Genomic DNA, 57,671 nt, shown 5'->3' with positions numbered 1-57,671 from the left:
AGCCTGAATACATACCGCGATCGGACGATGAAATATACGCTCAGAGAAGTGCGTTTAGCTCCAAATGGACGGAGTGCGGTTATTCTAATGAATACGATCGAACCTGCTGAACAGGGAGCGGTACAGACGACTTTGGTACAGAGTTTCCCGCTTTGAATTTCCAGCTATAAATTGCCCGTTTTAAAAATGCAATGCCGCCAGAAAATTTAACCGATTATCCCTACTTTAGTGCCCGACGAGTGGTGATGGGGCAGCGAGGTGCTGTGGCAACTAGCCAACCTCTGGCGGCTTTGGCTGGGATGGAAATGCTGATGGCTGGGGGAAATGCGGTGGATGCAGCGATCGCGATGGCGATCGCGCTGACGGTGGTTGAACCCACCTCCAACGGCATCGGTTCAGACGCTTTCGCTTTAGTTTGGGATGGGCAATTGCACGGCTTGAATGCTTCCGGGAAAAGTCCCCAGCATCTCAATCTAGACACTTTTGCCGGGATGGAACAATTTCCCAATCTGGGTTGGCTGACTGTCACCGTACCGGGTGCTGTGTCGGGATGGCAAAAATTATGGAAACGTTGGGGAAAGCTACCGTTTGAGCAGCTATTTGTACCAGCAATTCGATACGCTGAAGAAGGTTTCCCAGTGTCACCGGAGACGGCACGGGCGTGGAAACGAGCCGAGGCAGTATATTTGCCGCTAATTGCGCCGGAATTTCAGCCGTTTAAACAAGTATTTTTTCCGGGAAATCGGGCACCCGCCGCCGGGGAAATTTGGCGGAGTGAGGCTCATGCCAAAACGCTAAGAGCGATCGCCCAAACTGAAGGGGAAAGCTTTTATCGAGGGGAAATTGCTGAAAAAATCGCTAATGCCGCCAAAAGCGGGGGCATTCTGACAGCATCTGACTTGGCAATGCACTCCTGTGAGTGGGTGCAGCCTATTTTCACCAACTACCGGGGCATTACCGTCTGGGAAATTCCTCCCAACACTCAAGGCATCGCCACGCTGATGGCTTTAAATATTCTGGAAGGTTATCCCCTGTCCGATTACCCCCGCGAATCAGTTTCTAGCTACCATCTGCAAATTGAGGCGATGAAGCTGGCTTTTGCCGATTTACATCAATATATTGCCGATCCTCGGTTTATGGAGGTGCCTGTAGAACACCTCCTAAACAAAGCTTATGCTGACGAACGGCGCTGTTTGATTGAAAAAGAAGCTTTAGCGATCGCTCAGCCCGGTTTACCCAAGGGAGGCACCGTCTATCTAGCGGCGGCTGACGGCGAACTGATGGTTTCTTTCATCCAATCCAACTACAGTGGCTTCGGCAGCGGCATTCTCGTTCCCGATACCGGCATCGCCCTGCAAAACCGGGGATCGGGATTCACTCTAACTCCGGGACACCCGAATCAAGTGGGAGCCGCTAAACGCCCCTTTCACACCATTATTCCCGGCTTTCTTACACAAGACAATCAACCCTTGGGGCCATTTGGCGTCATGGGGGCACCTATGCAACCGCAGGGACATCTGCAAGTCGTTGTCAACCTCCTAGACTATGGAATGAATCCCCAAGCAGCGCTGGATGCACCCAGATGGCGGTTTGTTGCTGGAAAGACAGTGCTTTTAGAACAGATGGTGCCCCGGAATATCGCTCTAGCTCTGGCTGAACGGGGTCATAATATCCAAATCAGTGCAGAACCAGGAATGTTTGGCAAGGGTCAGATCATCTTGCGGCAAGGCGGGGTACTGGTTGCCGCCTCCGAACCCCGCGCCGATGGGCTGGCATTAGCCTGGTAAAACCTTTCATTAGAGAGACGCGATCGCATCCCTAAATACCTCCCCAGACTGAGAGGCTCTTGGTCTATTTATTATTAACTTTTGTAAATAGCTGTGTAATTTATCTTTACCAAAAGGTCATTCATGAAAAGTTTAGGAAAATTGTTGTTCAGCGTCATCGGTGTTGGGAGTTTGGTAGTTCTCTCTGCTTGCAGCGGTCAGCCTGGTGCAGACACGACCAGCCAAGCTCCTGCTGGCGATTCTACCGCAACGACCGAATCACCAGTTGCTGAAGCGCCTGTTACTACCACCTCACCCAGTGCTGAAGTTTCTCCTACCACCTCACCCAGTGCTGAAGCCAACGGTGCTGCAACCGAAAACAAAAACCTGGGAGAATTGGCACAAACAGCAGCCAGCAATGGTTCCTTCACTACCCTCACCAAAGCAGTGCAAGCAGCAGGCTTGACTGACCAATTAACTGGGGACAAGCCTTACACGGTATTTGCACCGACTGATGCAGCTTTCGCCGCCTTACCACCCGGTACTGTGGACAAACTACTGCAACCAGAAAACAAACAAACCTTAATCAAGCTTCTGAGCTACCATGTGGTGCCAGGGAAAATCTCTTCTAGCGAACTGAAATCAGGAGAGGTGAAAACTGTTGAAGGTACCCCCGTCACCATCAAAGTTGATAGTACCAGCAGCGAAATTACGATAAACAACGCCAAGGTGATCCAGCCGAATATTCCAGCCAGCAACGGCGTCATCCACGTTGTTGACAAAGTAATTTTGCCTCCAGATATTCAAGCAAGTCTTGGTTCCAATCAGACAGCACAGTAGTACGGCAAAGTTGTTGCAACAAAGCCTAAAGTTGCTGTTGTTAACGCCATGTGCAACTTTTTCTTAGCCCCCCTTTTGAAGGGGGGTTGGGTGGATCGAAAAGTAAAGCCAATTTTGTTATATCCCTCCTAGCCCCCCTTTTCAAGGAAGGAGAAATACAGAAAGCGAGTATTCGCCTTAGTGTAAAGACAAGGGTTATCGCGTCTCTACAGGGGTTCACAACTCAAATAGGATTGCTATAGATCCCGAAGCTTTCTTTCAACCAGATGTATCTACCTCAATTTCATGATTTAAAACTTTGGCATTCAAGCTTTTGAAATGTGTGGGTAATGATGAGGAATTAATTAGCCTGTAGGGGTGGGGAAACCCGCCCTTTTTAGTGGGTGGCTTTCCCCAATCCCCAAGAAAACGAGAAATTCTATAATTTTAGGGCAAAGCCTAGCAGCTGCCTTGTAGCTGCGTTTTAGTCCGATCTAAAATCCCAAATCGTAGCCGCCTTGCTTCCGCGCGACGTGCCTTCTACAGCCGCCGATCTTTAAAATTCTTAATAAAAATTCTCAGCAAATCAGTCTAATCTAACGTTTTAGCGGTTTTCAGCCGTGAAAAAGATCGGTACGCTCCTCGGTAGACCTTAAGGATCGGAAATTTAGCATGACCAGCAATTTAGCAACCAAATTGCGTGAGGGAACCAAAAAATCTCACACGATGGCAGAAAACGTCGGTTTTGTCAAGTGCTTTTTAAAAGGCGTTGTTGAAAAGAACTCTTACCGGAATCTGGTAAAGAACCTCTACTTCGTCTATTCAGCAATGGAAGAAGAGATGGAACGGCACCGGCAACACCCCATTCTGTCTAAGATTTATTTTCCCCAGCTGAACCGGAAAAAGAGCCTAGAACAAGACCTCACTTACTACTACGGTACCAACTGGCGCGAACAAATCTCTGCCTCGCCTGCCGCTGAAGAATACATCCAGCGCATTCGGGAAGTCTCTACTTCAGCCCCAGAAATGTTAGTTGCCCATTCCTATACCCGCTACCTTGGCGACTTATCCGGCGGTCAAATCCTCAAAGGCATTGCTCAACGGGCGATGAACCTCACGGATGGGCAAGGGACTGCTTTCTACGAATTTCAAGACATTGACGATGAAAAGGCGTTCAAGGCAACCTATCGCCAAGCGATGAACGATCTGCCCATTGATGACGCCACAGCCGAAAAGATTGTGGATGAAGCCAATGCTGCTTTTGGCATGAATATGAAGCTGTTCCAAGAATTAAATGGCAACTTGATCAAGGCAATTGGTCAGATGCTGTTCAACACGCTGACACGCAAACGCAGTCGCGGTAGCACGGATCTCGCCACCGCCGAACAATAAGTTTACGTTCCCTCAAGACTCTTAGACCACAACACACGATTTTTTACAATCCTGGAGGCTGGGTGATGGTGAAGCCATTATCATCAAGCTTTCAGGATTGTCAGCTTTTATAGGGCATCTTGGCGATAGGAAATGTCCCTTAGACGAGATTACAGGAAGGCGATCGCGCAGCTGCACGCGCCTGTTCAATCCATTGTGCGATCGCGCCCCGCGTGGGACATAGATCCCGGCGTTGTAGGGTGGCGACTTGGAATCGCAAAATTTGTTGATGTATCCTACCAAGGGGCATCTGGGCAAGCTGTGCAGGAGAAGCGATCCCCGCATGGAGTAGCAGTCCACAATATTCGCAACCCACACCCGGAAGGCGAGACAAGTCCGCCAAAGCCACCCATTTATTAATGTGTTGAGTATGAATCTGTAACTGGGCAGCTAAGGCTTGTCTTTGCACCGGGCTATTGGCTTGCTGGAGTAGTTGCAGGGTGGTTTTTATGCCACAGTCTATTAATCGAGCTTGATTTTCAGCGCTTAATCCAGGCAGTTGCTCGATTTGCCAATTGCTAGGAATGAAGCGATTTGGACGCGAGGGATGAACAGGTTTCATTTTCCGAATTCCTAGTGCATGGACTTTTTGAGTTATCTACAAGATTGCATGGGTTGTATCAGCGCTTCCACACACCGAGAAAGTCACATCCCGCTTGGGAGGTAATATTTTCTACTCTATCAAATGGTGAATAATACAGCAACTAACGATTTAATTGCCTAAAATTTCAGATATAAAATTACCTAAAATTATTTACTTCTTCAGAGAAACGTAAGGGTAAAATTCATTTTCTAAATTAACTAGAGTTTGAGTTTCTTATTTCGAGAACACTATTGAACCAAGCTTGATACTTTTAGGGTTTGTAGAGAATCATGGCATCAAACCTTGAGGGGGTGACACGGTATTGGCGTTGCGATCGCTTCCTATAGAGGCAACATTGGCGATCGCACCCTCTGCTGATTCCTGAGCGAGGTGAAAGCGATCGCCTACCTGTAGGGTGCGTCTCGACGCACCCTACAGGTAGGCACTCTAACGGTACAGTCCACCCATTATTTAAATGTCAAACTACAGGCGAGCGATCGCACTCAAACGATGAATGATTTACACTACAATAAGGTGAAAAGCTCTTGGGCAAATGTCAAAAATGCGGCATTTTTATGTTACTGAAATTCAAAATACCCGCAGTGAAGTTTTAAGCCAAGCTGCTGTTGAACCAATTTTGCTCACAACAGAATCACAACCAAGTTACGTAATTATGTCGGTCGAAAACTATGAGCAACTAATCAACCGACTAGCTCAGTTGGAGGATTTAGTGTTCGGTCAGCAAGCCCAAGTTGCCCTCTCAACCTCGCGGATGGTTGGTTCAGAGACTTTTATAGCAGAACTCAAGCATTTAGCTATGCTGGATGGTAACGGCTGAGTGCATGGCAAAGCTTGATGGTCCGTCGATCAGTTCAACCTGCCGATCTGCCAAGAGACCACTTTCAATCATGTGATGGTAATCTTTGACAGTCCAACGGGTTAATGTTCTGACCATAGCTATTTTGACGCTATTTGAGTATTCAGCCTAATCACAGGAGTTTATTAAACCCTGAGATTGCAGATGTTCGGTCAACCAGGTTTGATCGGCTTGAGTAAGACGCGGTGAAAGCATACGATTGTAGTCAATGACAAAGGCAAAGCCAGCGCGATCGTATACCTCGTGAATTAAACATTGTAAATCTAGTGTGGGTTCACTCTCTCCTCTACGAAGAGGAACTTTAAACATAGGAATTGGAGTTTGTAAGGATAAAGAATATAAGTTAGCACGAGGACGCTGGTGAGCAAGACTTATCAGGATACGATAAAGAGATGGTGCAGATTGTCCCAGCATGGGCATAGGCGTACCAGCACGGAGTAAGTCAATTTCCACGAGATGAGCAAGGCTGCGTAGAACTTGTTGGCGCTTGGTTTCGTAGGCGATGCGTCCTGGACCGGCTTTCTTGTTTTTGGGTGAGAGGAGTTCGATGACGGTGACAACTAACCCGGTTTCAATTTCGCGGATTTCGAGGTAACTTTCGCGAACCTCTTCGGGCATTGGTAACGTAACAATAGTGGGCTGCGGTATCAGCGTTCCTATGTTGTTTGAGATTTCGTCTTGGCTGGGGCGACTTATTCCCTGAGTGACGCTGACATCGGGAATTCCAACTAAGACAGACTCCCCATCGCTGATTTCATAGATGCGGCGTTCAACCGCCGCCCTGTATTTAGGTAGGATTTGGGGATTGAGGGCATCTGCGATCGCGACAATTAGCCTACTATGTAACTCTGACCATAGTTGGGGTGCTTCAAGGTATGGATTCATCCCAGGAAAGGGGGAAGACATAGTGCGATCGCAGAAACACTATTTTATTGATCGTAGCTGATTTATCGAGATGGGCTGTTTTGCACATATAAAGGAACGCATCCTACGGGAGAGGAGCGATCGCACTACAAGATCGGCGATTGCACTCCACCATTTGAGCAAAATAAGCGATCGCCTTAGATATGAGCTTGAGTTGTAGGATGGGATAGCGATCGCATAACCCATGCAAATGTTGGGTAACGTTGCCTCAACCCAATCTACGGGCGATCGCACGATTGCGTTTAATCAAAGGCTTTGTTATCAAGCAATGCGGTAATCAGCTTGCTCTCCCTTTAGCTGTTTGTGCCTCTCGACAAAAACGAGGGGAAAGGAATCTCTGGCAACGGCGGTTTTGGGAGCATTTGATCCGTGATGAAGAGGACTTTACCCGACATTGCGACTATATTCACTACAATTCTGTAGCGCATGGGTTATGTCAGGTTCCTCAACACTGGCAGTTTTATAGTCTGTATCGATTGATTGCAGCAGAAGTATATGCGCCAGATTGGGGAATAAACGGTACAAGCGTTGAACCACCAAGTTGGGGCGCTGGCGAATAAGTAGGGTGCGTCGCGACGCACCCTACAATATCAGCGATCGCACTTCTTCTTTTAATCAATGAAGTTGATCGTTAATGAAGTAGCACGCCTTATAAGATCGGCGCTCGTTATACAGTTTTCAACTTATTATAAAGTTGTTTATATTTCTCTAGTAAATCACCATATATATTGGTATCAACTTCAAATTTATCGTAATTGGCTATCACATAATCAATTATCGTATTAACCTTATCACGAACCAATGAAAACCCTTCTTCCTGCAACCTATATTCTATAACTGAACATAAGCAATTGACGATATCGTTATCATCAGCAGAATAGTCGCTTTGTAAATAGTTGATCACAGCCTGGAGATAGAAATCAAAAGCTCTAGGTCCCATCCATACTAGATCTTGCCCATAAGCTAAACTGCTTTCACGAAATAAGACTTCAACCTCTTCCAAAGTCTTGTTGAGGAAATGTTTACATGCTGTGATCTCATCTAGAGAGTTGTAAACATTAATCTCATCTTTAGTCGGTAGTTCCATAATATGACTTTCTCATTTAGTAGGTAAGGTGCCACATCTAGCTAAACTTAGTATTTTCTCAGCTAATGCCTTCTTGTGCTTTCCTTCAGGATCGTCACCTCTTTTCTTTCGAGCGATGCTTTCTAGTAAAACATCATCGCAGCCTTCTTTCAAGTAAGCTTCTCTGAAACCAATTTCAGCTGTAATACAAGCTATCTTCGCAGCACGTTCTGCGGGGGTATCGGTTCCCTTACAACCCTTGCAGGTGCCTAATGCTTCCTTAGCCGCATAAATTTCCAAGCATTTTTTAATTTTCGCCTGTATCGCTTTTTCAGCAGCCTCTTTTGCAGCCTTTTCAGCCGCCTCTTTTTCTAATTTTGATGCAGCTTTCACTGCTTCTTCAGCTTTACTCACAGCTTTCGCTTCTTTAAAGGCTTTTGCTAAACCCTCTTCTCCTAATTTAAGCGCCGTTTTTTCAGACACTTTGACGACAGCTTTACCTGCCATGACTCCTGCCTTTGCTCCATCTCCAATTGCAGGAATCATGGCGAATGCACTTATTCCTGCATTCGTCCAATCACCTTCTGCAACATAGATAGCAGCATTGACACCATCAGGAATAGCGCCTAAAACTGGTATAAATCCAGCAATGTCCAATGCTCCATGAACTATATCCATAGCGGAAGGATCTTTATCACGTACGCAACTAGAAGAGTCTCCGCTTATAGGTTCATCAAAAACAAAAATATCACCTTCAATACAACAATACGGGTGATCAAAAGTACGCGAAATCGTCAAATAATAAGTTCCTGAGGGAAGACTGCTAAATGAAAATGACTTTGTTCCCACCGTATTGGCTGTGCAAGTTGCAATTTCATTGTCGAACCACAAATCTACAGATTTAGTCAATGTGATTCCAAAGTCATGATTTTGACAATTAGGAGTTTCTGTCTTCAGTGGCTTTAAAGCAAGAACGACCCTTAACCCGCCTTGAGAAACCTGAACTTTTCTAGTTGTTAATACTCTACGGCAGATCTGGACTGTACTATCAAACGCAAGACTTCTCATTACTTTCTGTTCAGATATTGTTTGAATAGAAAGCTGTGCAGAACTGTTATCCTTTTTACTACTATCTTCTTCACGTTGAGCACCTTGCCCTCGAATTCCTAATCCTTGCATTTGGAGAATAGACTCAGTTGTTGGAGCAGAATTGCTGGCTAGTGAAGTATTGATTGAGTCATCCGCAGTTCCTTTTCGCATTATCTGACTATCTTCTTCTTGGCAGGCAGGGCATTTTCGCTGTAAGCTCCCCGTCTGCTGCACCACATGAGTCAACTCATGCGCCGTCAACTCATTATTCCCTGGCGACTTCCCTTCCCCAAAATAAACATCACTCCCATGAGCAAACGCCTGAGCACCCAATTCCCGATTCATCTGCACCGCTTCACCACCCGTATGCACCCGCACCGAGCTAAAATCAGCACCAAAGCGCGGCTCCATAAACGATCGCACTTCCGGTGCTAAAGCCGAACCCCCACCCTTAGATGCATTCAAACGACCTTCTAAATCCCCAGACGCTTCACTCCCACCCGCTTGAAATGCTCGTTGTACGAGCGATCGCATTTGCACCTGCTCATCCACTCGCCTCTGCACGATAGGCGTAATTGACCGTATCAATGACGACATCTGAACTGGGTTGCCCTCTTCCCCAAACCGCTGCACTTGAGGCGAAGGAGCCGCAGGGACGGACATCCTCATTACCTGCGCCGCCATCCGGTCAGCTTCCTGCTCGTACTTATCCCCTGGCGCTCCAACGGTAAGCTTCGTTTGGACGAGCGCCCTCAACGACATCTCATCCGAGTCTTTTCCTTCTTCCAACCCCTGCTCTTGCTCTTGCTGCTGGCACTCCGAGCATTGCCGTTGAATCCCCATATCCCCCAAGGGCTGGGCAACTGACCCTGCTGGCGCAATCGGCAACGAGGGCATCCGCATCACCACCTCTGCTACCGATATCGCCCCTTGATCCTTTTGTCCTGCCGCCTCCTCCCCCTGCTCCTTACTTTCCATAGACGGCATCACATTGGCGATTAGCGTGTCCGCCGCATTCCTTGAATAACTTGGTCTTTCTTGCTCTGAAGAGGAATTTATCTCCTGTTGAGGCTGGACAGAAAAAGAGTGCGAACCATCAGAACCATTATTTTTTTTCTGAGTAGAAATAGGACTGAACGAAGAACTTTTCTTTTGTGTATTTGTATACATATTCTTCCCCAACTTTCCTCGCGTTAGAGATTAATTGATAATTTATGAAAATATTATAGATTATGCAGTTCAGTTTAAATAAATATTTAAATATGGCTTAATATTGTCGCTATAAAAACTTTAGATTCACCGTTGAGCTGCCAAAGTAAAGAAATATGAATACCTCAGCACTCTCCAATAGATATCAAACTAATTTTCAAGATTTGCTGGCATCAGTAGATAGAGTTCGTCAGCGATTAGAAAATCATATTTCTCGTTTACAACAACAGTCAGCCCAAGCAGAATTAGACAGACAATTAGCCCCAGAAACAGTTGTTGACCAAAGCATCCCCTCAGCCTTAGAGAATTTATGTACCATCTTCAGCCTGTCCCCCTTTGAGCGCGACATCCTGCTGTTGTGCGTTGGCATGGAATTAGACCCGAACTTTAAATTTCTGTGTGCGGATGCCCAAGGAATCCGAGAACTAAATTACCCTACCTTTAGCTTGGCATTATCAATCTTACCTAACAGCCATTGGAGCGTCCTAGCATCCCAAAGCCCCTTACAACGCTGGGGGCTAATTGAAATCGGCACCTCGCAGACGCTAACTCAATCTCCCATCCAAATTAACAAACGTATCCTGTGCTATCTCCTAGATGAACCTTGCCTAGACGACCAACTAACAGGCATTGTCAAGCCCATCCCATTCGAGAGCGATCGCAACCTACCTCTCCCACCCTCACACCAAAAGCTGGCACAACAGCTAATCGGTACTTGGTCTGATGTCAGCGGTACATCCAGCTTTCCGATCGTGCAACTGTGTGGCTCAGAAGTGAGCGCCAAATACTCTATTGCCGTAGATGCCTGTACTCGTGTAGGGTTTAACCTGAACGTGATGGAAGCGTCTGTCCTTCCTACCAACCCCCACGAACTCCATCACTTAATACAGCGCTGGTTTCGCGAAGCCCTCTTGACCAACAGCGCCCTCTTTCTCAACTGCGATGAAGTGAATCAGGCTGATACATTGCGAGAGTTTGCCGTCTCCCAGTTCATTGAGAACCTTAACAGCCCCTTAATTGTCAGTAGCCAGGAACGACAGCATCCACGCCAACGCCCCCTCATCACTTTTGATGTCCCCCATCTGACTCACAGCGAACAACTAGCTATCTGGAACTCTTACTTAGGCACTGCTGCGGCTGAACTGAATGGGCAAGTAGAGGCGTTAGCGTCTCAGTTTAACCTCAGCACTCCCACAATCGTAGCCGCCTGTTTGAAAGCTAAGGGAGAACTGGACAGAGGGGAAGAGGTGGAGAATTCTGAATCTCCAATCCAAAATCCAAAATCCAAAATCCAAAATCAGTTGTGGGATATTTGTCGCGCAATGGCACGCCCGCGCTTAGATGATTTGGCTCAACGGATTGAATCAACAGCTAGCTGGGAAGATTTGGTATTGCCCGAACAACAACGCCAGACGATTAGGGATATTAGCGCTCATGTCCGACAACGCGCTAAGGTTTACGAAGGCTGGGGGTTTGCTGGTAAAGGAGGTCGGGGTTTAGGCATCAGTGCCCTATTTTCTGGTGCTTCTGGTACGGGTAAAACTATGGCAGCAGAGGTAATGGCGCAGTCATTGCGTCTTGACCTTTATCGTATTGACTTGAGTGCTGTCGTTAGTAAATATATTGGCGAGACAGAAAAGAACCTGCGGCGGATATTTGATGCGGCAGAAACTGGGGGCGCAATTTTGCTATTTGACGAAGCGGATGCTTTGTTTGGCAAGCGCACTGAGGTTAAAGATAGCCACGATCGCCATGCTAATGTCGAAGTCAGCTATCTACTCCAGCGCATGGAATCATACCAGGGCTTGGCTATTCTGACGACTAATCTTAAAGGTTCTCTAGATCAAGCCTTTCTGCGCCGTATCAGGTTTGTGGTTCCCTTTCCCTTTCCGGATGCTAAAGGCAGATCTGAGATATGGATGCGTATTTTTCCCAGTCAAACTCCTACAGAGGGTTTAGATGCAGAAAAGTTGGGCAGGTTGAATGTAGCGGGAGGAAATATTCGTAATATTGCGTTGAATGCTGCTTTTCTAGCTGCTGATGCGGGAGAAGCGGTGATGATGAAACATATTCTGCAAGCGGCTAAAAGCGAATATTTAAAGTTGGAGCGATCGCTTACTGATGCTGAGATAAAAGGCTGGATCTAATATAGACAGGACTTACGCAAATATCACCACATCTGCCACCGCAATCCCCCTGGGGATTGAACCCGAAAAAACTCTATATGTATAAGCTTTGCGTAAGTCCTGAAGAACTGGAGCGATCGCGCAATCGAGCTAAATTTCAGCTTTCAGCCTAGAATAGTCAATCGTGTATACAAGGCACTCGTAAATAATTACTAAAGATCCGCCCTCGCCGCCTTGGTACTGAATTATTAATTCAAAACTCAACACTTTTCCAACAATGGCTACAAAAATTCCCGTCACTGTGATTACCGGCTTCTTAGGGAGTGGTAAAACAACTCTAATCCGCCACCTGCTACAGAACAATCAAGGACGCCGCATCGCCGTTTTAGTCAACGAATTTGGCGAACTGGGGATTGATGGCGAATTGCTGCGTTCTTGCGGCTACTGTCCAGAAGAAGACGCCGACAGCACCAGCAATATTGTTGAATTGACCAATGGTTGCTTGTGCTGTACGGTTCAGGAAGAATTTTTGCCGACGATGCTAGAACTGCTGAAGCGCAGAGATAGCCTGGACTGCATTTTAGTTGAAACATCGGGATTGGCGTTACCGAAGCCGCTGGTGAAGGCATTTCGCTGGCCTGAAATTCGCAATGCAGCGACGGTGGATGCTGTCATTACAGTGGTGGATTGCGAAGCGGTGGCGGCGGGGAGATTTGCTAGCGATCCCGAAGCCGTGGACGCACAGCGCCAGGAAGATCCCAATCTGGAACACGAAACGCCATTGCAAGAACTTTTTGAAGATCAGCTGGCGTGTGCCGATTTGGTGGTGTTGAATAAAACCGATCTGGTGAATGCTACGCAGCAGGCTGAGGTAGTGAATTTGATTGAACGAGAACTGTCTCGTGCTGTCAAGATGGTAGCTAGCGATCGCGGAAAATTAGATCCGGAGGTTCTCCTGGGCTTCCAGAGTGCCGTAGAAGACAACTTAGACGATCGTCCTAGTCATCACGACACTGAAGAAGACCACGATCACGACGAAGAAATTACCTCAACTCAGGTGACTTTAAACCGTACTTTCGATCCCCAGAAGCTGCAAAAACAGTTGGAAGCGTTGGTGCAACAACAGGAAATCTACCGAATCAAAGGATTTGTGGCAGTTCCCAACAAAGCGATGCGGCTGGTATTGCAAGGAGTGGGAACGCGATTCGATCAATTTTATGACCGTCCCTGGCAACCAGAGGAAACCAGGCAAACTCAGTTAGTCTTTATTGGTCAGAAGCTCAATCCCGATGAAATTGAGTCGCAGTTGGCAGCGTTACCTGGCTGAAATCTCTCAAATTATCCAAACTGAATAATGCTTTCAAACGTTGCTCTAAATCTTGCAAGTGCAAAGCATCCTGGCGGGAAACGTTACTAAGTCGCCTTTTGCCCTCTACACTGGCTGTCGATCTTCCGGCGTTACAGCGATCCCCTTCTAAAAACTAGCAAGTTTCCGGATTGTCATAAGTCCAGGAAAATTCGGAAACTTCTTTCATCCAAATGGACCTAGCAAAGACGCCCAACTGGTTGAGGTGCGATTGACTGGGTTGATGCTCAACCTTTACTTCCATCTGGCGATCGCCTGATGAGCGTATGCTTGCCTTAGCACAAATTGCTCTAGTTTTTTCTAGATGTAGGACTGGATATCCACACCACATTGATCGACTAGATAACAAAGCGCCCGAAAACGCAAGCCTACCAGTTGGTCGTAAAACGGATTCAGCTTGCACAACGGAGGAATATGTCCTACTTTGTGACCAAATAGCTTGATATCGCGCTCAAAGGGGCACTGTGCTGGAATCGCCTTGGCGAGAAACTCAGCCCGCTTTCGGTCAGAAATCTCAATTCCGTCCAGCCATTGACGGAGTGGGCGCAGTACATCGAATTGCGGCTTTTTGGGCAAGCGAACGACTTTAGCTGCTTGTACGCTCTCTGCCGAAGCGAGGGCAATACTTTGTAGGGTATTCGGCTGTTTGTCTGTGCAGATCATACTCATTAGGTTCACCCTTGTGTTTTCCAGTTGCTTGAGTATTTGCTCATCCTTATTTCCAAGATACAAACCCTAAAGAAATGTTTCATAAAACTACGAACAAATTCTATCAGGATTTTTAAAGATTTGATGAAATAACCAGCAATTAAACAAATGGCACGTCAAACTACCTAAGCTGGCATTGACTTAGAGACTGAATTGAGTTTATTTCTCGACTGGTTGCAATCGTGAAACGCAACGCCAAGCCAAATCTAGAGGAACAGAATTAGATAAGTTAAACAAATGTTCCGAAAATTCTGACCTAAGAGAGTTAGTTGCGGCAAGACTATCCAAAACTCCTGAAATCCTTTAAAAATTGTAGGTTGGGTAGAGCGATCGCGTTACCCAACCGACTGCATCAGTGCTGGGTTTCGCGAACTCAACCCAGCCTACATAGCCTACACATCCGAGATTTGGATAGTCTTTCAGGAGTTAGTTTTTAGCTTGGCGATACTGCATTGATTAATTACATTAAAACTAAGTATTCAGTCAAGGCGAAAGTATCCAACGGGGTAATTTTCTTGAGTGCAATTCGTTCATTATCTTTCCTGAGATTGATAGAGGATTGGTAGCAAAAGTAACAAAAAGTTTGCAGAGGGAAAGGAAGAAGTTTTAACGCTACCTACTGGCGTGGCACACTTAAAATAGTGAATATTTGGTAGTTGGGTTGAGGCACGAAACCCAACACCCTCTAGAGAGAAAGTTGGGTTTCGTGCCTCAACCATTCCCTACGTAATGCACTTACATTCTTCTGTGTCACGCCACTACTTGCCCTATCCTTTGGTATACAACCTTCAATCCTTCAACCCTGGAAACTGATAGCTAAATTAGACGAGTGCCGGTTCTGGGAGTGCCCCTTGCATTTTACCCAACCAAGTAATCAGATGTTCCGTCTGCTGATCGGCAGGCAAGACGCCCAAACCGCGAACGGTGACTTTACCAGGGGTGTAGACAAAGCGAGTTTTCAGATGTTGTGGCAGATTGTCTTTGAGCAAGTTCCAGGCGGGTTCCTCCATCGGTGTCTCTAGGATAACGTGTTGTTTGCTTTCTGGTTTGATCCGGCTGAAGCCGAGTTTTTTCGCCAGTTGTTTCAGTTCCATTACCCGCAGCAACTGAGTTGCAGATTTGGGGATACTCCCGTAGCGATCGCTCCATTCTGCGGCAATATTCACTAATTCTTCCTTAGAATTCGCCGCCGCCACTGCACGGTAAGCGCTCATCTTTTGATCCAAATCGGTGATGTAGTCAGCAGGGATAAACGCCGTCAGCTGCAAGTCAATCTGCGTATCGTCAACTTGGGGAATTTCCTGTCCGCGAATTTCCCGAATCGCTTCTTCCAACATTTCCATATAAAGGTCGAAACCAATAGCATTCATCTGTCCCGATTGTTCCGCACCCAATAAATTACCGACGCCCCTGATTTCCATATCGCGCATGGCAAGTTGATAGCCAGAACCCAACTGAGTGAATTCCTGAATGGCTCGCAACCGTTGCCGTGCGGCATCTGAGAGCGCCCTTTGCTTGGGATAAAATAGCCATGCGTGAGCTTGGATGCCAGCACGTCCCACCCGTCCGCGCAATTGGTACAGCTGGGATAAACCAAATTTATGGGCATCTTCAATCAAGATTGTGTTGACTCTGGGGATATCTAAACCGGATTCAATAATCGTGGTACAGACGAGGATATCCGCTTCGCCAGCGCTGAAGGCAAGCATCGTTGCTTCTAACTCAGATTCGTCTAATTGACCGTGAGCGATCGCTAGTCTGGTTCCTGGCACCATTTCCCGCAACTTCGTGGCAGTTTCTTCAATTCCCTCGACTCGCGGCACTACATAAAACACCTGTCCCCCCCGGTCGAGTTCTTGACGAATCGCCGTGCGGATCGCTTCGGGATCGTATGATGCCAGGTGAGTTTTAATCGGACGCCGAGACGGCGGCGGCGTGGTAATCAAGCTCATTTCGCGGATTCCCGACAGTGACATATAAAGCGTCCGGGGAATCGGCGTGGCGCTGAGAGTCAGCACATCCAACTGCGTTCTCAGAGATTTGATTTTTTCCTTCTGGTTGACGCCAAATCGCTGTTCTTCATCCACCACCAACAACCCTAAATCTCGGAAACGAATTTCCTTACTTAAGAGTTGGTGAGTGCCAACGACGACATCTAATTCACCCGTCGCCAGTCGTTTGATAATATTGCGGCGTTCCTCAGCACTGCGGAAGCGGTTAAGTAAACCCACCTCAATTGGGTAAGGGGCGAAACGCTCTTTTAGGGTGTGGTAGTGCTGCTGAGTCAAAATCGTTGTTGGGGCGAGGAAAGCAACTTGCTTCCCGGCGGTAATCGCTTTAAATATAGCGCGGATGGCGACTTCCGTCTTGCCGAAACCGACATCACCGCACACCAACCGATCCATCGGGCGATCGCTTTCCATTTCCCGCTTCACATCCTGCACCGCCTTCAACTGATCCGGCGTCGGTTGATAGGGGAAAGAATCTTCTAATTCCTCCTGCCAAGGCGAATCCGCTGGATAAACGAAACCTTGTTGCTGCGATCGCTGAGCATACAACTTCAGCAAGTCCACCGCCAACTTCTTAATCGCCTTGCGGACTTTATTCTTAGTAGATTCCCACGCCTTCCCGGACATTCTATTCAGTTCCGGCGGTTTCCCCTCAGTGGCACGAAACCGAGACATCGCACCCACCTGATCTGCCACCACTCGCAGCAAACCATCCGCGTACTGCACCACCAAATACTCGCGGGTTTCGTTATTAACGGTAAGACTTTCCAGCCTCAGAAACTTACCTACCCCGTGATTTCGATGAACCACATAATCACCGGGGCGCAACTTGTTGGGATCGACTTGCTTAGACGCCGCACGACGACGCTTGCGGATATAGCTGGGACTTGTCAGAGAATGCTGTCCGAAAAACTCCCTGTCTGTCACCACCACCAACCGGAAAGTCGGCAGAATAAATCCTTCTAGTTCCGCGATCCCCGAATATTTTACCGCCACTGGCGTCTTCTGAATTTGCAACTTGTCAATCGCCGGGTAATCGTGGGGATTGGGGACAAATTGCGCCGGACAATCGTGTTCTTGTAGCAACGATACCGAACGCGAAGGCTGTGCAGAAACGATCCAGATCGAGAAACTGCGATCGCGCTCCTTCCGCAAAGTTTCCGCAATTTTAGCAAACTGATGCGGCGTTACCGGAACCGGACGACTAGCCAAATTTAGTGCTGACGATGGATTGAGGACTGAGGATTCAACCAGTTCAGATAAATACAGCCGCTTAAAGCATTCCGCCGCCGCTAAAGATTCATCAAAATTGCGGTGGATTTTGGGTAATTGTTCATTATCATTAGCAATTGCCCATTGTTCTTCGGCGTGTTCCACCCAGCGATCGCTATGGGCGCGACATTGCTCCGGTTCATCAATCGCAATCAGCGTATTTTCCGGCAAATAATCCAACAAAGAAGCTGGATGCTCAAAAGCTACCCCCAACAATCGCCGCGTACTCTTTTCTTGTTCTTCTTCCCTCTCTTCCTTCGCGTTCTTCGCGTCTTCGCGGTTCATCGCCTCCAAAGCCGCCCGAACAATCGGACTAAAATCAGTCGGAGTCAGCACCAGCCGCTCAATCTTATCAAGCGATCGCTGCGTCGCCGGATCGAACTCCCGCATCTGATCCAGCTCATCCCCAAACCATTCCAAACGCACCGGCAACTCAGCCGCCACCGGGAACACATCGATAATATCCCCGCGCCGACTCCACTGCCCCTCCATTTCCACCAAAGGCACCCGTTCGTATCCCAGAGTTGCCACTTTCTTGCTAAAGGCGTCTAAATCCCAACTCTGTCCGCGTTCCAGGGTGACGCAGTAAGGCTTAAAAGCTTCAGGAGGCGGCAAATGAAGTTGCAGCGCCCGTTCCGTCGCCACAACCGCCATCTTCAGGACTGAGGACTGAGGACTGAGGACTGAGGACTGAGGACTGAGGACTGAGGACTGAGGACTGAGCGTGGGATTTCCTTTTGACTTCTGAGCGATTTCCTCAGTCCTGAGTCCTGTCACCTCAGTCCTCAGTCCTGTCACCTCAGTCCTGAGTCCTGTCACCTCAGTCCTAACTAAGTCTGCCAATACCTGCATCTGTCCCCAAGTCATCTCCGATTCGGGGTCGAATGGCTCGTAGGGCGACGCTTCAGAAGTCGGATAAAAATGTACCGTCTGCCAACCCATTGCTTCCAGTTGAGCGCAACAGCGGCTGACTTCCTCCAGGGTGGCACACACCACGAACAAATTCTGTCCTTGGGCTTGCGCGAGGGCAGAAGCCACCAATCCCTTTGGCAAACGGGGAATTCCGTTGAGCTGTAGATACCGTTGTTGGTTGAGCTTAGACAGGAGTTCTGTCGTCAGAGGCGATCGCCCTAAGGCACGAATAATAGAAGAAAATGCCATCAGTTGGAGGAAATGCTTAATTCGTTCTGAGAAAAAGGCAGGAGTATACCTCCCTACTCCATCATTTTAGAAGGCAGTTCAAATCGAGACTGCTCTACCGATAGATTTCTGCTTTACACAAAATGCTACTTTCTCTATAGCTACTGCTTTTTTGGGGAAACCCAGGTTCCGATGTCGGGGTGAACCCGTCGGTGATCTGGTTTTCAAAAGCCAACTTCGGGTAAACTCGCCCCTACTTCCACCTTAGGCACCCGCCGATACTACTGACACGTTTACAAATGACCCCTACTACCGAATTTCTAATTATTTTGCTACTGATCGTTGCCAATGGCATCTTTGTGATGTCAGAGTTAGCTATCGTCTCGGCAAGGAAGGTGAGGCTGCAACAGCTGGCTAACCAAGGGGATGTCAAAGCACGCGCTGCCTTGGAACTGGCGAATTCCCCAAATCAGTTTATGGCGATTGCTCAGGTGGGGATAACTCTGCTGGCGATTATCTCCGGTGCTTTCGGCGAAGGAACCATCGCCAAAAGACTAACCCCTGTATTAGGTTCGATTTCCTGGATAAGCCCGTATAAAGACGCGATCGCATCGACAATTGCCATTCTAATCATCACCTATCTGACGCTGATTATTGGCGAACTGGTACCGAAGCGGCTGGCTTTAAACTATCCGGAACGGATTGCTGCCGCTGTTGCTATCCCGATGCGGATGTTGGCTACCATTGCCTCGCCAGTTGTTTATCTATTGAGTACCTCCACTGATATGATGATGCGGCTGTTGGGCATCAGACCGTCCACCGATGGTGAAATTACCGAAAATGATATTACAGCCTTAATCGAGCAAGCCACGGAGGCGGGAACCTTTGAGGAAGCAGAACAAGACATGGTGGAACGAGTGTTTCGCCTGGGAGACCGACACGTGAGTGCGTTAATGACACCCCGACTGGATATTGTCTGGCTTGACCTAGAAGACTCCCCGGAAGAAAATCAACACAAGATTATGAACAGTGCCTATTCTCGATTTCCAGTCTGTCAGGGAGCGCTGGATAATGTTTTGGGCATTATTCCAGTGACCGACCTGTTAGGGCGCTGCCTGTCCGGACAACAGCTTGACCTGACAATTTCGTTACGACAGCCGGTATTTGTGCCTGAAAGTACTGGGGGATTGAAAGTTCTGGAATTGTTTAAGCAAACCGGCACTCACATGGCGCTAGTTGTAGACGAATACGGCGTTACTCAAGGATTGGTTACGCTCAACGACATCTTAGTAGAAATTGTTGGTGACGTAGAAATCGACAGTACGACATCTCCCCCAGCCGTACAACGCGAAGATGGTTCGTGGTTGGTGGATGGAATGTTGTCGGTGGAAGAGTTTTTGGAAATATTAGATATTGAGGAGTTGCCGGGAACGCAAAAAGGCAACTATCACACAATGGGCGGCTTTATGATTACCCATTTAGGGAAAATTCCCACGGCTGCCGATCATTTTGAACTGGGTGGCTGGCGTTTTGAAGTGATGGATATGGATGGCAATCGCGTTGATAAGGTGCTGGTGATGCCCATTTCCGCAGATTCCCCGGATTCCGCGTCCGGCGATTAAAAAGCTAGAATTGCTGGTTTGAGAGTGTTTTAAAGCTTTGCGTGCTATCGACATTGGCTGCATCGTGCGTTGATGATGACACAGAACGCGATCGCTTCTCAATCCGGTTCGCTTAGAGCTAAAAACACCAATTCCACCAGATTATTCCGTAGGTTGGAAAAACGAACCGCTCCAGGGCGCAGAGTAAAAGAAGAGAGAATTTGACAACACCTATTTTAGAAGTCAAAAATGGAGCCAGAAGAAACAATCCGAGAGCAATTTGACCGCGCAGCAGATGCATACAGTACATCACCTATTTTCGCACAAGGGCACGATCTGGCGCTGATGGTGCAGGCAGGGGAACCAACATCAGAGATGACTGTACTTGATGTAGGGTGTGCGGGAGGACATACTGGGTTTGCTTTCGCCCCCCATGTCTGCGAAGTTATTGGCATTGACTTAAGCCAGAAAATGTTAACGGAGGCATCGCGGCAAGCAGCGGCACGAAGCTTGAATAACGTGCATTTTCAGGAAGCCAATGCCACAACACTCCCCTTTCCCAATCAGCAGTTTGATATTGTAACTTGCCGCTATGTCGCTCATCACTTCCCCAGTTTGGCACCCGCGTTGAATGAGGTTTTTCGAGTGCTAAAATCGGGGGGAAAGTTTCTGGTTGTGGACATTATTTCGCCGGAAGATTCTGCGTTGGCAGAGTTTATCAATCAGGTGGAGAAACTACGCGATCCTTCTCATGGTTGGAATTGGATGATATCCGAGTGGCAGACGGCTGGCGAAAGTATTGGGATGCCCTTCACCGCGATGCAACAGTGGCAGCTGCCGATTGATTTTGTAGATTGGACAGCACGACAGCAAACGCCACCAGAAGCAGTTCAACAACTGGAATTATTACTGGATAATGCTTCTTTACAAGCAAAATCGGTATTCTCCATTTTGGGTGCGCCGCAGCGTTCATTTCACGAATATTCGGCTCTCCTGCGGGGAACGAAATCATAAACTAGGGAAAGGAACTTTGCCCTCCCTACTAAAAATTGAAGGTTGTTTGGATAGTGACGATCCCAATATCGCTCTTCTGTCACTCTCAGGACTTACGCAAAGCTTATACATATAGCATTTTTTCGGGTTCAATCCCCCTGTGGTTGCCCTCAGATGTCGCGCAAGTTGCGTAAGTCCTATATTTGTAGGATGGGTAGAGCGTAAGCGTTACCCATCAAACCCTTGTCAATGTTGGGTTTCGTTCCTCAACCCAACCTACATCAGATGCGCGAGTTTAATTATGTCTACCTACTTATAGCAGTCCTAAATGATTCATGAAGGCGAGATCCCCGACTTCTTAAAGAAGTCGGGGATCTGAAGGGCTGGCTCACAACTCAATTTTGCAATATAGTAGCAGGAGAAACTAGAGGTGAAGAAGCCACGTTGCAGTGTGTCCGTGCCGCCTCGATAAAGGCAGTGACATCCTCTTCCTTAGTGTTGAAAGCCGTTACTAATCGCACGGTTGATAAATTTTCCTCCTGCCAGCGATAAAATCGGAAACCGTCGGCAAGAAGCCCTTGGATAACTCCCTCCGGCAACTGAATAAAGATTTCATTTACTGCAACCGGATAGCACAGCTTCACTTCTGGTAGCGCTGTTAGCCCGTGCGCTAATTTCTTAGCCATCTGGTTAGCATGAGCAGCATTTTTCAACCACAAATCATCTTTAATGTAAGCTTCCAACTGGGCTGATAAAAATCGCATCTTTGAAAATAAATGTCCGCTGCGCTTACGACGATAGGCGAAAGTTTTTGCAAAATCTTGATTGAAAAAGACGACGGCTTCTGCTGCCATTGCACCATTTTTAGTCGCTCCAAACGATAGCACATCAACCCCAACCCGCCAAGTGATATCCGCTGGAGAACAACCCAAGCTAACCACCGCATTCGCAAAACGGGCACCATCTATGTGTAAACCCAAATTGTGGGTATGGGCAATTTCGGCAATCTGGGAAATTTCCTCTGGCTGATAGATAGTTCCGGCTTCCGTTGCCTGAGTCAAGCTTACAGCAGCAGGCTGTACGTGATGGACGACGCCAGCGCCCGATGAAGCCAGCACAGCAGCCAAGTCAGCGGCGCGAATCTTGCCATCTGCGCCATCCAGTGTCACTAACTTTGCGCCGCCGGTATAAAATTCGGGTGCCCCGCATTCATCGAGATTGATATGAGATTGGTGATGGCAGTAAATCGCCCCAAACGGGGGTGTAATAACAGACAGGGCGAGGGCATTGGCGGCAGAACCCGTCGCCACGGGGAAAACTGTCACATCTGTCTCAAACAATTCCTTGAACCGGGCTGACAAGCGCTGGGTATATTCATCATCACCATAGGGCATGGTGGTACCCTGATTAGCGGCAGCGATCGCTGCCATAATTTCCAGCGAAATTCCAGTGACATTATCGCTACAAAAGTTCATCTGTTTGTCTCGCGCTTCTCAATACTCAACTCTATGCTAATCGCCGCTGCCGAGATGGGAATAGCCTGCTACTTGAATGGCGGGTGAGATTTGCTTCAACCTGACGTTTTAGCTGGATAAAACGGCTGAGGTTTAAACCCAAAAATCGGGGCTAATATAACATTAGGAAATTGTTTAACTTTCTGGTTATAATTTTGAACAACTTGGTTATATCGCAATCCTATTTGAGTTGTGAGGCAGCGTTTCAGCTCCTTGACTTCGTAAGAGTTGTCGGGGAGAATCATTTAGAGCCGCTATATCTTGTTTTGCCAAATCGGAATCTTAATTACGAACTCTGCCCCCTGTCCGGGTGCAGAAATACACTCCATACTGCCACCATGTTTTTCTACCACAATCTGATAACTAATAGACAACCCTAAGCCGGTGCCTTTTCCGACCGGCTTCGTTGTAAAAAAGGCGTCAAAAAGATGAGAACGCACTTCTTCTGTCATCCCTGGGCCATTGTCAGCAATGCGAATCACCGCTTGATTTTCGTCTTCAACAGCGGTGCTAATTTTGATGGTTGGTAAAAGACAAGATATTTCCTCCTTGGCGACTGACTCTTCCACTGCATCAATCGCGTTACTAAGCAGATTCATAAACACCTGATTCAACTGCCCTGCATAACATTCAACTAAAGACAAATCGCCATATTCTTTGCTCACTGTAATTATGGGTCCGCCAGCGATCGCTTTCAGGCGATACTGCAAAATTAGCAAGGTGCTATCAATGCCTTCGTGAATATCGACTGGCTTCATTTCCGCTTGATCGGCGCGAGAAAACGAACGTAAGGACTGAACAATTTCCCGAATCCGTTCAACTCCCAAATGCATTGACTTTAGTAACTTTGGCAAATCTTCAATGATAAAATCAAGGTCACTCTCTTCGATTTCTTTGTCGATTTCAGGTGTAGATGGGTATTGTTGTTGGTAAAGGCGTAGTAAATGTAGTAAACTATTTGCATATTCACAGGCATAATTTATATTGCCGTGAATAAAGTTAATTGGATTATTAATTTCGTGAGCAACTCCAGCCACTAATTGACCAAGGCTGGAGATTTTTTCAGTTTGAATCAGTTGAGCTTGAGTTTTCTGGAGGTCAAGCAGAGTAATTTTTAGCTCTTGAGATTTTTCTCGATAGCGATTTTCACCTTGCTTGCGCTCAGAAACTTCAAGCAACAACAGGTCATTTGTCTGTCTAATTTCTGCTGTCCGCTCCTCAACTCTCCTTTCTAGCTCGACGTTGGAACGGTGCAATTCCTCTTCTACTTGCTGGCGCTCAGCGATTTGTTTTTGCAGCTCAAGATTAATGAGTTCTAACTGATTGGTTTTATCTAATAATATTTTTTGTGTTGCTTCTAACTTGTCAACCGTTAATGCTTCTTGGCGAAGAATATGAATGTACTCCAAACTCAAGCCAATAAATGGGACGAGGTAAGCAATAATTTTGAGAAAATGGGCAATATTGAAATGGTTATCGAACAACGCAGTTGAGCCAAAAGCCATGTGGAGTTGAGTGGCGATTTGGGGAATCGCGCTAATCGCTAGCGCCTGAGAAAAAAGACTGGGATAAGCATCGCAAAAGCGAGGAAAAACAAAAATACCTGCAAATATAAACAATAAGAGCGGAGCAATATCCCAAGGACGAGTGACAATAGCGTTCGGGAAAATAGTTGTAGGCATGGCGCTATGGGCGCAGAGATAGACAATTGTATAGGAAGCAACAGCAAAGGATAAACTAGCGATCGCAACAAAACCCACACCTCCCTTCCACTTTCTCGGTTTCGTCACCAGAAAAATTCCCGCACCTCCCAGCAGAATCAAAGCATTGAAAAGTCGGCAGATTGCCCAAGTGAAAGGAATTAGGTTTTGGTTGTCTGCGATCCCCTCGATCAATCGGTCGGCGGCTAAAGCATGAAAGGCATCCATGCACCCCGCGCAAAACATTGCCACGCCAATAATGGGAGTGACAGCATCGCGCTTAAGGCTGAAGTGAATAAAAGACAAAATAACAATGAACAGGGCGCTACAGAAAGCACTCCACTCCAGAATGGTGTGCAGAAAGCTCCCGGAGAGAGTGTAGTGCATCGCCTCGACGAATTCGCGGGGAGACATTCCCACAGCCGCTGACACCTCGAAGGGATGCTTAGGTGAGGCAAAATCCACTCCCAACAAATTCAGCAAGCTAGGCAGCACGCAGATCGCCACCACTACCCAAATCAATTGAAAAGGAATCCTCATTTTTTGCATAGCATTTTTTCCAATCCCCCCATTTCAAGATGCCACTAAGCTTAGCCACAAGTACAGAGGCAGTGATTTCTGACTCTACTAGCGTGGCTTTTAGCCTTCTGCCATCTCCAGAGGTCAGTAAGCTGATGTGCGCGATCGCTAATTGAGTAAATAAAAATACACCCTATGGCAGTTCTACGTAACTAAACGTAACTATATTCTGGGATACGTTAACGCGACTTCGCCATCAGGCAAAAAATACTACTTAACAGCGAGGCTAATTAAAGGTGAGAATTGGCGCTTGTTACCTTGGCAACGGAAATTGTGAATTTACCGTTTGGGCACCTACTCTTCATACAGTAGCAGTACAAATTGTTTCTCCTGAAGAACGCCTTCTCACCATGCAACAGGATGAAGAAGGCTACTGGAAAGTTAAAGCTTCAGGCATTGAACCAGGAACGCTTTACTACTACAAACTCGAAGGAACGACTGATAGACCAGACCCAGCTTCAAGATATCAACCGAAGGGCGTACACGGCCCTTCTCAAGTCATCAATTCTAGCACTTTTGTCTGGAATGATAGTGATTGGTCTGGCGTTCCCTTAGATGAAACCATTATCTATGAATTACACGTCGGCACCTTCACCCCAGAAGGCACCTTTGAGGCAATAATTCCTCGACTTGCTGAATTAAGCGAGTTAGGTATTAATGCCATTGAAATTATGCCAGTTGCCCAATTTCCCGGTGAAAGAAACTGGGGATATGATGGCGTGTTTCCCTTTGCTGTGCAGAATTCGTATGGTGGTCCCGAAGGATTCAAAAAACTCGTCGATGCTTGTCACCAACATGGTATCTCAGTCATTCTTGATGTCGTCTACAATCACCTAGGTCCTGAAGGAAATTACTTCCGAGACTTTGCTCCCTACTTCACCACCAAATATCGCGGTGATTGGGGAGAGGCAATGAATTTTGACGACAAATACAGCGATGGCGTCCGTAATTTTTGTTTAGAAAATGCTCTTTACTGGCTCCAAGAATATCACATAGATGGTCTAAGATTAGATGCCATTCAGGGTATTTTTGAGATGGGTGCTAGACCCTTATTACAGGAAATGGCAGACCAAGTTGCCAATTTTTCTCAGCAACAAGGTAGGAAATTTTATCTGATAGCCGAAAGCGATTTGAACGATGTCCGAGTCATTCGACCCAAAGAAGTGGGTGGCTATGGAATAGATGCACAGTGGAATGACGATTTTCATCACGCATTGCATACCTTACTCACCGGAGAAAACGACAGGTACTACGAGGATTTTGGAAAGGTTGAACAACTCGAAAAATCTTTCAAAGAAGGCTTTATTTACTCCGGGCAATACGCTTCCCATAGAAAACGCCGTCATGGCAGTTCTTCCAAAGACGAACCAGGATATCGATTCATTGTCTTTACGCAGACTCACGACCAAATCGGCAATCGCGTCCTGGCAGAAAGGTTCTCTCAGCTTGTCTCCTTAGAAGGACTGAAGTTAGCTGCTGGTGCTATTTTTTTGTCTCCCTTTGTTCCCTTCCTTTTTATGGGTGAAGAATATGGTGAAGAAGCGCCTTTCTTCTACTTTGTTAGTCATTCAGATAAGGATTTGATTGAAGCGATCCGCAAAAGCAAAGAAGAAGAATTTAAAGTATTTGCGGGTCGAGGAGAAATGCAAGATCCCCAAAGCCCTGAAACCTTTCATAAATGTCAGCTTAACTGGGAAAAAAGAAAAGAAGGAAAACACAAATCTCTTTGGGAATTTTATCAGAAACTCATACGGTTACGCCGAACAATTCCCGCCTTGAAAAAGCCAGACAAAAATACTATAGAAGCATCCAGCATTGAAGCAGATAAAATTTTATTTCTTCATCGTTGGAGTGATACTAGCCAGATATATTCCATCATGAACTTCAATCAGAAAGAGATTACTTTTACAGCTAATCTGCCAAGTGGCAACTGGCAAAAGATTTTAGACTCTTCCGATACTAAGTGGATGGGTTCTGGTTCCACTTTACCTGAAAAACTCACGCCAAACCAAGAATTGACAATCAAAGCGCAGAGTATCGTTCTCTACGAAATAACAGGATAATACACGAGGCGGAGCCTTCCAATCCTGATTATCAAGCTGATGGTAACGAGAAGATTGAGGCTTTGCCTCGCCAGTAGTCTCTGTAGGACAGGCATTGTCCACCTGACAAGATTAAAAACATCATTGAGGAATGAAAATTACATCATGCGGATTCCAACAGCAACTTACAGAATTCAATTTAATGCAGCTTTCCCCTTTGATTCAGCCAAAAAAATTATTGCTTATCTCGCTAAATTAGGAATTTCCGATCTTTACGCTTCGCCCATTTTTAAAGCGAGAGAAGGCAGCACTCATGGCTACGATGTTGTTGACCCCACACAACTAAATCCCGAACTAGGAACGCCGGAAAAATTTGAAGCACTGGTGAGTGAAATCAAGAATTACGAAATGGGATGGGTACAGGATATTGTTCCCAACCACATGGCTTATGATAGCCAGAATCAGTTTCTGATGGACATTCTAGAAAATGGGTCAAATTCCGAGTATTTCGACTACTTCGACATTGACTGGAATCATCCTTATGAAAACCTTAGAGAGAGAGTTCTTGCCCCGATGCTGGGGAATTTTTATGGGGATTGTTTGGAAAATGGCGAAATTCAACTCCAGTACGATCAAAGCGGGCTGAGTGTCAATTATTTTAGCTTAAAACTCCCTGTAAAAATAGAATCTTACGCTCCGTTCATTACTCATCATTTAGGAAAATTAGCTAAATCCCTGGGAAGAAATCATCCAGATTTCATTAAGTTACTAGGGATTCTTTATCTGCTCAAAAACACGTTGACAGAACCAAAAGGCAAAGAACGATACGACCAGATAGCCTTTGTGAAAGGACTCCTCTGGGAACTTTACACCCAAAATCCAGAGGTTCAGGAGTTTATCGATAGCAATATAGAATTCTTCAATGGAGAGAAGGGTAATCCAGAAACTTTTAATTCTCTCAATAGCTTGCTTTCAGAACAGTTCTATCGCCTCTCGTTTTGGAAAGTGGGTGCTGAAGAACTGAATTACAGAAGATTTTTCACCGTCAACGAACTAATTTCTGTCAAAGTCGAAGAAATTAAGGTTTTTCACAAAACTCATAATTTTATCAGTCAGTTGGTTGAGTCTGGAACAATCACTGGACTCCGAATCGACCATATTGACGGACTATACGATCCAAGTGAATATTTGCAACGGCTGAGAAACAAAACTGGAGATGTCTATATTACAGTCGAGAAAATTCTGGAACACAAAGAAGATTTACCCGCTTACTGGCCTATAGAGGGAACCAGTGGCTATGACTTCTTAAACTATGTTAACGGGATTTTCTGCCGAACTAAGAGCGAGGAGCAGTTTACTGAAATTTACTCCAGGCTGACAGGCTTTAATACCCCCTACGAGCAGCTTTTTATAGATAAAAAAAGGCTGATTGTAGAAAAAAATATGGCGGGAGATGTAGATAATTTAGCCCACCTCCTGAAACGAGTATCGGGTCATTCTAGAGTAGGAATTGATTTTACTCAGCATGGTCTGCAAAGAGCATTGGCTGAAGTTCTGATACTATTTCCCGTTTATCGAACTTACATCAATCAAGAGGGATTAAGAGAATCGGATCGCTTCTATGTGAAGGAAGTCATTGAAAAAGCTAGAGGGCAAGTGCCGTTGCTTTTGAAAGAACTGAACTACATTGAAAAGTTATTGTTGCTGGAAGAGGAGGACTCTTTAAAGCCAGAACAAAAAGAAGTACAGCGTCACTTCGTGATGAGGCTTCAGCAGTTAACTGGTCCCTTGATGGCGAAAGGAATTGAGGATACGCTTTTATATGTCTATAACCGACTTTTATCGCTGAATGAAGTGGGTGGAAATCCGAGCCAATTTGGGATTACAGTTGCAGATTTTCACGAGTTTAACCAAAAACAGCATGAGCGTTGGCCTCATAAAATGAATGCCACGGCAACCCATGACACTAAGCGTGGGGAAGATGTTAGAGCAAGAATAAATGTTCTTTCAGAAATTCCCGATGAGTGGGAAAAACAGGTAAAAACTTGGATTGAAATTAACCACTCTAAAAAACGCCACCTGAACGGTCGGGTTTTTCCACAAAAGAATGATGAATACTTCTTTTACCAAACGCTGGTTGGTGCTTTTCCCTTCGCTGAAAGTGAGCGATCGCACTTTGTAGAGCGCGTGAAAGAATATGTAGTGAAAGCGGTTCGAGAAGCTAAAGTTCACACAGCTTGGCTCAGACCGGATACTGATTATGAAGATGGCTTTGTTGCCTTTATCGAAGAAGTGATGAAGCCTTCCGCAGATAATCAATTTCTCCAGAAGTTTCTGCCTTTCCAAAAGTGGGTAGCTCACTATGGAATTTTCAATTCTCTCTCCCAAACTTTGCTAAAAATTACCGCTTCTGGTGTACCCGACTTTTATCAAGGAACGGAGTTATGGGAGCTGAGTTTAGTAGACCCAGATAATCGGCGTCCAGTTGACTTTGAGCAGCGGCTAGCATTCCTTAAAGAGATTAAAGAGAAAGCTAAGACAGATGTTCTGAAGCTGATCGATGAGCTATTTGCCAGCAAAGAAGATGGAAGAATTAAGCTTTTCTTGATAGCTAGAGTTCTGGAGGCAAGAAAACAAAATCTGGAAGTTTTTCAAAAAGGAGATTACGTCCCGCTAGAAGTGGATGGGAAGTTTAAGGATCGGATTGTTGCTTTTGCCAGAAACCATGAAAATCGTGTGGCAATTACGATTGTCCCGCGATTGCTGACGAACCTTGTCCAGGAAGGAGAATATCCTTTGGGTAAAGTATGGGATGACACCCAGTTGAAGCTACCGCAGGGAATGCCATCTGCGATGAAAGATGCTATTACTTCTCAGTCACTCACCGCGAATGGCACGGTATTGATTGGGGAAGCCTTAAAACACTTTCCGGTGGCTTTATTGATTAGCGAAAGCGATCGCTAATACCGATTTCCCTTTGTCATGCTACACATCAGATATCCCCGCCCGCCGAGCGATTGGGGGGCAACAGACGGAGCTGTTACAAATACTCAGGAAAAATCGTGATTAATCAATCATTACCTCAAACCGAATCCTTTCCTTCCCTAGAACAAATTCAGGCAGTAAGAGCCTACATCAAAAAAACTTGGAAAACGCTCTATCGCTCTCACGAACATATTTTGGATGCTGCCCGCGACCCAAAAATTGGTCATATTCCAGGTAAACGGTGGCCTATATATGTATCGCAAATAGAAGATCGAGCGCTCATTGAAGCATCTTTGCGGCAAGTCCTGAGCAACGAAGAATTTAATCAAATTGAAATTCGCACCTTACCGGCAGAAGTCGATCAAATTGAAGATCACGGGTTGCTATATTTACCTCATGCCTATGTAGTTCCGGGTGGTCGTTTTAATGAGATGTACGGCTGGGATAGCTATTTTATCCAGTTAGGGTTGTTGCGAGATGGAGAAATAGAATTAGCCAAAAGTTTGGTGGAACAGCTAATTTATGAAATTAAGCATTACGGCACGATTTTGAATTCCAATCGCACCTATATGCTGACGCGATCGCAACCTCCCGTCCTCACGCCGATGATTTTGGCTCTCTTCCAGCACACCCACGATCGGCACTGGTTGCAATCGATACTGTCAACCGTTGAAAGTTTTTACTACTACTGGACATTACCCCCCCACCTGAATCAAGCAACCGGACTTTCGCGCTATTTTGCATTAGGTGAAGGGCCAGCGCCGGAAGTGCTAATTTCTGAGCGGGATGAAGAAGGTAGAACCCATTATGACCGGGTACGAGAATATTATCGCACTTTTGCAGTTGAAGCTTACGATGTCAACTTGTATTATGACCGCCAGAGCGATCGCTTAACCGATTTATTCTACAAAGGCGATCGTTCCATGCGAGAATCTGGATTTGATATCAGCAACCGCTTTGGTCCATTTAGTGTAGATATTATTCATTATGCGCCCGTTTGCCTGAATGTTTTGCTTTATAAAATAGAGCAAGATACCGCGCAGATAAACGATATTTTGGGATATGAAGAAATTGCCCAGCAGTGGCGCGATCGCGCTCAGAACCGCCACAAATTAATTGACCGATTTCTTTGGGATGAAGAAGCGGGACTTTACTTTGATTACAACTTCCATACTGGCAAGCGTCGCCGCTATGAATTTGCCACCACATTTTATCCCTTGTGGGCTGGAATTGCATCTGAAGAACAAGCCAAGAGAGTAGTAGAAAACTTACCCGAATTTGAGGCACCGGGAGGATTACTCACCAGCACTCATGTAACCGGAAATCAATGGGACGCCCCCTTTGGTTGGGCACCTTTACAGCTAATTGCAGTTCAAGGACTCCATCGCTATGGTTATCACCAAGACGCCGATCGTTTAGCGAAAAAGTTTATATCTTTGCTAGTGCAAGAGTTTGAAAAATACGGAACCCTGGTAGAAAAATACGACGTTTATAATTGCTCCGCCAATGTTTCCCATGAAATTCTCTTTGGCTACAGTTCCAACGAAATTGGATTTGGTTGGACAAACGGAGTCTTCCTCGAACTATTAGCAACTTTAGAATAACCGAAAATTTACAACACAGACTTACACAAAAAGAATCGCAAAGGTACACAAAGTTAAATATTCCTTCGCGTACCTTTGCGTTTAAATTATTAAGACTCCCGTCCTGTTGCCCATCTATCGCGCCATTTTACCGTCCCTTCAGTGGCAATAACCCAGCGACGACCGACATTATTTTCGCGTAAGGGTGACTGACCTTCACGCCACAATGCGTACTTGTAAGTAATCAACTTCCCAGCACTTTCATTAAAGGGAATTTCCCCAAACCAAGTGTTAGTATTGATAAATTCTAGTGGATACGCCTTAGAGATATCCCAGTTACCTAACTCCGGACAATCTCCGATTACCACAACAATTTCACCCGGCTGTGTCTGGACACCATTAAGTTGTACCCGCACAATCGTTTGCCCCTTGATGCGTTCCCCCACGTGACTGATGACAATTACATCCCGCGCGTCTAGTTCCAAGTTTTGCAACTTTCCGTCTGTAACTTCAAACTTTCGCCGCGTTAAAACATCGGTATGTTCTCCTTCTGGTAACTCCGGATCAATTGCTTCCAACTTGACAGCTTCCCCTCGATTCATCGCCACAAACACAACAGAATCGCGGTAACGTCGTACATAGCAATAAACGTCAGGAGTTAGATATTTTTGCCACTGACTCCCCATCGATACGGCTGGATTTAATCGCCGCAAACCTGATAGCAACCGGATATCTCGATAGAGGGGTGACTCGGTGTCCCAATTTTCCATCATCGGACGGTTGTAAGGATCGTTACCGTCGTTGGTATCGTCGTGGAGATACTGTTCTGTACCGTAGTAGATGCAGGGAATCCCACGGGAGGTCATAATCACCGCGATCGCTACCCGCACCATCTCTGGATCGGGATTCAACGACTGAAAGCGGGGCATATCGTGATTATCAATAAATGTAATCAACTCCGTCGCCCCGCAGTAGCGATGATCCAGATCCAGAACATCTTGAATTAGGTGAAATCCTCCTTCAGCACCTTGCGCCAAAGCTCCTCGAATTGCCAAACAAAGACCAAAATCTAGCATTGTCATGCCAGATTCATTGGCAAATTCCACCGAAAAGTCATTTCGAGGGTCGCTAAAAATCCACTCGCCAAAGATGAAAACATCCGGTTTATGGGTGATAATATCCCCGTTAAATTCTTGCCAAAACCAGATAGGCATATGCTTTACAGTATCAACCCGCAAAGCATCAACTCCCCGATCTAGCCATTGTTTAATGGCTGATTTAATGTAGTTTCGGTACTCAACATTATTTTCGTTGAAGGTGGCTAAACCCGATAATTCACAATTTTGCACTTGCCATTCATCTTCCCAATTGGTGACTTCACCATAGTGGTGATACCAGCTATCTTTATCGTCATTAAAATCAGCAATTTTTACTCCATCGTCGTAGAGTTCTCCCTTCTTTCCGCTGAAATCTGGGTTGCTGTGATTACACACAATATCCAACACCAGTTTCATCTTGCGTTTGTGTAATTCAGCAACTAATCTGTCAAAAACTGTATCTTTGGTATCTTGAGTTTTATTGAGAGAAGGTTCTTCATCCTTGCCAATAAAGCGAGGATTAATCCGTTTAAAATCCTTTGTCCAATAACCATGAATCGCGGCTTGCTCAACAAACAATGCTTCCACTTGCTCAAACAGGGGAGTAAGCCAAATTGCGGTGACTCCCAAGTTCTTTAAGTAATCTAGTTTGTCAATAATTCCCTGTAAGTCTCCACCCCAATATTTACCCCAATCTTTTCGCTCTGGATCGTAAAGTTCTGGGTTTGGCCCTTCGCTGTTGTCAGAATCGCCATCATAGAAACGATCTACAACAATGAAGTAAATGGTTTCCTGGCGAAATTCAATATCTCTGGTGTATAGAAACTCTAAATCAATATCACTCTCTGGTTTAGCTTCGATTACCAGAGATTCAACTTCTGCTTCTGGATTAGTAACTTCATATTGAGATGACGAAGCTTGAGATGGAGGAGTTGATACCATAAAGTTTAGTGCGGCTACTGTTGATAGAGGTGCAATTTTGTAAAGGTCTGTGCTGTCCTGCTAATGGGTTTAAGCATTCAGACCAACTTTTTATAAATCTAACGAATTGTCTCCTTTTTTGTATATCTATCTGGGGATAGTAGCCAAATAAACTAAATTCGTGATATATGAATATCTTTATGGCATTTTTCAAGCAACAAATCTTCGGTTAGTTTGAGCGACTAACAATACGGTTCGGTTACAAATAATTGTAGGTTGGGTTGAGGAACGAAACCCAACAAAACATAAGCATTTGTTGGGTTTCGTTCCTCAACCCAACCTACGACTACGACTTTTCAAGAGTTTTGGAGAGTCTTGCAGGTTTCTTGTTTCAACCCAACGTACAAAATACTTGATTCCCCTTTAAAAGGAGGTAAAAATACAGACAGATTTACACCCAGCAGATTAAGTTTATTTAGCCAAATAAAAATAAATTTTACTAGATGATTATTACCACTGAGGATCTGCCATAATCAGTTCTGAAGCTAATTTACTTTCCACAGGTCTAGAAAATAAATATCCTTGACCAAAATCACAATTGAGCGCTCTTAGTTGGGCTAATTGTCCGGAAGTTTCTATCCCTTCAGCAATCACCTTTATCCCCATCGTATGAGCCATACTCATAATTGCTGGAACTAGCCCCATATTCTTTTGGCTTTCCTCCATACGTTTGACAAAGGATTTATCGATCTTTAGGGTATTAATGGGAAAGCAGTGCAGGTAACTTAAAGAAGAATAGCCAGTTCCAAAGTCATCCAGGCTTAACTGAATTTGACGCTTCTTCAGTTCTTGAATAATTGCCATTGCTGATTGGCTATTATTTATAAGGACACTTTCTGTAATTTCCAGTTTTAAGCTTTGTGGACTCAGTTGAGTTTTTTGGAAAATTTCGTCAATTTGCTCAATTAAGTTTGATTGGGAAAACTGCCGACCTGAAAGATTAACGCTAATGGTTAGAGGCTCTTGAGTCAGTTTTTGTTCTTGCCAAATCTGTAATTGCTGGCAAGCTTCCCGCATAACCCAAGTGTCAATCTGGGTAATCAAACCCGTTTCTTCTGCAACTGGAATGAAGTCCAATGGAGAAATAAACCCCCGATGGGGATGATTCCAGCGCACCAGCGCTTCAAATCCAGCAATTTTGCCGGTATTCAGTGCAACAATCGGCTGATAATAAACTTGAAATTCTTGTTGATTTACAGCCTTTCGCAGGTCGGTTTCTAGCTGTAAAAGCTGGATGGCTTCCTGGTGCATGGCTGGGTCAAAAACGTGATACCGAGCTTTTCCGAATGTCTTGGCATGGTACATGGCGGTATCTGCATCCCGCAACAAATATTCGGGTTGTTCATAGTTAATATTTCCCAGAGCGATGCCAATACTAGCGCTCATGAATACTTCATGTCTGGATAGTTGAAAAGGATGGGAGAGGTCTTGAAGAATTCGATCGGCAACTAGAGTAGCAGTACCGATATCATTGATTTGTTCAACGATAATTGCAAATTCATCGCCTCCTAATCGCGTTAGCGTATTCACGATGCTCGGAAATGGTTCGAGTCGGCTAGCGAGAGCCTTTTGGACACGCTTGGCAAATGCAATCAGCAGTTCGTCTCCCACGAGATGACCGAGAGAATCGTTGACGACTTTGAAGCGATCGCAATCGAGAAATAACACCGCAAACTGATAATCTGCCTCGTGCTTAGTCCGGCTGAGTGCCTTTTCTAGACGCTCCATGAATAAAGCTCGGTTGGGTAAGCCAGTCAGAGGATCGTGCAGCGCCATGTCTAGGAGTTGACTCTGGACTCGCTTGCGCTCACTAATTTCGAGATTAAGTTCTTGATTTGCCCTTTCTAGTTGACTGGTACGCTCTTTGACCCGATTTTCAAGCTCTGCGTTCAGTTGCAGGACTTTTACTTGTGCTTCCTTCAGAACCAGTTGATTCTTGACGCGGACTAAAACTTCTTCTATCTGAAACGGCTTGCTGATGTAATCTACTCCGCCAACCGTAAAAGCTTTTACCTTGTCAATCGCCTCATCAAGAGCGCTTAAGAAAATTACGGGAATCTCGCAGGTTTGCTTGTCAGCTTTCAGTTTTTCGCAAACCTCATAGCCATTCATTTGAGGCATATTGATGTCGAGCAAAATCAGATCAGGCGGTTTTGCCTGACACGCTTTGAGAGCAGTTTGTCCGTTCGTTACGCTGCGAACTTTATACCCCTGCTGGCTTAACAAGTCGGATAAAAGCCGCAGATTGTTTGGCGTATCGTCAACAAGTAAAAGATTTCCGTTAAGTGGAAATAGGCGATCGCTATTCATTAGATAATTGTTCGGTTAAATCAGTGATCTTTTCAAACTGAAAGTTGTTGACAAAATCCACCAGAGCATTGGATATTGGAGCATTTGACTCGGCGATTTGCTCAGCGAGGCTCAAAATTAACTCCCCATCTGCCTCAGTAGCGGCTTGATGTAGAGCTGCAATCCACTCAACAGGCATCTCTTGGAAAGATGAAGCAGTCAGCAGAAAGGATGAACTGGGTGTTGAGGTTTCCGCACCTCCCCCAAGACGCGAGGGGAAGAAACTTCCGCCTTCTAATAACTCTTCATAAAGATAACGCACCCCTAAATGTTGAGCCATTTTTTCAAAGATGATTTCATTCCGGAAAGGTTTGCCGATGAAGTCATCGCAGCCTGTTGACAAAATCAGGTTTCGCTGCTCTTCAAAGGCACTGGCGGTTATGGCAATAATCACTGTCGCCTGACCATTCACACCCGCTTTAATGCGTCTGGTGGCTTCATAGCCGTCCATCACCGGCATCCGCATATCCATCCAGATCAGGTGCGGCTGCCAAGTCTTCCACAAGGCAACTGCCTCTAGACCATTTTCGGCTTCGCGCACTTCAAAGCCAACAGATGTCAGAATTTTCACCAGCAGGATGCGACTTTCACTTACGTCTTCCACCACCAGAATGCGATAGTTAGGTTGGTTCGGGACTAAACCAATCACCGTGGATTGTGGCTGCGTCGTCTGAATCTCAGTCGCTTCAGCTTGACGAATCTGGAGATCAAATGAAAATATGGTTCCTTTCTCTAGCTGGCTGTTGACTGCGATTTCTCCCCCCAGAAGTTGCACAAATTTGCGGCTAATCGGTAGACCTAATCCAGTTCCTTGCTGAGATTGCCGACCTGTTTCTGTTTGGGAAAAAGCTTCAAATAATTTGTCTATTTCTTCTGAGGCAATACCAGGGCCAGTGTCTTCGATTTCAAACAGCAAACGGTGATTGGGAAGAGATAATGGGGAAGGGGATTTTTCGTGATTATCTATTTTTCTTGTGACTCGCAAGGTGACACTGCCGGATGAAGTAAATTTGATCGCATTTCCGAGGAGATTCATCAAGATTTGCCGCAATTTACTTTCATCTGTTTGCACGTATTGGGGAATATCTGGAGCATAGTCCAAGATAATCTGTAAGCCCTTGGATTTTGCTTTTAATCGAAACATCTGTTCTAGGTTGTCCAAGAGGCGAATTAAGTCAAAGCAATTTTCATGAACAGTCGTTCTACCTGCCTCGATTTTGGACATTTCTAGAATGTCGTTGATCAATTCCAAGAGATGCTCGCCACTGCGATTAATGATTCCCAGATATTCCTGATGATTTTGGGATAGAGATGAGTCGAGGTTCATCACTTGAGTAAAGCCGAGGATGGCATTGAGTGGCGTTCTCAGTTCGTGGCTCATATTGGCGAGGAATTGGGTTTTGGCGTGGTTGGCAACCTCGGCAGCTTCTTTAGCTCTGCGTAATTCGGCCTCAGCCTGAAAGCGATCGCTAATATCGATTATCAATCCATCCCAGAGAATATTCCCATCAATTTGCTTTTCCGGTAGAGAATCCCCTTGAAGCCATTTGATACTCCCTTGCACGATAATTCGCCAGACGCAATGCCAAGGTTTTAGCGTATTCGCTGAAACACCAATCGATTCAATGACATTGGGTAAGTCATCCGGATGAACTACATCAAATATCAACCCAACATTCTCCTGAACCGCCTCTGGAGAAACACCAAAGAGTTGCTGGCAAACGGGGCTGATATAGGGAAAACAGATGCTCCCATCCGGGCGCATCATAAATTGATAAATCATGCCCGGTATGTTCGTTGCCAAATTTTGATACCGACTATTGCTCCGTTGCAAGGCTTCTTCTACCCGTTGGCGCTCGATGATTTCAGTTGTGGCTTTTTCAAAGAGCGTGCATTGCTGGATAGCGATCGCCAGTTGCACGGATAATTGTCTGAGACATTCGATCTCCGAAGCGTGCCACTGTCTTGAACCCTTACAGTGATGGGCAATTAGCAGTCCCCATAATTTTTCTCCTTGCAAAATGGGAACCACCAAGTTCGCTTTCACCTCAAACTGCTTGAGTAAATCAATGTGGCACTCGTTTAGACCCACGTTGTGAATATCTGTGATCGCTCGAATGCGACCTTGCTGGTAAAGGGGGACATACGTTGCCACAAAGCAGCTGTCTTTAATACTGCTTCCGACAATTGGCGTCCAATCCTCACCCACCGACTCGACAGCCACAACCCCGCTCCAGTCTGGATTAAAGCGGTAAATAAATGTCCGATCGGTTGACAAAAATTGCCGTACTTCCTCTACGGCTGTTTTCAAGACTTCCTCTAGGTTTAGAGAGGAGCGAATGCGTTCTTGGATAGTCCCCACCAACCGCTCCCTCAAAAATTGCTGTTGCAAGGCAATTTCCGCTTGTTTGCGATCGCTAATGTCGCGGCAGATGCAAACCCGAAATTTTTCTTCGGTAAAAGTCAGAGAAATTTCCAGAAAAAAGGTGCTTCCATCCTGTTTTTTGCCAATCGCTTCTCCATGCCACTGTCCCTCGCGTAACAGAATGGGAACAACTTCTTGCTCTATGCGATTGATTTCATCTGGGGAATAAAGTTCGTGCCAAGTCTTACCCAAAAGCTCGGTGCTGCTGTCGTATCCAAAGAGCTTGGCATGAGCATCGTTCAGATAGATGTACTCATCCTGGGAATTGAGAATTGCTATGCCATCCAATGCCGACTCTACCGCAACTAACTGTCGCCGCAGTTCGCTTTGAGCATTGACAAGCTCTTCTTGTGCCTGTTGGCGGACTCTAATTTCTTGCTGTAGCTGTTGATTTTGGCAGTCGAGATAGGCACGCTGTTGTTTTTCCTGCTCTAAGAGAGAAGCTTGAGCGATCGCAATCCCGACTTGAGCGGCAACAGACTCTAATAGTTCAATCTCGTCTGCTGTCCACTCACGGAAGCGATCGCACTGATGCAAGCCAATCGCGCCATTCGGTTCTCCCTGGTAAGAAGTCCGCACTGACAGCATCGACTTCAGACCGATCAGGCGGCACAATGGCACAGCAGCTTCTAGGAGGGGATCGGCATAAACATCTGGCGAGGAGATGGCAGCATCTTGTGCTAGCATTTGCTCGCCATGCGGATTGCCAACAACCGGAATCTCCAAAGAAAGCAGCGATTGATAACCAGGAGCCACAAACTCAGCTACTACAGGAATTCTGGGTTCGGGTTGTGCCACGTAGGTATGAATCAGGCAGCGATCGATCCTGAGTAGCTGAGAAATTTGCTCGGCGGCGGTGGCAAAGATTTGCTGAGGTTCTAAACTAGAGCGGATTTCTTCGGCAATTTGCTTGAGCAGTACAGTCCGACCAAATTGTTTTGTCAGCGCGTCTACTGCCATTCGCTCCTCGGTGATGTCAGCTTGAATTCCCACATAGTGAGTCAAGCGCCCTAAAGCGTCTCGGACTGGGGCAATGGAAAATTCATTCCAAAATAAGCTACCGTCTTGGCGATAGTTCCGCAACACGACGCGACACTCTCTTGGTTCGCGCAGTGCCATCCGCAGCTCCTCAAGAGCGGGTTGGGCGGTATCAGTCCCTTGTAAAAATCGGCAATTTTTGCCGAGGGTTTCCGATGCCGAATAACCCGTGATCAATTCAAAGGCTGGATTGACATAAATCACTGGTATGTCGGGCAGTTGAGCATCGCTAATTACAATACCGTTGCTAGAAGCAGCGATCGCTCGCTCAAGCAGTCGCAACCGATCTTCTGAGCGCTTGCGATCGCTGATGTCTACCGAATAACCAACGCATTCAATGGGGTTGCCATCTGCATCTACGATCAACTTGAGCTGATCGTAGAGCCAGCGATAAGTTCCATCTTTGTGCAAAAAGCGGTATTCGTGGGTGTGATCTCCTGTAGCAAACAGGCGCGGTAATTCAGCAAAGACGCGATTAACATCTTCTGGATGGATGTGGCTTGCCCAAAAACTTGCATCTTCGAGAAATTCTCGTGCTTCGTAGCCTAGAACTGTGTTGATATTCTCACTGACAAAAGTTATGTCATAATTCCCCGATGCCTTGCAGCTATAAATGATCCCCGGACTAGAGGTGAGCAGATGTTGCAAGCGTTCGGTCGCCAACCGCAGTGCTACCTCCGCTTGTTTGCGATCGCTAATGTCTTTATTCGTCCCCGTCATCCGTAGCGGCGCACCCGATTCATCGCGCTCGAAAACCTTGCCGTGAGCCAGAATCCACTTCCACTCCCCGGATTTCGAGAGCATCCGAAATTCGACTTCGTAGATAGAGGTGGCACCTTCCAGATAAGCTTTTAGGACTGCCATTACCTTTGGCATATCCTCTGGATGCAGCAGCCGCTCCCAAGACCCGTAATTGTTCTCAATTTCTTCTTCTTCATACCCCAACATTTTCTTCCAGTGCGGGTCGAAATAGGTTTCTCCGGTGGCTAAAATCCAATCCCATATCCCTAAGGCGCTACCTTCTAATGCCATTTGCAGCCGTTCTTCGCTGCTTCTGAGAGCGGCTTCGGCAAGTTTGCGCTCAATCAGCCAACCTAACTGAGCCGCAACTGCACTCACTAGCTCAAACAAATGCCGATCTTCTGCACTTTTGCCACGCTTAAAGAAAACTAAAACCGCCAACACTCGCTGATTGGCAAGGATTGGTACGCCCAAACCCGTTTTTAATCCAACTGCTGCGGCGATTTGCGATCGCACAAATGTTTGTGCGGTTTCGGAAACATCTTCTACCCATTCTGGTTGCTGAGATGACCAAACGCGCCCTGGCAGTCCCACGTTAGCTGTAAATGTGACTGTTTCGCTATGGCGTCGGAATTCTTCAACCGAGCGATCGCACCCGTACCAACCCGGACTATTTTTTAAAACCGTACCATCCTCACCAGGAATCCAACTTTCTCCCAAATCCCAGCCAATCGTCGTACAAATTAACCGCAGAATGATTGCTAAAGCAGTATCAACATCAACAGAGCGATTGATGGCTTGGGTGGCTTCCAGCAACAGACGAATTTCAACTTCGGCTTGCTTTCTTTCAGTGATGTCGCTTGTCGTGCCCAGAATCTGCTTCACCTTGCCGTCAGCGGTTCTAGCGAACAGGGTATCCCGGTTCAGCAGAGTCCGCCATTCTCCGTTTCGATGCCTCATCCGGTACTCATTCTCAAAGATTTCACTGTCAGAGGCATCCTCAAATTGTTGGAAATATTCCGGCAGTCTGGCAAAATCGTCAGGGTGCATCAGATTTTGGAAATCTAACCCCATTTCTTGAATTTCTTGGGGCGTATACCCTAAAATCGCGGCGATTTCACGATTGATATAGACATTGTGCTGCTCGATCAGATCGTAGAGAAACAAAATATTGGGACTTGCGTCGGCAATCCGTTGAATGAAATGCTGACTCTGGAGCAACTCCTCCTGTGCCCGTTGGCGTTCGGCGATTTCAGATTCTAGAGTATGCAGCGTTTTTGATAGTTCGGCGGTGCGATCGCTAACCCGAATTTCTAACTCATCGTTGACGCGGCGTAATGCTTCTTCTACCTGCACGCGGATGGCAATCTCGTTTTGGAGTTCCCGGTTGAGAGTCTCTAGTTGTTCAGGTGTTTTCAAAGCCAAAAATTGCGGCAGCAGCGTTACCATTTGTAGAGCCGTGTAGCAGGAAACCAAGGCAGTCATCGCTTGCTCAATTCCTGTCAGCCAGTAAACTGGATGCCAGAGCGTCCAGATTTCCATCAGGTGCCCGGTACCGCAGAGAATGATAAAGGCTCCAAATAAGGCAAACATCCCTTGAAAAGGAACATCCCTCCGCTTGTAGATGAAGTAGATGAGCATCGCCGGAATCGAGAAATAGGCGATCGCAATCAACAAGTCAGAAAGCAGGTGAAGCCATACCAGGTTCGTTTGCCAAAGGTAGCAGTGACCGTGAGGGATAAATTGTCCTGAGGAAAATAATTCCTTTAAAAATTTCCACATATTGCGATCTTTGGCTATAATTATGAGGTTTTGCGATTCCTAAAGATACGATTAGACAGGCTTCGCAGTTTTACTCTTTGCCGCATTTGCCGCAACACGTCAAGCGCATTCGACTCAGAGTTGAAGCTCAAACTGATAGATATAGCAATCCTATTTGAGTTGTGCGCGAGTATTCGCCTAAGTGTAGAGACGCGATTAATCGCGTCTCTACAGGGGTTCGCAAATCAAATAGGACTGCTATAGCTGAATCCTGGGTTTGCATAACACCTAGTAATATTTTGAGGAATCTGCTTGAAATTGAGCAAGTTGAGTCAGTAGAATCCTCACTCCATAATTTATCTTCTATCTTTGGATAGATATTCGTTTTTATTATCAAACATGGCAATTCTCTCTGGGTTCGTCAAGAGAAGAGTGTAGTTTGATCTCCCTATCCCGAACCCCTCTAACCCTGAAAGACTATCCCAAACTCCTCATTTCCTCACTCCTCACTCCTCACTCCTCAGTCCTCAGTCCTCACTCCTCACTCCTCACTCCTCACTCCTCACTCCTCAAATATAGAAATTTTTAAGACTTTGCCCGAATACTGTTGGCAAATCAGGTTGAGGGTAGACTGATTGATGGCAGCGATCGCAGGAGCAACTCAGGAGTCGCCATTGAGACAATTATGCACACAGTCGTTTTAGTTCTCGTTGAAGTGCTGATCGTGATTGGACTCTCCCGGCTGATGGGGCTTGGGTGTCGCTTCATCAAGCAACCTTTGGTGATTGGCGAGATTATCGCGGGGATTATGCTGGGACCCTCTCTGTTTGGTTTGATTGCTCCAGATTTAGCCGCGAATTTATTCCCAGCCGAAACCATTCCTTTCTTGAATGTGCTGTCTCAAGTGGGGTTGATTTTTTTCATGTTTCTGATTGGCTTAGAGCTAAATCCGAAATACCTCAGCGGCAACTTAGAAATCGCAATTTTAACCTCACACGTCAGCATTTTAGTGCCGTTTTCTCTGGGTAGTTTGCTAGCTTTGCTGCTTTACCCGATGGTTTCTAATAGTAGCGTCGCCTTTACCGCCTTTGCTTTATTTTTGGGGGCGGCGATGTCGATTACCGCTTTCCCTGTATTGGCTCGAATTATTACCGAAAATAACTTGCAAAGTACGCGGTTGGGAACATTGGCGCTGACGTGCGCGGCGGTCGATGATGTCACGGCTTGGTGTTTGTTGGCGCTAGCGATCGCAGTGACGCGCACGAACAGCATGGCGGGTGCGATACCAACGATTCTGTATTCCCTACTCTACATCGGGTTCATGGTAACAGCAGGGCGTTGGTTCTTGCAACGACTTTCTAGCTACTATGACCGCGCAGGTCGGATTAACCAATTTGTGCTGGCTGGGATTTATATGGGCGTCGTCGCTTCCGCCCTGATTACTGAATTAATCGGTATTCACTTGATCTTTGGGGCATTCCTGCTAGGAGCGGTAATGCCAAAAACCCCTGGTCTTGTAGGCGAATTAGCTCATAAAACAGAAGACTTTGTTCTCACCTTTCTGTTACCTATCTTTTTTGCCTATAGTGGTCTGCGGACGCAAATTGGCTTACTCAATCGCCCGGAATTGTGGTTACTTTGTGTCGCTGTTGTAGCAGTGGCAATTATTGGGAAATATTGTGGCACTTACGTGGCGGCTCGTGTCGGTGGCATCGAGAAACGAGAAGCCGCAGCACTGGGTTGGTTGATGAATACGAGGGGCTTGACCGAGCTAATTGTGCTAAATATTGGTCTGTCCCTAGGTGTAATCTCGCCTTTGCTGTTCACCATGCTAGTGATTATGGCGCTAGTCACAACGTTTATGACCTCGCCACTTTTGGAATGGACGTATCCGAAAAAGCTGATCAAGCTGGATGTGATGGAGCCACCAACCGTTGAGGAAGGTACACAGATGGCTTCACCCACCTATCGAATTTTGGTGCCGGTGGCGAATCCCAATACGCAAAAAGGGTTGATGCAACTGGCAATTGCGATCGCTGGCACGAAATTGCCATTTGCAGCAGTTCATCCCCTGAGCTTGATTCAACTGGAAGAAGACTATGTTTTTGAAAGTACCCCAGCTGAAGCCGAACGGTTAATTCAAGAACGCCGCTATCGCCTGGAACAATTGATTCAAAGCTTGGAACCTCCAGAAGTTCGTCAATTAGTGCATCCCATTATCCGCACTACTAATGATGTCGCACGAGAAACAGCACAAATTGGTAAACTCGACCGTGCTGATTTAATTTTGTTGGGATGGCACCGCCCAGCTTTTAGCAGAAACCGATTGGGAGGACGAGTAGGGCAAATTCTCACTCAAGCACCCGTAGATGTGGCAGTTTTTGTTGACCCAAAAGGAAGCGATCGCGAATTTGACAATCGCTTCTACGAAAAATTGTTAGTGCCCTACTCTGCCAATATTCATGATGATTTGGCATTAGAACTCGCTATCAGGCTCCTCTCTAATAGTGATAATCGGCAGCTCACGGTTCTGCGGGTCATGCAAGACGAGTCAGTCAAAAGTGAATTTAGTTACGAGCTTCGCAATATGATGGATCAATTACCTTCTTCATTGCGCGATCGCATTCATATCGAAATTGTCGCATCCCCCGACCCCATTCAAGTCGCGGTGCAGGCATCGGCATCTGTCGATTTGACTATCGCCGGTACCAGCCGCGCCTGGGGAATCGAGCGTCAAACATTGGGTCGCTACACCGATCAACTCGCTGTTCAGTGTCTCTCTTCCCTGTTGATTACCCGGCGCTACTCAAAGCTCACCTCTCACCTATCCTCGGTGCTTACCAATCAAAGCCAAGAGGAGGACCTTGCCCCTAGTTCCGAGACTCTCTCATGAAGCATTTCAACTTGAAATCCTTAGGGTTTTATGGTGTAGCAATTGTTGCTGTCATGATTTTATTTAACGTGGTCAGCGCCTACGGAGAATCCAAGCTGAAAGCGCCTCCTGCCATTGGTGGAAGCTATCGCCTCAATGCCCAAAATTTACCTGGATGTCTCAAAGCAGACAATTTAATCTTAAGTATTCAGCAATCGGGAATTTACTTATTCGCCTCTTTATTGCCAGCGGATACTAATGCTAAATTGACAGCGATCGCTGAAGAAAGACCCTCTCTGACTGGACAATTGAGTAATCAAAACCTAAGTTTATCGGGGACAGTTCCTGCCCTTCCCAAGTGTGGAGAAGCGATTAAGATTCAAGGCAGAATAGAGGACAAAACACTGACTGGTCAAATGGCTCTGGGTTCTAATCCTGATGCTGCATTTACCGCCCAACGTCAGCAGCCAGCGCAACCAGATCGGGAGCATTAAAGCGCTCCAATTCATCTTTTCTCATTGCTATAGCAGCCCTCAATGATTCGTGAAGGCGAGATACCCGACTCCTGTAAGAAGTCGGGTATCTGAATCCTGGCTCACAACTCAAATAAGATTGCTATATGAATTTCTACCTATTTTAACAGTTCGCGTAGGTTGGGTTGAGGAACGAAACCCAACAAATGCTTGTGTTTTGTTGGGTTTCGTTCCTCAACCCAACCTACAATTATTTTTAACTACAATTATTTTTAACCGAAGCATATTGGACTCAACTGCTTGCCCGCTATAAATGCATCGCTAACAGCTAATTAATCAATGATGAATTAGCAATTAACCATTAGCAATTCCCAGCAAAACAAGATTAATGAATTTTTTGGCAATCTATGGTTGCCTCTGTCAAACTATTATTGCCATTTGGGTTTGAAGTTGTAAAAATAGTGGATTTTGCTCCCGTTGCATCGTTATTTCCCACATCAAAACTGACCGTATAAACAGATGCATCAGGCGCGTACACTTCAAGTTTGTAATTGCCATTAGAAGGCAGCAATCCTTGCCACTGTGCCCCATCGGTAATCGTCCCGACGGTTTGCCCTTCCGGATCGATCACCGAGATATTGACGTTGCCTTCTACAGCTACCACCGTCAATAGCTGCCCTTGAGTGGCCCAAAGCGAGAAAGAGTGGCGCTGATTGGGTTCTAAGCTGCCACCCATCGTTGTTTGTGTAGAACCTGAATGGAAGCTGACTTCCTGAGTTGATAGCGTATCTGATGGAACCGTTAGTGCTTCAGGTGGGCAGTTATCCAGCGGTGCTGAAAGCGTCTCTTGGGGGGGTTTGTGTGGCGGTCGTTTTCTTCTTTTTGGAGCCAACCGACAGATGATCGCTGACCCAGCGCTGACCAGCAAAGCCAGCGCTGGAGCTGCTACAGGAACCCATCCTGCTTGCATAAAGAAATAGAAGCCGGTAACAAACAAAATGCCCAGCGTTGCCGTTCCAACCACAATCAATCGCAGGGGATGACGGATTCGCCAAGTTAAAATGCCCCCAACGACTGCCCATCCCACAATCCATAGCACCTCAACCCATTCCGACCAAGACCAAAACAAAGGTCGCTTGTCTAGAACGACGCTGAGGATTTGGCTGACGGTCTGTGCTTGCACCCGTACCCCAAACATCTTACGACCGCCTCCGTAGGGGGTGTAAAAAGCGTTATCAACCGTGGGTGTGGTGACACCGATCAGAACGATGCGATCTTTAACCCAATCGGGGTTGATCTGACCTTTTAAAACTTCAGTGAGCGTTACCTGCTGGGCGATATTGTGAGCGGAGCGATAATCAAGCAAGATTTGGTAGCCGCCTGAATCTGCCTGCTGGTATCCTCCAAAATTTGCTTCTAGGGGTTTGAATACAATTGAATTGAGCTGGAGATAATTTTTCGGGTGCGGTTGTGCCTCGATTCCCATTTGTTCCAGGTAGCGCAGCGCCAGTCGCGCACCCAGGGAGTAGGGCGTCTGACAGCTTCCGACATCGGAAGTGGCAAACAAGAGACTGCGGCGAACGGCGTTATCGGGGTCGATGACCAGATCGTCGAAGCCAAGGCGGTCTTCGGGTACAGTTTTTGGCGGTGCAACTCCCGGATTATCGATATCGCTGATTTTGCAGACGGTAATGATGCGATCGCTCGTTTGCAATTGCTTGGCTAATTCTGCATGACCCGGTTCTATTGGTATATCGCGGTAAATATCTAAACCAATGGCACGCGGTTGATACCGTTCTAGTTGCGCTAACAGCTGATGCAGCGTGCGATCTGATAGAGGATATCTATTTTGAGCTTTGATATCTGCTTGGGTGATTTCGACGACCAGGAGGCGAGGATCTGGCCCTTCCATCGGGGATGAACGATCTAAGTCTCCCAATACCCGCGTTGCAAACCGTAACCGCACCATTTGATCGAAGGTTGCCAGTTCCAAGGACTGCAATCCTCCTAGTTGTCGTACCCCCAGCAGCAAGCCGGTAGCGAGGATACCCGCGATCGCTAAACGGATGGGGGATGCCTTTTTCTCAATGACACCGACGCAATCGCTAATTTTTTGCCTGCTTTTGTCAGCAAAATTTTCTGGAACCGGCGTAGTTTCAGATAAGGATACTTCTGTCAATGAAGCGATCGCTTGGCTGACTTCTGTAGCGGACTGGTAGCGATCGCGGAAGTGGTATCGTACCATCTTGTCTAAAATCGCTGTCAGGCGATCGCTTACCTTTACTTTATCCCGCCAAATAATCTCAGAGGTTTCAGGATCTTCTGGTAGCTGGTTCGGTCTTAACCCTGTCAACAGTTGGATCGCAGTGATACCTAAGGCATAGATATCGCTACTGTATTTTGGCTTACCCGCTAATTGTTCGCTGGGCACATAACCCTGAGTGCCAATTCCCACTGTAATGCTGGTTTCTTCGGTTCCACTTGCCAACTGGGTGCGGATTTCCTTGACCGCGCCAAAGTCAATTAAGACTAATTTACCGTCCTGCCGCCGCCGGATCAAATTGCTCGGCTTGATGTCGCGGTGGATGACTTGATAAGTATGAACAAACTCCAGAATGCCTAGTACATCCTGCAAGAACTGAATAATTTCAGATTCGCTCAGTCGCGTACCTTGGTGCAATTCATCGCTCAGGGGAGAACCTTCTATGAACTCCTGCACCAGGTAAAATTGTTGGTCTTCTTCAAAGTAAGCCAGCAGATGGGGGATTTGTTGGTGGTGTCCCAATTTTTCAAGCGTTTTTGCCTCGGTTTTGAACATCCGCCGAGCCACCTGCAAAAAAGCAGGATCTTGACGGGCAGGTTTGAGGTGCTTTACAACACACCTGGGGTTTCCCGGTCGCTGCGTGTCCTCGGCAATGTAAGTTTGACTAAATCCTCCCGCTCCTAAGACTTTGACTACTTTATAGCGCCCTCCCAGTTGTGTTCCCAGCATGGTCGCCCAGTATGCATCAATCCTGATTTTGGCACACAACTCAGTTTTGCTGAGCTTAGTTATTGATCTGAGGCGATGTGCGACTTTTTTTAGCCCGCCAATTTATCGGGGGGTTGGGGGATCGAGACACTTTAGGTAGCAACGGCAGATCCCTTAAAAAGGAGGGAATTACCTAAAAAGTTACACGCGGCATTATCTGTTGTCAGTTGTCAGTCGTTAATGATTTCTCCAATCCCCCGTGACAACTAGCTGTTAATTGCTTGTTAACAAGATTTCCGATAGCCGTATGGTAGTAACAAGCGATGCTTGTTAACAACTTTCCCAAATGCAGATGATTCAAGGTACAACCAAACTTTTAGGGGTGATTGGTCATCCCATCGAGCATTCCCTATCGCCGGTGATGCACAATGCGGCGATCGCTCATTTAAAATTAGATTACGTTTATGTACCTTTGTCGGTGCCGCCGGAAAATTTAGAGGAAGCGATCGTCGGTTTTGCTGCGATTGATAATTTTGTGGGCTTTAGCGTCACCATTCCCCACAAACAGGCAATTATCCCCCTCCTATCAGAAGTATCAGACATTGCCCAAGCGATAGGAGCTGTAAACACCGTTACCAAGACGGATAGGGGATGGGTTGGCACCAATACGGATGTTACAGGCTTCCTTTCCCCCCTGCAAGCTGACAATGGCGATTGGAGCCAAAGTGTAGCGGTGATTTTAGGCAATGGCGGTGCGGCGCGGGCGGTGGTTGCAGGTTGCAAAAAACTGGGTTGTGCCCAAATCCATGTGGTTGGGCGGAACCTGGAGAATTTAACCGCCTTTCAAGACAGCTGGCGCAACTCCTCTTTACCAGTAGAAATCAGCATCCATTCTTGGGAAGAACTACCGAATCTGATTTCTCAAGCATCCCTGTTAGTAAATACAACACCCGTTGGGATGTACCCGAAGGTTAACGAGTCTCCCTTAGATGCAGAGGCGATCGCTAACTTGCCAGAAGGCGCGATCGCTTACGATCTGATTTACAAGCCCAACCCTACGCGGTTTCTGCAACAAGCACAAAGACAAGGCGCGATTATCGTTGATGGACTGGAAATGCTCGTCCAGCAAGGAGCCGCCGCCCTGAGAATCTGGTTAAACAGCGAGCCGCCAGTAGACGTGATGCGCCAATCTCTACAAAAACAATTAAACATCAAAAATTAAACGCAGTCTGCAATTTTCTGTATTTCTCCCCCCATTTATGCTCGTTCCGCGCAGTGCGGGAAGGGGAGCCATATTCAAAGCCCCTCTCCGTGTCGGAGAGGGGTTTGGGGAGAGGTCTGCCGACTTGTGTGTACACGGTAGCCTTGAAAAAGGGGGCTAAGAAAAAGTTGCACACCGAGTAAATTTGCGGCTATACAAACCAAGCTGTGGCGTTGGCAGGCTTTTTCACGCGAATTTTTACTTATATATTACAATTTATTAAAATTATCTTTCTAAGTACAAATGTAATCTCTTGCGAGTTTCACTGAAGAGAACCTATCGCTCTTTTACCTCAATCTTGCAAGATTTGCGGTAGCTTAGACATCACTTCACTCAATCTTTACAAGTTGACCCGTAAAAATACCTGTTAATTTAAAGATTACGTAAAGATACTGCCGTACTGATGTGGTATTAAGTACTTGTTGCGTAGTATAGAGCAGCCCTAAAATCGGCAGCTTGCGTACCTTACTGGAACCGCTAATTTTTACGGAATCTCAGGATTAGAGGATCGGGCTTCACAGAAGTGTGGGCTGGCTGATTCAAAAACATCGCTCAGGTTCTAAGTTTAGCTTCAAGTATTTGATTTTATTAACTTTGGAGAGGATTAAAAATATATGGTGGAAAGCCGCAAAGATATTAGAAACAATCCCACGCTTTCTGGATTGCCACCCCTATTGCGGGTTCCATCAGAATCATTGCGAATCTCTGAATTAGCTTTTTCCAAGGCTTTAGCAGGCTCTAAGACTTCCCAGACAATAGGGGACGAACGCGGGTACGCGCAGACGCGCCCGATCCGTTTTTCTTTAGTGGTTCCCACCTACAACGAAGGTGACAACATCCGGGAGATTGTCCGGTTACTGACTCAGCTGTTGGATGGAGCTATCCCGAATGACTATGAGCTGATTGTGGTCGATGATAATAGCCCGGACGGAACTTGGGAAATCGCTCAGGTTCTGATGTTGGAGTATCCGCATCTGCGAGTGATGCGGCGGGTTGAAGAACGGGGACTTTCGACAGCGGTAATTCGTGGCTGGCAGGCAGCGCGGGGAGAGATATTAGGTGTAATTGATGCCGATCTCCAGCATCCGCCAGAGTTGTTATTGCAGCTGTTGGCGAAAATGGATCGGGGAGCAGATTTGGCGGCTGCCAGTCGCCATGTGGAAGGTGGCGGCGTCAGCGACTGGAGTATTGTACGTAGAGTTTTATCCCGTGGTGCCCAGATGCTGGGGTTAATACTGCTACCTGGGGTAGTGGGTCGTGTCTCCGATCCGATGAGTGGTTACTTTTTGGTACGCCGCGAGTGCTTGGTGGGCAAAACACTGAGTCCGGTGGGTTACAAGATTTTGATTGAGGTGCTGGGTCGGGGTGATATCCGTTGGATTGCTGAAGCAGGCTATGTGTTTCAAGAACGCCAAGCGGGTGAAAGTAAGGTCTCTGCAAAGCAATATGTAGATTATCTGCGACATCTACTGAGGTTGCGCCTTTCCCGGTGGCCCATTGGTCGATTTCTCCGATTTGGTGCAGTCGGTTTCAGCGGCGTATTTGTAGATATGGCAGTGTTTTATTTGCTGCGTACCCAAGTGGGATTGGGATTGACGACCAGTGCAGCGTTGGCTTCGGAAGTGGCAATTATCAATAATTTCTTGTGGAATGACAGCTGGACTTTTGCTGACATTTCCAGCCGCCAACAGGGATGGAACAAGCGCTTCAAGCGGCTATTGAAATTTAATCTGGTTTGTCTGAGTGGGCTGGTATTAAACCTTTTGATCCTGAATTTGCTGTTCAATGTCCTGGGCGTTAATCAATATGTTGCTAAGCTGATTGCGATCGCTGCCGTGACTCTGTGGAATTTCTGGATCAATCTGAAGCTCAGCTGGCGGGTGACGGAAACCAAGTAATCTGAGTCCTTAGTCATTAGTCCTGAGTTACTCGTCATGAGTCCATCAATGGCTCTTGACCAATAACTCTTAACCTATGACCATTGACTAATGACTAATAACTGGCTGCTGCTTTTAGTGTGGATAGGAGTTGGGTCGGGCTTGCGCTTGCTGAATTTGGCTGGCAAGTCGCCTTGGACGGATGAATTTTCGACGCTGGTTTTCAGTCTGGGCAATAGTTTTCGCGGTGTTCCCCTAGACCAAGCGATCGCACTCGATACTCTCCTGCAACCCTTGCAACCAAACTATTCAGCAGGAATCAAAGATGTCATTCATAACTTAGTCACTGAGAGTAACCATCCCCCACTTTACTTTGTGCTAACTCACTTGTGGCTGAAACTATTTCCGCCAGATGGGGGATTGGTTTCGCTGTGGGGGGCGCGATCGCTAGCTGCCCTTTTCGGTATCGCCTCTATCCCTGCAATGTATGCATTTGCTGGGAGAGCGTTTCGTTCTCGATTGGTAGGGCACTTGGCGGCGGCGATGATGGCAGTTTCGCCCTACGGCATCTTTTTAGCGCAGGAAGCCCGTCATTATACCTTGGCAATTCTGTGGGCGATCGCTTCCCTTGCCTGTCTGGTGGTTGCCGCACGATACCTTCAGCGTCAGGCACCTCTGCCCATTTGGCTCGTACTCCTCTGGGTAAGTATTAATACATTAGGAATTTCTAGTCATTATTTTTTCATCCTAACTGTGTGTGCCCAAGCGCTGGCTTTGATTGTCCAATGGCAACAGCGGACTCAGGATAATTTTAAATTTCCTCCTCTCAAATCCTCGATCCCATTGCTGGCGGTTGCCGCAGGGACGCTGGCGGGGGGATTAGTGTGGATGCCAGTATTTTTACAGAACAGTTATGGGGGTAAGCTAACCGAATGGATTCAAGGCGATCGCGTCGGTTTTGCTTGGCTTAGCCCCATATTTCAAGCGATCGCGGCTTGGATTACCATGATCGCCTTGCTGCCGGTGGAATCACCCGATTTAGTAGTGGTGATTTTCTTTGTAGTTGTGATGCTGCTGTTTTTCATTTGGGCGCTACCCATCCTCTATCGGGGCTTGAAAATCCAGCGCCAAGAGGCAGGTTTGACAAGCCAACTGTTTGAGCGTTTCATTTGGAGTGCGATCGCGCTATTTTTTGTCTTTACCTATATCCTTGGAATTGATTTAACTCGCGGGGCAAGGTATAACTTTGTCTACTTCCCAGCAGTAATCGTTATCGTAGGAGCCAGTCTTGCCGCTTGCTGGAACGCTGTGAGGGCTGAAGAAACTACTTTAAAAGAGTCAGTTCCAGTCAGCACCGATCCCGACTCAAAAGTCAAAATTCAAGATGCAAAACTTTTTATCAAAACATCTGGCAAAAAAGCTGTGGCGCTCATTTGGCTAATGGGACTTTTGAGCGGACTAACAGTAGCCTGCAATTTGGGTTATCAGAAATACTATCGCCCCGATCTCTTAGTGCCACCGATTATAAAGTTGCAAGATTCCTCATCTTCAGATGTGCAAGTGCCAATTCTAATTGCCACAACTCACAAAACCCATGTACAAAATGGGGAAATGATGGGAATCGCGTGGGAACTCAAACAGCAAGCGGTACAACCAAGCAAAATCCAATTTCTCCTAGCTCATCAAGACCAAAAGCCTCAAACTTCAACAGCGGTGCTGCAAAAAACTTTGGCGACTTTACCGCGCCCTCTAGATGTTTTGCTGGTAAATTTCCACGCACCAATAGAGTTAGATAAATGTGTTACTAATGCCAATTTCCCTTCAGTGGATGGCTACGAAACCAAACTTTATTACTGTCGAGATCGTTAAAGTTCAACTACTTTTTTTGACACTTTCTGGAATGCTCAGCGACGACAAACCCGCGATCGCTCTTAAATTTTGAGAGCGAATTAACTCTGTAAAATTCAAACCGGGGCGACCTTCAATTTTACCTACGGCTTCAATTGCCGATAACAATTGCTGGGCAGCTTCAGCTTCCGTGTAGCCGCGCCGAATCGCTACTTTGATTGCCGCTTCATCCGCATCTAGTTCAGACTGAGAACTGCGAGTATTTCGCCAAATTTGAGTCGCTGCCAATCCGCTCAATCCGCTAGCTACGACAACACCCACGGCATCTCCTTGGACAAGCTGCACCATTGCTCCCAGTGCCCCAGCCACCACCACGCCTTGATAAAGGTCGGGTTTAAACCACTTGACAGCACTCAGCCAAGCAACTGTGCGTAAAATCAGCAAATCTCGCTGCGGCTGAGATAAGCGACGCCATAAATCAAAATTAATATAAATCGGTCGATCTTGTGCCCAAGGCAGCGGAAACGGGCTATCAATCACCTGCGGTTGCTCCGGTTTGCTGACCACTTTTGTCAGCATTCGACCAGATGCAGGCATGACATCTAATAAGCGGCGAATTTCAGGATCTGGATTCATCTTGGATGGCTTGGGGCAACTATGGTAGAGACGCGATCGCTCCGCCTTTCTACTAACTCAAAACTATTCTATGTTTTAGCGAGAAGGAGATGGAACGGCTGAAGCCGTGGGCTTGGGTTGAGGAGCCTGAGTTTGCGGAGTGGTGGTGGGCGTGGCTTTCGGGGTAGTCGTGGGATTAGCAGCCGGAGGACGGGGGGGTGCGATCGCCTTGGGTGTTGTCGATCTGGGTGTCGCCGGAGCTTTTGTGGCGGGCGCTTGCAGCCGAGCCGGTGAGGGCGCAAGGGCTGGGCTGACAGGTGTTGACGTTGGTTCGGGTGAAATCGTCGTAGCCGGTAAGGGCGTTATGGCTGGGTTGACGGGTGTTGCCGTTGGTACAGGGGAAATTGTCGCACCGGGAGCGGGAGACACCGTTGGGTTGCCAGCGGGAGCGGTGATAGACGCAGGAGCGCCTTGTACACCCAAAATGCTGGGATCTCCGGTATCAAATACGCCAGCAAGACAGGCAATCATCATCGTCGCCAGCGTGCCAGCAAATAGCGCTTTCCAACCGAGTTCGGAGATATCTTTGCGCCGCGAGGGAATTAGGGCAATGGTACCGCCGACAAAAATGCCCACCGAAGCCAGATGGGCAAATCCAGACAAAGCATAACTGACGATTAACACCGTGCGATCGCTCACAATTCCGGCTTGGGCGGCTTCTGCTAATGCTTGATAGGGAGGAATTGCAGTTTCTAAGAGTCGCCGCCCAATAATTACAGAAGCTGTCCAAGATTCGCTAAAGGGGACGCCGGTTAAGATTGTTAGGGGATAAAACAAGACGCCTTGGATATTTGCCAAAGTGACAACTTTAAATACGTCACCCACTACTCCCGGTAAACCTCCCAACCAACCAAAAAATTGATTGACTAAAGAAACTAAACCCAAAATTAAGATCAGCACGGCAGCGATCGCTACCGCCATCTTCACCCCATCTAAAGAGCCGACAATCGCCGCATCTAAGGGGCTGACTCGCTCGATAGGTTCTCCAGCCACTGTTTCCTGTCTGTACGTCCCTTCCTTTTCGACTTCCTCAAACTCATTTTGCTCAAATTCTTTGGCTGTTTTCTCGCTAGGAATTCCACCCAGTGTCAGCGGGGTTCCTGTTTCTGGCACTAAAATTTTCGAGATCACAAAACAGGCGGGGATGGCGATAATCGACGCCGATACTAAGTGTCCCAAAATGTTGGGAAATACAGGTCTGAGGAAACTGACATAAATTGCCAGGGTTGAGGAGGCAGCCGTACCAAAACAACAAGCTAGAATCGAGCAAAGTTCCGAACGGGTCATTTTCGGCAGATAAGGCTTGATGACAATCGCCGCCTCAATGCCCACAAAAATATTAGCCGCACCGCTGAGCGCTTCCGCCCCACTCAAGCGCATCGTCCAATAAAATAATTTGGCAAACAGCTCGGTGATGACTTGAATGACGCCGATGTTGTAGAGTAGCGCCATCAGCCCGGAGAAAAAGATTACCGTCGGTAAGGCGCGAAAGGCAAAAATATAGCCGAGATTGATCGGTGGATCTTGACCGGGGATGGGGACAATATTTCTCCCAAAGACAAACCGCGCCCCAGTATCAGCAGCGACAAACACTGCATCTAGTAAGGTCGTAAAGCGCTCTAGCGCTATTCGCGTGGGGGGAAACTTGAACACCAAAAAAGCTAAGACTAATTGTAAGCCGATGCCCCAGATAATGACGCGCCAAGGAATGATTCGCTTGTGTTCGGAAAAGAGCCATGCGATCGCGCATAAACCAAAAATGCCCAGAAAGGAGATAAGGTTAAGATACCAAGGATGAGACATGGGCTGAATCCTTACTTCTACACGAGAGTGCTTTCCAGTTTGTTGTCCCTTGCAACCAATGCCTTTTTCGGCTTTATTCCCGCCTTGAGAGGGATGACACGGTATACCCAAGACAATACCCGAAAATGAGCTGTTGAAGCAGCACTACAGCTTTAAAATAAGCACAGAAGCCTGTATCTTATTCAAACTTAAGAATTCCTAAATACAAGGAAACCACTTATCTAGAGCAGTCCCAGCTTGCGAATGCTGCTCTTGGGCAGTTAACTACCCGCAAATTCAATACATGGAAGCTTTTGACTCAGTTCCTCCCCAATGGATAGAATCTGCTATTCACGCCCACGAATTTTGCTGTCCCGCCTGTCGGGCTTCCTCAAGGAAAGCGCAGCGGGTTTGGCTCAACCGGCGATCGCCCGTAATGACGGAAGACTATCGCCGAAAATGGCAGGAGTTTTATCAGTGCGAGTGTAATTGTGTGTGGTGGGCATGGAGTAGCGATCGCCCTCCCTCAGGCTTGGCAAAACGCGAACAGCCCCCAATTGACGAATGATGCTCTTGCCCTAGCTCAGGGATGATAATTGGGATTATCGATCGGCAACCCTTCCGGCTGTGCAATGGCAAGCAAGCGATCGTCAGCTGAGAGAAACACCAGCGACGGGGATGATGTCGAAGCGACACGAGATTGCACCTGCAACCCTGATGCTAATTGAACCGCATCATAAGCACGCAGAGGATACATCAGGATCAGTTGACCTGCTGCTTCACAAAGCGTTTGGTCAATTTCAACGACTTGGTACTGAGTATTAAAATGAATACGAAAGTCTCGGACAATTCCATTCAAATCAGTTGCTGACAGACGCCCCTCCCGTTGACGACGAGCCAAAGCGCTGAGGACTTCCACCCAAGCGATTTGGGAAATGTGCAGTTCGTTGCCCGTCCTGGGGTCGGCAAGCGCCTGTACCCAGGCGCTACCAATCTCAGCCACATATCGTTTGACGAGGGCGCTGGTATCTAGAAAATAGGCAGTCAATAGGGTCCACGATCCTCAATAACGATTTCTGAAAGTGGTTTGCCAGGAATTTTACCTAGTCTCTCAGCCCGTTCGCGCAGTTCCTCTTCGGAAACTGGATCAATTTTGCCACGAAGAGGCGGCAGAGTGAGCTTTCCAGTCTCAACGAGGGGCATCAGCGCCCGTTCAGTCTCAGTCATTGGCTCTCGCACGGGTGGCAAGACTCGCAGCCGCACTTTCTCACCTTCAGTTAGGTTTACAGGATTTAGTGGGCGTAAAACACCGTTTTCGTATACCGCTGTAATAATTTCTGACATAATTCACCTTTTGCCTAACACCTGATAACTGGATGCTTAGGCTTATTTTAATCAAGTAAAGCTGTCGGAGTGTGGTTTAGGAGAGGCGATGCCCTCCCTCAGACTTGGCAAAATGCGAACCTCCTTCGGAAGAGCGATCGCTTAGAATTACCTTGTCAAAGCTGTATTTGCTTGAGTAAGCTAGGAGCAAATTCCTCTATCTAAAGTTTTAAATTGAAGACAATAATACATTTGCATAGCATTATCCGCAAGAAAGTATCGCCTCGGTTGAGCAATTTTTTATTAACCTTTTTTCTGACCACCGCATTCTCAATTTTTGCTATCCGCTACCTTGCTCCTAGTTTTTACCTTTTTCAAGGTAATAGGCTGAGTGACCAGAAAAAACTAGACGAGGCGATCGCCGCTTATCACAAAGCCATCCAACTCAGACCGGATGATGCTTATAATTACACAAATCTTGCACGTGAGCTGTGGAGACAAGGCAAACTAGAGGAAATGATCGCAGCTTATCAGAAAGCCATTCAACTCAGACCGAACGATGCTTATAGTTACCAAGGTCTAGGACATGGGCTTAGGGAACAAGGCAAACTCGACGAGGCGATCGCTGCTTATCAGAAAGCCATTCAACTCCAACTAAACGATGCTTATGGTTATGTTTTTCTAGGCTATAAGCTGTTATGCATTTAAACTGTGATAAGAGCATTGCCCTTGTTTTTGAGCTTTCGTTCCCATTTGATAATCAACTCTCCTTCATTTAAAAGCTTATGTAATACATACTCTAGCTCTTCAATTGA

At 46.6% G+C, this 57,671-nt stretch carries 39 protein-coding genes and 1 pseudogene (1 of these 40 running past the window's edge); 22 read left to right on the top strand and 18 right to left on the bottom strand.

From position 1 onward, the window contains the following. The 4 genes from ACFW2W_RS01535 to ACFW2W_RS01520 form a co-directional block, all read left to right on the top strand. A protein-coding gene (locus tag ACFW2W_RS01535) for a DUF2259 domain-containing protein (RefSeq protein ID WP_378172386.1) crosses the window boundary here: on the top strand, nt 1–156 show its 3' portion. Its footprint begins 555 nt before the window's first position; 156 of the gene's 711 nt are visible here — the last part of the coding sequence; its start codon lies beyond the left edge, outside the window; its stop codon occupies nt 154–156. Nucleotides 157–191: 35 nt separating this feature from the next. Beyond that, nucleotides 192–1,787, top strand: coding sequence for a gamma-glutamyltransferase family protein (locus ACFW2W_RS01530; RefSeq protein ID WP_378172383.1), 1,596 nt, complete (start codon nt 192–194; stop codon nt 1,785–1,787). A 123-nt stretch (nt 1,788–1,910) separates the two neighbouring features. Further along, entirely contained in the window at nt 1,911–2,606 is a 696-nt protein-coding gene (locus ACFW2W_RS01525) for a fasciclin domain-containing protein (RefSeq protein ID WP_378172380.1), read from the top strand. A gap of 651 nt (nt 2,607–3,257) precedes the next feature. Next, nucleotides 3,258–3,977 (top strand): heme oxygenase (biliverdin-producing), encoded by a 720-nt coding sequence (locus ACFW2W_RS01520; protein ID WP_378172378.1) that lies wholly within the window; start codon nt 3,258–3,260, stop codon nt 3,975–3,977. Between the two features lie 139 nt (nt 3,978–4,116). Here the strand turns inward: ACFW2W_RS01520 and ACFW2W_RS01515 are convergent, their stop codons facing one another. Next, a complete protein-coding gene (locus ACFW2W_RS01515; RefSeq protein ID WP_378172375.1) occupies nt 4,117–4,578 on the bottom strand; it encodes a DUF4332 domain-containing protein in 462 nt (153 codons plus the stop codon). A gap of 583 nt (nt 4,579–5,161) precedes the next feature. On the opposite strand from ACFW2W_RS01515, the gene ACFW2W_RS01510 reads away from it, so the two are divergent. Next, on the top strand, nt 5,162–5,437 hold the full coding sequence (locus tag ACFW2W_RS01510) for a type II toxin-antitoxin system prevent-host-death family antitoxin (RefSeq protein WP_378172403.1): 276 nt from the start codon (nt 5,162–5,164) through the stop codon (nt 5,435–5,437). Nucleotides 5,438–5,584: 147 nt separating this feature from the next. Here the strand turns inward: ACFW2W_RS01510 and ACFW2W_RS01505 are convergent, their stop codons facing one another. Beyond that, nucleotides 5,585–6,382, bottom strand: a complete 798-nt coding sequence (locus tag ACFW2W_RS01505) for a DUF4058 family protein (RefSeq protein WP_378172372.1) — start codon at nt 6,380–6,382, stop codon at nt 5,585–5,587. A 221-nt stretch (nt 6,383–6,603) separates the two neighbouring features. Here ACFW2W_RS01505 and ACFW2W_RS01500 point away from each other — a divergent pair, with 221 nt between their 5' ends. Next, nucleotides 6,604–6,960: a transposase gene (locus ACFW2W_RS01500; protein WP_378172369.1), complete on the top strand. Its 357-nt coding sequence runs from the start codon at nt 6,604–6,606 to the stop codon at nt 6,958–6,960. 107 nt (nt 6,961–7,067) lie between these two features. Here ACFW2W_RS01500 and ACFW2W_RS01495 read toward each other — a convergent pair whose 3' ends face one another. Beyond that, nucleotides 7,068–7,487: a hypothetical protein gene (locus ACFW2W_RS01495; protein WP_378172366.1), complete on the bottom strand. Its 420-nt coding sequence runs from the start codon at nt 7,485–7,487 to the stop codon at nt 7,068–7,070. A 12-nt stretch (nt 7,488–7,499) separates the two neighbouring features. Then, complete coding sequence (locus ACFW2W_RS01490; RefSeq protein WP_378172363.1) at nt 7,500–9,089, bottom strand: DUF4157 domain-containing protein; 1,590 nt, start codon at nt 9,087–9,089, stop codon at nt 7,500–7,502. 53 nt (nt 9,090–9,142) lie between these two features. On the opposite strand from ACFW2W_RS01490, the gene ACFW2W_RS01485 reads away from it, so the two are divergent. From ACFW2W_RS01485 to cobW, 3 genes are all read left to right on the top strand, one after another. Continuing rightward, entirely contained in the window at nt 9,143–9,286 is a 144-nt protein-coding gene (locus tag ACFW2W_RS01485; RefSeq protein WP_378172360.1) for a hypothetical protein, read from the top strand. Nucleotides 9,287–9,880: 594 nt separating this feature from the next. Next, nucleotides 9,881–11,911 carry an ATP-binding protein gene (locus ACFW2W_RS01480; protein ID WP_378172357.1) on the top strand — a complete coding sequence of 677 codons (2,031 nt, stop codon included), beginning with the start codon at nt 9,881–9,883 and terminating at the stop codon, nt 11,909–11,911. A gap of 256 nt (nt 11,912–12,167) precedes the next feature. Further along, on the top strand, nt 12,168–13,217 hold the full coding sequence (cobW, locus tag ACFW2W_RS01475) for a cobalamin biosynthesis protein CobW (RefSeq protein WP_378172355.1): 1,050 nt from the start codon (nt 12,168–12,170) through the stop codon (nt 13,215–13,217). Nucleotides 13,218–13,325: 108 nt separating this feature from the next. Here cobW and ACFW2W_RS01470 read toward each other — a convergent pair. From ACFW2W_RS01470 to mfd, 3 genes and pseudogenes are all read right to left on the bottom strand, one after another. Continuing rightward, a pseudogene (locus ACFW2W_RS01470) lies at nt 13,326–13,500 on the bottom strand (cupin domain-containing protein); the annotation flags it as partial. 56 nt (nt 13,501–13,556) lie between these two features. Then, the gene (locus ACFW2W_RS01465) at nt 13,557–13,925 is read right to left on the bottom strand and encodes a Mo-dependent nitrogenase C-terminal domain-containing protein (protein ID WP_378172352.1); all 369 of its coding nucleotides are present in this window, start codon (nt 13,923–13,925) and stop codon (nt 13,557–13,559) included. 860 nt (nt 13,926–14,785) lie between these two features. Next, nucleotides 14,786–18,406, bottom strand: coding sequence for a transcription-repair coupling factor (gene mfd / locus ACFW2W_RS01460; RefSeq protein ID WP_378172349.1), 3,621 nt, complete (start codon nt 18,404–18,406; stop codon nt 14,786–14,788). A gap of 278 nt (nt 18,407–18,684) precedes the next feature. Here mfd and ACFW2W_RS01455 point away from each other — a divergent pair, with 278 nt between their 5' ends. Together ACFW2W_RS01455 and ACFW2W_RS01450 are read left to right on the top strand one after the other, a co-directional pair. Further along, nucleotides 18,685–20,007 carry a hemolysin family protein gene (locus ACFW2W_RS01455; RefSeq protein ID WP_378172347.1) on the top strand — a complete coding sequence of 441 codons (1,323 nt, stop codon included), beginning with the start codon at nt 18,685–18,687 and terminating at the stop codon, nt 20,005–20,007. A gap of 228 nt (nt 20,008–20,235) precedes the next feature. Continuing rightward, on the top strand, nt 20,236–21,000 hold the full coding sequence (locus ACFW2W_RS01450) for a class I SAM-dependent methyltransferase (protein ID WP_378172344.1): 765 nt from the start codon (nt 20,236–20,238) through the stop codon (nt 20,998–21,000). A gap of 374 nt (nt 21,001–21,374) precedes the next feature. Here ACFW2W_RS01450 and ACFW2W_RS01445 read toward each other — a convergent pair whose 3' ends face one another. From ACFW2W_RS01445 to ACFW2W_RS01435, 3 genes are all read right to left on the bottom strand, one after another. Next, nucleotides 21,375–22,454 (bottom strand): threonine aldolase family protein, encoded by a 1,080-nt coding sequence (locus ACFW2W_RS01445; RefSeq protein ID WP_378172341.1) that lies wholly within the window; start codon nt 22,452–22,454, stop codon nt 21,375–21,377. Between the two features lie 95 nt (nt 22,455–22,549). Beyond that, entirely contained in the window at nt 22,550–22,738 is a 189-nt protein-coding gene (locus ACFW2W_RS01440) for a LemA family protein (protein ID WP_378172338.1), read from the bottom strand. A gap of 9 nt (nt 22,739–22,747) precedes the next feature. Continuing rightward, nucleotides 22,748–24,742: an ATP-binding protein gene (locus ACFW2W_RS01435; protein WP_378172335.1), complete on the bottom strand. Its 1,995-nt coding sequence runs from the start codon at nt 24,740–24,742 to the stop codon at nt 22,748–22,750. Nucleotides 24,743–25,008: 266 nt separating this feature from the next. Between ACFW2W_RS01435 and treZ the strand changes: the two genes are divergently transcribed. The 3 genes from treZ to ACFW2W_RS01420 all read left to right on the top strand — a co-directional run bounded on the left by treZ (nt 25,009) and on the right by ACFW2W_RS01420 (nt 31,403). After that, nucleotides 25,009–26,835 (top strand): malto-oligosyltrehalose trehalohydrolase, encoded by a 1,827-nt coding sequence (gene treZ, locus ACFW2W_RS01430; protein WP_378172333.1) that lies wholly within the window; start codon nt 25,009–25,011, stop codon nt 26,833–26,835. Nucleotides 26,836–26,979: 144 nt separating this feature from the next. Beyond that, entirely contained in the window at nt 26,980–29,778 is a 2,799-nt protein-coding gene (gene treY, locus ACFW2W_RS01425; RefSeq protein WP_378172330.1) for a malto-oligosyltrehalose synthase, read from the top strand. A gap of 101 nt (nt 29,779–29,879) precedes the next feature. Further along, nucleotides 29,880–31,403 carry a trehalase family glycosidase gene (locus ACFW2W_RS01420; RefSeq protein WP_378172400.1) on the top strand — a complete coding sequence of 508 codons (1,524 nt, stop codon included), beginning with the start codon at nt 29,880–29,882 and terminating at the stop codon, nt 31,401–31,403. Between the two features lie 89 nt (nt 31,404–31,492). Here the strand turns inward: ACFW2W_RS01420 and ACFW2W_RS01415 are convergent, their stop codons facing one another. The 3 genes from ACFW2W_RS01415 to ACFW2W_RS01405 form a co-directional block, all read right to left on the bottom strand. After that, the gene (locus tag ACFW2W_RS01415; RefSeq protein WP_378172328.1) at nt 31,493–33,421 is read right to left on the bottom strand and encodes an alpha-amylase family glycosyl hydrolase; all 1,929 of its coding nucleotides are present in this window, start codon (nt 33,419–33,421) and stop codon (nt 31,493–31,495) included. A 489-nt stretch (nt 33,422–33,910) separates the two neighbouring features. Beyond that, nucleotides 33,911–35,770: an EAL domain-containing protein gene (locus ACFW2W_RS01410; protein ID WP_378172325.1), complete on the bottom strand. Its 1,860-nt coding sequence runs from the start codon at nt 35,768–35,770 to the stop codon at nt 33,911–33,913. Then, on the bottom strand, nt 35,763–41,795 hold the full coding sequence (locus ACFW2W_RS01405; RefSeq protein ID WP_378172322.1) for a PAS domain-containing protein: 6,033 nt from the start codon (nt 41,793–41,795) through the stop codon (nt 35,763–35,765). The genes ACFW2W_RS01410 and ACFW2W_RS01405 overlap by 8 nt, the downstream gene beginning before the upstream one ends. 418 nt (nt 41,796–42,213) lie before the next feature. Between ACFW2W_RS01405 and ACFW2W_RS01400 the strand changes: the two genes are divergently transcribed. From ACFW2W_RS01400 to ACFW2W_RS01390, 3 genes are all read left to right on the top strand, one after another. Next, the gene (locus tag ACFW2W_RS01400) at nt 42,214–42,363 is read left to right on the top strand and encodes a hypothetical protein (protein ID WP_378172319.1); all 150 of its coding nucleotides are present in this window, start codon (nt 42,214–42,216) and stop codon (nt 42,361–42,363) included. 96 nt (nt 42,364–42,459) lie between these two features. Beyond that, on the top strand, nt 42,460–44,667 hold the full coding sequence (locus ACFW2W_RS01395; protein WP_378172398.1) for a cation:proton antiporter: 2,208 nt from the start codon (nt 42,460–42,462) through the stop codon (nt 44,665–44,667). Beyond that, the gene (locus ACFW2W_RS01390) at nt 44,664–45,140 is read left to right on the top strand and encodes a hypothetical protein (protein ID WP_378172317.1); all 477 of its coding nucleotides are present in this window, start codon (nt 44,664–44,666) and stop codon (nt 45,138–45,140) included. Before ACFW2W_RS01395 ends, ACFW2W_RS01390 begins: the two co-directional genes overlap by 4 nt. A 364-nt stretch (nt 45,141–45,504) precedes the next feature. On the opposite strand, the gene ACFW2W_RS01385 is transcribed toward ACFW2W_RS01390, so the two are convergent. Continuing rightward, the gene (locus ACFW2W_RS01385; protein ID WP_378172314.1) at nt 45,505–48,111 is read right to left on the bottom strand and encodes a CHASE2 domain-containing protein; all 2,607 of its coding nucleotides are present in this window, start codon (nt 48,109–48,111) and stop codon (nt 45,505–45,507) included. A 331-nt stretch (nt 48,112–48,442) separates the two neighbouring features. Between ACFW2W_RS01385 and ACFW2W_RS01380 the strand changes: the two genes are divergently transcribed. The 3 genes from ACFW2W_RS01380 (at nt 48,443) to ACFW2W_RS01370 (ending at nt 53,097) form a co-directional block, all read left to right on the top strand. Further along, a complete protein-coding gene (locus tag ACFW2W_RS01380) occupies nt 48,443–49,312 on the top strand; it encodes a shikimate dehydrogenase (protein WP_378172395.1) in 870 nt (289 codons plus the stop codon). Between the two features lie 653 nt (nt 49,313–49,965). Next, nucleotides 49,966–51,249, top strand: coding sequence for a glycosyltransferase (locus ACFW2W_RS01375; protein ID WP_378172312.1), 1,284 nt, complete (start codon nt 49,966–49,968; stop codon nt 51,247–51,249). Between the two features lie 90 nt (nt 51,250–51,339). Further along, entirely contained in the window at nt 51,340–53,097 is a 1,758-nt protein-coding gene (locus tag ACFW2W_RS01370) for a phospholipid carrier-dependent glycosyltransferase (protein WP_378172309.1), read from the top strand. A gap of 3 nt (nt 53,098–53,100) precedes the next feature. Here the strand turns inward: ACFW2W_RS01370 and ACFW2W_RS01365 are convergent, their stop codons facing one another. Both ACFW2W_RS01365 and ACFW2W_RS01360 read right to left on the bottom strand, forming a co-directional pair. Continuing rightward, a complete protein-coding gene (locus ACFW2W_RS01365) occupies nt 53,101–53,712 on the bottom strand; it encodes a DUF3318 domain-containing protein (protein ID WP_378172306.1) in 612 nt (203 codons plus the stop codon). A gap of 75 nt (nt 53,713–53,787) precedes the next feature. Next, complete coding sequence (locus tag ACFW2W_RS01360) at nt 53,788–55,554, bottom strand: nucleoside transporter C-terminal domain-containing protein (protein ID WP_378172304.1); 1,767 nt, start codon at nt 55,552–55,554, stop codon at nt 53,788–53,790. Between the two features lie 283 nt (nt 55,555–55,837). On the opposite strand from ACFW2W_RS01360, the gene ACFW2W_RS01355 reads away from it, so the two are divergent. After that, the gene (locus ACFW2W_RS01355) at nt 55,838–56,101 is read left to right on the top strand and encodes a hypothetical protein (protein ID WP_378172301.1); all 264 of its coding nucleotides are present in this window, start codon (nt 55,838–55,840) and stop codon (nt 56,099–56,101) included. A gap of 15 nt (nt 56,102–56,116) precedes the next feature. Here ACFW2W_RS01355 and ACFW2W_RS01350 read toward each other — a convergent pair whose 3' ends face one another. Continuing rightward, nucleotides 56,117–56,581, bottom strand: a complete 465-nt coding sequence (locus tag ACFW2W_RS01350; RefSeq protein WP_378172299.1) for a type II toxin-antitoxin system VapC family toxin — start codon at nt 56,579–56,581, stop codon at nt 56,117–56,119. Further along, nucleotides 56,578–56,877, bottom strand: a complete 300-nt coding sequence (locus ACFW2W_RS01345) for an antitoxin family protein (protein WP_378172297.1) — start codon at nt 56,875–56,877, stop codon at nt 56,578–56,580. Before ACFW2W_RS01345 ends, ACFW2W_RS01350 begins: the two co-directional genes overlap by 4 nt. A gap of 267 nt (nt 56,878–57,144) precedes the next feature. Between ACFW2W_RS01345 and ACFW2W_RS01340 the strand changes: the two genes are divergently transcribed. Beyond that, nucleotides 57,145–57,564, top strand: a complete 420-nt coding sequence (locus ACFW2W_RS01340) for a tetratricopeptide repeat protein (protein ID WP_378172295.1) — start codon at nt 57,145–57,147, stop codon at nt 57,562–57,564. Nucleotides 57,565–57,671: the final 107 nt, after the last annotated feature.

The sequence above is a fragment of the Coleofasciculus sp. H7-2 genome (assembly GCF_042747725.1).
GTDB lineage: Bacteria > Cyanobacteriota > Cyanobacteriia > Cyanobacteriales > FACHB-T130 > FACHB-T130.
This window is presented reverse-complemented; position numbering and strand designations above follow the sequence as displayed.

Bases quoted from the DNA above. Each gene is read 5' to 3' on its own strand.
- ACFW2W_RS01530 (WP_378172383.1), top strand. From the start codon at position 192: ATGCCGCCAGAAAATTTAACCGATTATCCCTACTTTAGTGCCCGACGA.
- ACFW2W_RS01525 (WP_378172380.1), top strand. From the start codon at position 1,911: ATGAAAAGTTTAGGAAAATTGTTGTTCAGCGTCATCGGTGTTGGGAGT.
- ACFW2W_RS01520 (WP_378172378.1), top strand. From the start codon at position 3,258: ATGACCAGCAATTTAGCAACCAAATTGCGTGAGGGAACCAAAAAATCT.
- ACFW2W_RS01515 (WP_378172375.1), bottom strand. From the start codon at position 4,578: ATGAAACCTGTTCATCCCTCGCGTCCAAATCGCTTCATTCCTAGCAAT.
- ACFW2W_RS01510 (WP_378172403.1), top strand. From the start codon at position 5,162: ATGCGGCATTTTTATGTTACTGAAATTCAAAATACCCGCAGTGAAGTT.
- ACFW2W_RS01505 (WP_378172372.1), bottom strand. From the start codon at position 6,382: ATGTCTTCCCCCTTTCCTGGGATGAATCCATACCTTGAAGCACCCCAA.
- ACFW2W_RS01495 (WP_378172366.1), bottom strand. From the start codon at position 7,487: ATGGAACTACCGACTAAAGATGAGATTAATGTTTACAACTCTCTAGAT.
- ACFW2W_RS01490 (WP_378172363.1), bottom strand. From the start codon at position 9,089: ATGCGATCGCTCGTACAACGAGCATTTCAAGCGGGTGGGAGTGAAGCG.
- ACFW2W_RS01485 (WP_378172360.1), top strand. From the start codon at position 9,143: ATGACGACATCTGAACTGGGTTGCCCTCTTCCCCAAACCGCTGCACTT.
- ACFW2W_RS01480 (WP_378172357.1), top strand. From the start codon at position 9,881: ATGAATACCTCAGCACTCTCCAATAGATATCAAACTAATTTTCAAGAT.
- cobW (WP_378172355.1), top strand. From the start codon at position 12,168: ATGGCTACAAAAATTCCCGTCACTGTGATTACCGGCTTCTTAGGGAGT.
- ACFW2W_RS01465 (WP_378172352.1), bottom strand. From the start codon at position 13,925: ATGAGTATGATCTGCACAGACAAACAGCCGAATACCCTACAAAGTATT.
- mfd (WP_378172349.1), bottom strand. From the start codon at position 18,406: ATGGCATTTTCTTCTATTATTCGTGCCTTAGGGCGATCGCCTCTGACG.
- ACFW2W_RS01455 (WP_378172347.1), top strand. From the start codon at position 18,685: ATGACCCCTACTACCGAATTTCTAATTATTTTGCTACTGATCGTTGCC.
- ACFW2W_RS01450 (WP_378172344.1), top strand. From the start codon at position 20,236: ATGGAGCCAGAAGAAACAATCCGAGAGCAATTTGACCGCGCAGCAGAT.
- ACFW2W_RS01445 (WP_378172341.1), bottom strand. From the start codon at position 22,454: ATGAACTTTTGTAGCGATAATGTCACTGGAATTTCGCTGGAAATTATG.
- ACFW2W_RS01440 (WP_378172338.1), bottom strand. From the start codon at position 22,738: ATGATTCTCCCCGACAACTCTTACGAAGTCAAGGAGCTGAAACGCTGC.
- ACFW2W_RS01435 (WP_378172335.1), bottom strand. From the start codon at position 24,742: ATGCAAAAAATGAGGATTCCTTTTCAATTGATTTGGGTAGTGGTGGCG.
- treY (WP_378172330.1), top strand. From the start codon at position 26,980: ATGCGGATTCCAACAGCAACTTACAGAATTCAATTTAATGCAGCTTTC.
- ACFW2W_RS01415 (WP_378172328.1), bottom strand. From the start codon at position 33,421: ATGGTATCAACTCCTCCATCTCAAGCTTCGTCATCTCAATATGAAGTT.
- ACFW2W_RS01410 (WP_378172325.1), bottom strand. From the start codon at position 35,770: ATGAATAGCGATCGCCTATTTCCACTTAACGGAAATCTTTTACTTGTT.
- ACFW2W_RS01405 (WP_378172322.1), bottom strand. From the start codon at position 41,795: ATGTGGAAATTTTTAAAGGAATTATTTTCCTCAGGACAATTTATCCCT.
- ACFW2W_RS01395 (WP_378172398.1), top strand. From the start codon at position 42,460: ATGCACACAGTCGTTTTAGTTCTCGTTGAAGTGCTGATCGTGATTGGA.
- ACFW2W_RS01390 (WP_378172317.1), top strand. From the start codon at position 44,664: ATGAAGCATTTCAACTTGAAATCCTTAGGGTTTTATGGTGTAGCAATT.
- ACFW2W_RS01385 (WP_378172314.1), bottom strand. From the start codon at position 48,111: ATGCTGGGAACACAACTGGGAGGGCGCTATAAAGTAGTCAAAGTCTTA.
- ACFW2W_RS01380 (WP_378172395.1), top strand. From the start codon at position 48,443: ATGATTCAAGGTACAACCAAACTTTTAGGGGTGATTGGTCATCCCATC.
- ACFW2W_RS01375 (WP_378172312.1), top strand. From the start codon at position 49,966: ATGGTGGAAAGCCGCAAAGATATTAGAAACAATCCCACGCTTTCTGGA.
- ACFW2W_RS01370 (WP_378172309.1), top strand. From the start codon at position 51,340: ATGACTAATAACTGGCTGCTGCTTTTAGTGTGGATAGGAGTTGGGTCG.
- ACFW2W_RS01365 (WP_378172306.1), bottom strand. From the start codon at position 53,712: ATGAATCCAGATCCTGAAATTCGCCGCTTATTAGATGTCATGCCTGCA.
- ACFW2W_RS01360 (WP_378172304.1), bottom strand. From the start codon at position 55,554: ATGTCTCATCCTTGGTATCTTAACCTTATCTCCTTTCTGGGCATTTTT.
- ACFW2W_RS01355 (WP_378172301.1), top strand. From the start codon at position 55,838: ATGGAAGCTTTTGACTCAGTTCCTCCCCAATGGATAGAATCTGCTATT.
- ACFW2W_RS01345 (WP_378172297.1), bottom strand. From the start codon at position 56,877: ATGTCAGAAATTATTACAGCGGTATACGAAAACGGTGTTTTACGCCCA.